This is a genomic window from Streptomyces sp. NPDC020958 (genome assembly GCF_055562175.1).
Window position 1 is genome coordinate 55,703 of sequence record NZ_JBVHFU010000004.1, and the last position, 55,514, is coordinate 111,216.

General features: G+C 71.9%; 53 protein-coding genes, 1 tRNA gene and 2 pseudogenes (2 of these 56 running past the window's edge). 25 read left to right on the forward strand and 31 right to left on the reverse strand.

Annotated features, from left to right (window positions below):
* The 4 genes from ACZ3KP_RS14100 to ACZ3KP_RS14115 form a co-directional block, all read right to left on the reverse strand.
* Positions 1-715, reverse strand: partial view of a COG1470 family protein gene (locus ACZ3KP_RS14100; protein ID WP_467499373.1) — the 5' portion only. The gene continues 206 nt to the left of window position 1, outside the view; the window shows 715 of its 921 coding nt (coding positions 1-715); its start codon is at positions 713-715; its stop codon lies beyond the left edge, outside the window.
* Between the two features lie 29 nt (positions 716-744).
* Positions 745-1,464 (reverse strand): LPXTG cell wall anchor domain-containing protein, encoded by a 720-nt coding sequence (locus tag ACZ3KP_RS14105; RefSeq protein ID WP_467499375.1) that lies wholly within the window; start codon positions 1,462-1,464, stop codon positions 745-747.
* Between the two features lie 116 nt (positions 1,465-1,580).
* Complete coding sequence (locus ACZ3KP_RS14110; protein ID WP_467499377.1) at positions 1,581-2,099, reverse strand: ATP-binding protein; 519 nt, start codon at positions 2,097-2,099, stop codon at positions 1,581-1,583.
* A gap of 181 nt (positions 2,100-2,280) precedes the next feature.
* Entirely contained in the window at positions 2,281-2,679 is a 399-nt protein-coding gene (locus ACZ3KP_RS14115) for an STAS domain-containing protein (RefSeq protein ID WP_467499379.1), read from the reverse strand.
* A 304-nt stretch (positions 2,680-2,983) separates the two neighbouring features.
* Here ACZ3KP_RS14115 and ACZ3KP_RS14120 point away from each other — a divergent pair, with 304 nt between their 5' ends.
* Entirely contained in the window at positions 2,984-3,871 is an 888-nt protein-coding gene (locus ACZ3KP_RS14120; RefSeq protein WP_467499381.1) for an RNA polymerase sigma factor SigF, read from the forward strand.
* 215 nt (positions 3,872-4,086) lie between these two features.
* Positions 4,087-5,586 (forward strand): ricin-type beta-trefoil lectin domain protein, encoded by a 1,500-nt coding sequence (locus ACZ3KP_RS14125; protein ID WP_467499383.1) that lies wholly within the window; start codon positions 4,087-4,089, stop codon positions 5,584-5,586.
* A 38-nt stretch (positions 5,587-5,624) separates the two neighbouring features.
* On the opposite strand, the gene ACZ3KP_RS14130 is transcribed toward ACZ3KP_RS14125, so the two are convergent.
* The gene (locus ACZ3KP_RS14130) at positions 5,625-6,449 is read right to left on the reverse strand and encodes an ABC transporter permease (protein ID WP_467499385.1); all 825 of its coding nucleotides are present in this window, start codon (positions 6,447-6,449) and stop codon (positions 5,625-5,627) included.
* On the reverse strand, positions 6,446-7,366 hold the full coding sequence (locus tag ACZ3KP_RS14135; protein ID WP_467499387.1) for an ATP-binding cassette domain-containing protein: 921 nt from the start codon (positions 7,364-7,366) through the stop codon (positions 6,446-6,448). The genes ACZ3KP_RS14130 and ACZ3KP_RS14135 overlap by 4 nt, the downstream gene beginning before the upstream one ends.
* Before the next feature lie 131 nt (positions 7,367-7,497).
* Between ACZ3KP_RS14135 and ACZ3KP_RS14140 the strand changes: the two genes are divergently transcribed.
* Together ACZ3KP_RS14140 and ACZ3KP_RS14145 are read left to right on the forward strand one after the other, a co-directional pair.
* Positions 7,498-8,694 carry a sensor histidine kinase gene (locus ACZ3KP_RS14140; protein ID WP_467499389.1) on the forward strand — a complete coding sequence of 399 codons (1,197 nt, stop codon included), beginning with the start codon at positions 7,498-7,500 and terminating at the stop codon, positions 8,692-8,694.
* The gene (locus ACZ3KP_RS14145) at positions 8,691-9,356 is read left to right on the forward strand and encodes a response regulator (RefSeq protein WP_467499391.1); all 666 of its coding nucleotides are present in this window, start codon (positions 8,691-8,693) and stop codon (positions 9,354-9,356) included. Before ACZ3KP_RS14140 ends, ACZ3KP_RS14145 begins: the two co-directional genes overlap by 4 nt.
* A 41-nt stretch (positions 9,357-9,397) precedes the next feature.
* Here the strand turns inward: ACZ3KP_RS14145 and hutI are convergent, their stop codons facing one another.
* From hutI to hutU, 4 genes are all read right to left on the reverse strand, one after another.
* Complete coding sequence (hutI, locus tag ACZ3KP_RS14150; protein ID WP_467499393.1) at positions 9,398-10,576, reverse strand: imidazolonepropionase; 1,179 nt, start codon at positions 10,574-10,576, stop codon at positions 9,398-9,400.
* Positions 10,577-10,596: 20 nt separating this feature from the next.
* Positions 10,597-11,952, reverse strand: coding sequence for a formimidoylglutamate deiminase (locus tag ACZ3KP_RS14155; protein ID WP_467499394.1), 1,356 nt, complete (start codon positions 11,950-11,952; stop codon positions 10,597-10,599).
* The gene (locus ACZ3KP_RS14160; RefSeq protein WP_467500253.1) at positions 11,949-13,151 is read right to left on the reverse strand and encodes an allantoate amidohydrolase; all 1,203 of its coding nucleotides are present in this window, start codon (positions 13,149-13,151) and stop codon (positions 11,949-11,951) included. The genes ACZ3KP_RS14155 and ACZ3KP_RS14160 overlap by 4 nt, the downstream gene beginning before the upstream one ends.
* 107 nt (positions 13,152-13,258) lie before the next feature.
* Positions 13,259-14,923, reverse strand: coding sequence for a urocanate hydratase (gene hutU, locus ACZ3KP_RS14165; protein ID WP_467499396.1), 1,665 nt, complete (start codon positions 14,921-14,923; stop codon positions 13,259-13,261).
* 152 nt (positions 14,924-15,075) lie between these two features.
* On the opposite strand from hutU, the gene ACZ3KP_RS14170 reads away from it, so the two are divergent.
* The 5 genes from ACZ3KP_RS14170 (at position 15,076) to ACZ3KP_RS14190 (ending at position 18,733) form a co-directional block, all read left to right on the forward strand.
* Positions 15,076-16,458: a type III PLP-dependent enzyme domain-containing protein gene (locus ACZ3KP_RS14170; RefSeq protein WP_467500255.1), complete on the forward strand. Its 1,383-nt coding sequence runs from the start codon at positions 15,076-15,078 to the stop codon at positions 16,456-16,458.
* 171 nt (positions 16,459-16,629) lie between these two features.
* Positions 16,630-17,019, forward strand: coding sequence for a hypothetical protein (locus ACZ3KP_RS14175; protein ID WP_358977185.1), 390 nt, complete (start codon positions 16,630-16,632; stop codon positions 17,017-17,019).
* On the forward strand, positions 17,016-17,810 hold the full coding sequence (locus ACZ3KP_RS14180; protein WP_467499398.1) for a transcriptional regulator: 795 nt from the start codon (positions 17,016-17,018) through the stop codon (positions 17,808-17,810). The genes ACZ3KP_RS14175 and ACZ3KP_RS14180 overlap by 4 nt, the downstream gene beginning before the upstream one ends.
* Before the next feature lie 31 nt (positions 17,811-17,841).
* Complete coding sequence (locus ACZ3KP_RS14185; protein WP_467499400.1) at positions 17,842-18,342, forward strand: roadblock/LC7 domain-containing protein; 501 nt, start codon at positions 17,842-17,844, stop codon at positions 18,340-18,342.
* A gap of 16 nt (positions 18,343-18,358) precedes the next feature.
* The gene (locus tag ACZ3KP_RS14190) at positions 18,359-18,733 is read left to right on the forward strand and encodes a roadblock/LC7 domain-containing protein (RefSeq protein WP_366891990.1); all 375 of its coding nucleotides are present in this window, start codon (positions 18,359-18,361) and stop codon (positions 18,731-18,733) included.
* Between the two features lie 6 nt (positions 18,734-18,739).
* Here the strand turns inward: ACZ3KP_RS14190 and ACZ3KP_RS14195 are convergent, their stop codons facing one another.
* The 3 genes from ACZ3KP_RS14195 to ACZ3KP_RS14205 form a co-directional block, all read right to left on the reverse strand.
* On the reverse strand, positions 18,740-19,342 hold the full coding sequence (locus ACZ3KP_RS14195) for a hypothetical protein (protein WP_467499402.1): 603 nt from the start codon (positions 19,340-19,342) through the stop codon (positions 18,740-18,742).
* Between the two features lie 136 nt (positions 19,343-19,478).
* The gene (locus ACZ3KP_RS14200) at positions 19,479-20,321 is read right to left on the reverse strand and encodes a MurR/RpiR family transcriptional regulator (RefSeq protein WP_132893841.1); all 843 of its coding nucleotides are present in this window, start codon (positions 20,319-20,321) and stop codon (positions 19,479-19,481) included.
* Positions 20,318-21,826 (reverse strand): aromatic amino acid ammonia-lyase, encoded by a 1,509-nt coding sequence (locus ACZ3KP_RS14205; protein WP_467499404.1) that lies wholly within the window; start codon positions 21,824-21,826, stop codon positions 20,318-20,320. The genes ACZ3KP_RS14200 and ACZ3KP_RS14205 overlap by 4 nt, the downstream gene beginning before the upstream one ends.
* A 141-nt stretch (positions 21,827-21,967) precedes the next feature.
* Here ACZ3KP_RS14205 and ACZ3KP_RS14210 point away from each other — a divergent pair.
* From ACZ3KP_RS14210 to ACZ3KP_RS14225, 4 genes and pseudogenes are all read left to right on the forward strand, one after another.
* Positions 21,968-23,077: pseudogene (locus ACZ3KP_RS14210) on the forward strand (ABC transporter ATP-binding protein).
* Entirely contained in the window at positions 23,074-23,715 is a 642-nt protein-coding gene (locus ACZ3KP_RS14215; RefSeq protein ID WP_467499406.1) for an ABC transporter permease, read from the forward strand. Before ACZ3KP_RS14210 ends, ACZ3KP_RS14215 begins: the two are co-directional and overlap by 4 nt.
* Before the next feature lies 1 nt (position 23,716).
* Positions 23,717-24,414: pseudogene (locus ACZ3KP_RS14220) on the forward strand (ABC transporter permease).
* Between the two features lie 11 nt (positions 24,415-24,425).
* Positions 24,426-25,355, forward strand: coding sequence for an ABC transporter substrate-binding protein (locus tag ACZ3KP_RS14225; protein WP_467499408.1), 930 nt, complete (start codon positions 24,426-24,428; stop codon positions 25,353-25,355).
* Positions 25,356-25,571: 216 nt separating this feature from the next.
* Here the strand turns inward: ACZ3KP_RS14225 and ACZ3KP_RS14230 are convergent, their stop codons facing one another.
* Positions 25,572-26,216 carry a ScbR family autoregulator-binding transcription factor gene (locus ACZ3KP_RS14230; protein WP_467499410.1) on the reverse strand — a complete coding sequence of 215 codons (645 nt, stop codon included), beginning with the start codon at positions 26,214-26,216 and terminating at the stop codon, positions 25,572-25,574.
* 866 nt (positions 26,217-27,082) lie between these two features.
* On the opposite strand from ACZ3KP_RS14230, the gene ACZ3KP_RS14235 reads away from it, so the two are divergent.
* The 3 genes from ACZ3KP_RS14235 (at position 27,083) to ACZ3KP_RS14245 (ending at position 29,414) form a co-directional block, all read left to right on the forward strand.
* The gene (locus ACZ3KP_RS14235) at positions 27,083-28,183 is read left to right on the forward strand and encodes a Gfo/Idh/MocA family protein (protein WP_467499411.1); all 1,101 of its coding nucleotides are present in this window, start codon (positions 27,083-27,085) and stop codon (positions 28,181-28,183) included.
* Between the two features lie 148 nt (positions 28,184-28,331).
* Entirely contained in the window at positions 28,332-28,934 is a 603-nt protein-coding gene (locus ACZ3KP_RS14240; protein WP_467499413.1) for a carbonic anhydrase, read from the forward strand.
* Positions 28,935-29,006: 72 nt separating this feature from the next.
* Positions 29,007-29,414, forward strand: a complete 408-nt coding sequence (locus tag ACZ3KP_RS14245) for a hypothetical protein (RefSeq protein ID WP_467499415.1) — start codon at positions 29,007-29,009, stop codon at positions 29,412-29,414.
* Between the two features lie 30 nt (positions 29,415-29,444).
* On the opposite strand, the gene ACZ3KP_RS14250 is transcribed toward ACZ3KP_RS14245, so the two are convergent.
* Positions 29,445-30,206, reverse strand: coding sequence for an SDR family oxidoreductase (locus ACZ3KP_RS14250; protein ID WP_467499417.1), 762 nt, complete (start codon positions 30,204-30,206; stop codon positions 29,445-29,447).
* Positions 30,207-30,352: 146 nt separating this feature from the next.
* Here ACZ3KP_RS14250 and ACZ3KP_RS14255 point away from each other — a divergent pair, with 146 nt between their 5' ends.
* Positions 30,353-31,186, forward strand: coding sequence for a helix-turn-helix transcriptional regulator (locus ACZ3KP_RS14255; protein ID WP_467499419.1), 834 nt, complete (start codon positions 30,353-30,355; stop codon positions 31,184-31,186).
* Positions 31,187-31,519: 333 nt separating this feature from the next.
* Here the strand turns inward: ACZ3KP_RS14255 and ACZ3KP_RS14260 are convergent, their stop codons facing one another.
* Entirely contained in the window at positions 31,520-32,911 is a 1,392-nt protein-coding gene (locus ACZ3KP_RS14260) for a cystathionine beta-synthase (protein ID WP_132894429.1), read from the reverse strand.
* 148 nt (positions 32,912-33,059) lie between these two features.
* Here ACZ3KP_RS14260 and ACZ3KP_RS14265 point away from each other — a divergent pair, with 148 nt between their 5' ends.
* The 3 genes from ACZ3KP_RS14265 to ACZ3KP_RS14275 all read left to right on the forward strand — a co-directional run bounded on the left by ACZ3KP_RS14265 (position 33,060) and on the right by ACZ3KP_RS14275 (position 36,571).
* Positions 33,060-34,112: an SGNH/GDSL hydrolase family protein gene (locus ACZ3KP_RS14265; protein ID WP_467499421.1), complete on the forward strand. Its 1,053-nt coding sequence runs from the start codon at positions 33,060-33,062 to the stop codon at positions 34,110-34,112.
* Positions 34,113-34,298: 186 nt separating this feature from the next.
* On the forward strand, positions 34,299-35,519 hold the full coding sequence (locus tag ACZ3KP_RS14270; protein WP_467499422.1) for an acetyl-CoA C-acetyltransferase: 1,221 nt from the start codon (positions 34,299-34,301) through the stop codon (positions 35,517-35,519).
* A gap of 269 nt (positions 35,520-35,788) precedes the next feature.
* On the forward strand, positions 35,789-36,571 hold the full coding sequence (locus ACZ3KP_RS14275; protein WP_358977134.1) for a hypothetical protein: 783 nt from the start codon (positions 35,789-35,791) through the stop codon (positions 36,569-36,571).
* A gap of 150 nt (positions 36,572-36,721) precedes the next feature.
* Here ACZ3KP_RS14275 and ACZ3KP_RS14280 read toward each other — a convergent pair whose 3' ends face one another.
* Positions 36,722-37,033 (reverse strand): hypothetical protein, encoded by a 312-nt coding sequence (locus tag ACZ3KP_RS14280; RefSeq protein WP_467499424.1) that lies wholly within the window; start codon positions 37,031-37,033, stop codon positions 36,722-36,724.
* Positions 37,034-37,161: 128 nt separating this feature from the next.
* Between ACZ3KP_RS14280 and ACZ3KP_RS14285 the strand changes: the two genes are divergently transcribed.
* Positions 37,162-37,392: a DUF4287 domain-containing protein gene (locus ACZ3KP_RS14285; protein WP_355716349.1), complete on the forward strand. Its 231-nt coding sequence runs from the start codon at positions 37,162-37,164 to the stop codon at positions 37,390-37,392.
* A 63-nt stretch (positions 37,393-37,455) separates the two neighbouring features.
* Here the strand turns inward: ACZ3KP_RS14285 and ACZ3KP_RS14290 are convergent, their stop codons facing one another.
* The 6 genes from ACZ3KP_RS14290 to ACZ3KP_RS14315 all read right to left on the reverse strand — a co-directional run bounded on the left by ACZ3KP_RS14290 (position 37,456) and on the right by ACZ3KP_RS14315 (position 43,124).
* Positions 37,456-38,316, reverse strand: a complete 861-nt coding sequence (locus ACZ3KP_RS14290; RefSeq protein WP_132894438.1) for a Bax inhibitor-1/YccA family protein — start codon at positions 38,314-38,316, stop codon at positions 37,456-37,458.
* Between the two features lie 146 nt (positions 38,317-38,462).
* Positions 38,463-39,638: a 4-hydroxybenzoate 3-monooxygenase gene (locus tag ACZ3KP_RS14295; RefSeq protein ID WP_467499426.1), complete on the reverse strand. Its 1,176-nt coding sequence runs from the start codon at positions 39,636-39,638 to the stop codon at positions 38,463-38,465.
* 200 nt (positions 39,639-39,838) lie between these two features.
* Complete coding sequence (locus ACZ3KP_RS14300; protein WP_358977125.1) at positions 39,839-40,516, reverse strand: hypothetical protein; 678 nt, start codon at positions 40,514-40,516, stop codon at positions 39,839-39,841.
* A gap of 98 nt (positions 40,517-40,614) precedes the next feature.
* Complete coding sequence (locus tag ACZ3KP_RS14305) at positions 40,615-42,522, reverse strand: zinc metalloprotease (RefSeq protein WP_467499428.1); 1,908 nt, start codon at positions 42,520-42,522, stop codon at positions 40,615-40,617.
* A gap of 89 nt (positions 42,523-42,611) precedes the next feature.
* Positions 42,612-42,830, reverse strand: coding sequence for a hypothetical protein (locus ACZ3KP_RS14310; protein ID WP_132894446.1), 219 nt, complete (start codon positions 42,828-42,830; stop codon positions 42,612-42,614).
* A gap of 78 nt (positions 42,831-42,908) precedes the next feature.
* A complete protein-coding gene (locus tag ACZ3KP_RS14315) occupies positions 42,909-43,124 on the reverse strand; it encodes a hypothetical protein (protein WP_207921928.1) in 216 nt (71 codons plus the stop codon).
* A 231-nt stretch (positions 43,125-43,355) separates the two neighbouring features.
* On the opposite strand from ACZ3KP_RS14315, the gene ACZ3KP_RS14320 reads away from it, so the two are divergent.
* Both ACZ3KP_RS14320 and ACZ3KP_RS14325 read left to right on the forward strand, forming a co-directional pair.
* Positions 43,356-43,745 (forward strand): helix-turn-helix transcriptional regulator, encoded by a 390-nt coding sequence (locus tag ACZ3KP_RS14320; RefSeq protein WP_358977115.1) that lies wholly within the window; start codon positions 43,356-43,358, stop codon positions 43,743-43,745.
* Positions 43,746-43,897: 152 nt separating this feature from the next.
* Positions 43,898-44,149, forward strand: a complete 252-nt coding sequence (locus ACZ3KP_RS14325) for a hypothetical protein (protein ID WP_361343277.1) — start codon at positions 43,898-43,900, stop codon at positions 44,147-44,149.
* A 28-nt stretch (positions 44,150-44,177) separates the two neighbouring features.
* Here ACZ3KP_RS14325 and ACZ3KP_RS14330 read toward each other — a convergent pair.
* A tRNA-Leu gene (locus ACZ3KP_RS14330) sits at positions 44,178-44,260 on the reverse strand.
* 414 nt (positions 44,261-44,674) lie between these two features.
* Here ACZ3KP_RS14330 and ACZ3KP_RS14335 point away from each other — a divergent pair.
* The gene (locus ACZ3KP_RS14335) at positions 44,675-45,448 is read left to right on the forward strand and encodes an ABC transporter ATP-binding protein (protein WP_132891853.1); all 774 of its coding nucleotides are present in this window, start codon (positions 44,675-44,677) and stop codon (positions 45,446-45,448) included.
* Positions 45,448-47,976 carry an ABC transporter permease gene (locus ACZ3KP_RS14340; protein WP_467499433.1) on the forward strand — a complete coding sequence of 843 codons (2,529 nt, stop codon included), beginning with the start codon at positions 45,448-45,450 and terminating at the stop codon, positions 47,974-47,976. Before ACZ3KP_RS14335 ends, ACZ3KP_RS14340 begins: the two co-directional genes overlap by 1 nt.
* 63 nt (positions 47,977-48,039) lie before the next feature.
* Here the strand turns inward: ACZ3KP_RS14340 and ACZ3KP_RS14345 are convergent, their stop codons facing one another.
* The 7 genes from ACZ3KP_RS14345 to ACZ3KP_RS14375 all read right to left on the reverse strand — a co-directional run.
* A complete protein-coding gene (locus ACZ3KP_RS14345) occupies positions 48,040-49,338 on the reverse strand; it encodes a class I SAM-dependent methyltransferase (RefSeq protein ID WP_467499435.1) in 1,299 nt (432 codons plus the stop codon).
* A gap of 206 nt (positions 49,339-49,544) precedes the next feature.
* Complete coding sequence (locus ACZ3KP_RS14350; RefSeq protein ID WP_467499437.1) at positions 49,545-50,924, reverse strand: NAD(P)/FAD-dependent oxidoreductase; 1,380 nt, start codon at positions 50,922-50,924, stop codon at positions 49,545-49,547.
* A gap of 432 nt (positions 50,925-51,356) precedes the next feature.
* Positions 51,357-52,298 (reverse strand): Ppx/GppA phosphatase family protein, encoded by a 942-nt coding sequence (locus tag ACZ3KP_RS14355; protein ID WP_467499439.1) that lies wholly within the window; start codon positions 52,296-52,298, stop codon positions 51,357-51,359.
* Complete coding sequence (locus ACZ3KP_RS14360) at positions 52,295-52,849, reverse strand: DUF501 domain-containing protein (protein ID WP_358977098.1); 555 nt, start codon at positions 52,847-52,849, stop codon at positions 52,295-52,297. Before ACZ3KP_RS14360 ends, ACZ3KP_RS14355 begins: the two co-directional genes overlap by 4 nt.
* A gap of 29 nt (positions 52,850-52,878) precedes the next feature.
* Positions 52,879-53,355 (reverse strand): FtsB family cell division protein, encoded by a 477-nt coding sequence (locus ACZ3KP_RS14365; RefSeq protein ID WP_467499441.1) that lies wholly within the window; start codon positions 53,353-53,355, stop codon positions 52,879-52,881.
* A 107-nt stretch (positions 53,356-53,462) separates the two neighbouring features.
* Positions 53,463-54,749 (reverse strand): phosphopyruvate hydratase, encoded by a 1,287-nt coding sequence (gene eno, locus ACZ3KP_RS14370; RefSeq protein ID WP_360242626.1) that lies wholly within the window; start codon positions 54,747-54,749, stop codon positions 53,463-53,465.
* A gap of 296 nt (positions 54,750-55,045) precedes the next feature.
* On the reverse strand, positions 55,046-55,514 hold the 3' portion of the coding sequence (locus ACZ3KP_RS14375; protein ID WP_467499443.1) for a transglycosylase family protein. Its footprint extends 236 nt past the window's final position; the window shows 469 of its 705 coding nt (coding positions 237-705); the start codon falls outside the window, past its right edge; the stop codon is at positions 55,046-55,048.

Consider the following 55,514-nt stretch of genomic DNA (forward strand, 5'->3'; position numbering starts at 1 on the left):
CGTGGACGGCGTCCAGCGCGGGCCGGCCGGGCCACGGCTCGCTCAGTTCGGTGCGGGTGCCGGGGGCGAGGCGGACCGGGAGGGTGCGCGGGGCGCGGTCCATGAGGACCCGGCCGAAGATCCCGTCGGCGTGCACCGCGAGCTTCGGTACGAGGGCGGTCGTACCGCGGTTGACCAGCTCGTAGGTGATGCGGTCGCCGTGGACGGCCAGGTGTTCGACGGTCAGGGCGGTCAGGGCGGGGCCGCCGACGCGCAGCCGGATGCGGACGGTGGCGGTGCGGCCGTCGGCGTCTTTCGCGACGAGGGTGCCGGAGCGGTCGCCGGGGGCCGCGTCCGCCGGGACGGTCACCGTGAAGGGGACGTCGGCACGGGTGCGGGCGGGGACGCGGACGCTGCGCTCGGCGAGGGTGACCGGGACCCCGGTGCCGGTCAGCCGTACCGTCACCGGATGCCGACCGGAGTTGGTCACCGACACGGTGTCCTGGAGGACCGCCCCCGGGACGCCCTCGGCGTAGAAGGAGGGCCGCCCACCGCCTCCGGGCCCGACCGACCACCCCCCGACCGCCACCGCACGCGGAGCGACGAGGAGCAGCACCGTCCCAGCGAGCCCGAGAGTCCGGAGGGCGATCCGGGCAGGGCGCACGGGGCTCGCGGGGCGCCCGGAGCGGATGGGGTGGATGAGGGACGTGGGGCGTGCGGAGCGGGTCGGTGGCATGGGCGGCTCCAGCGGTCGGACCCGGTGGGTCAGCGGCGTGCGGTCTGGTTCCGCCGGGTCAGCCAGAGGGTGCCGGCCGCGCCCGCGAGCAGCACGGTCCCGCCGAGGGTGCCGAGCGCGACGAACGAGTCCTCGGGGCCGGTCTTCGGAAGGGTGCCGCCGGAGTCGGTGCCCGTGCCGCCGGACGAGGAGCCGGAGCTGCTCGAACCGCCACTCGAACCGCCGCTCGAACCGCCGCCCGACGCCGTCACGTCCAGGGTCAGGGCGGGTCCGGGGTTGTTGGTGGGGTTGCACTTCGTCGTCGTACCGAGCGCCTTGATGACGAGCGTGCCCGGGGTGAAGGTCACCTTGCCGGACTTCTTCGGGGTGTAGGTGCCGCTCAGGTCGCTGATCTTGATCGGGGTGTTGGCGGGGATCGCGGCCTGGTTGGCGGGGCCGGTGACGTTCAGGGTCCCGGTCTCGGCGCCGCCGAGCGTGATGGTGGCGCTCGGGCTCATCGCGCCCTTGCCGAGTTCCACGGGACTGGAGGAGACGCCCTTCTGCCAGGACATGGTGATCGAGTAGCCGCTGCCGCTGCGGACGCCCTTGATGTCGATCGGGGAGACCGCGCTCTTCTGGCCGATCGGCGTCTGGCACTGGTAGTCGACGTCGACGACGGTGGCGTGCGCGGCCGGGGCGGCGAGCAGTACGGCCGAGCCGGCCAGGGCGGCGGCGGACGCGAGCGCGGCGGTTCGTTTGGAGGACGGCACGGTCCACCTCGTTCCTGACGGCATATCAGATGGGCCGTCAAGGTACGCCGGGGCTCAAGAGGAGGGAAGAGAAAGGGAGTGGCGGAAGTGTGGGGATGCCGACGGAGCGGGGCTCCCTACGCCGGCGCCCCGAGTTCCGCCCAGACGGTCTTCCCGGCCGCCCCCGGCGTCCGTACGACCCCCCAGTCGAGACACAGCCGCTGCACGATGAACATCCCGTGCCCCCCGGGCCGCCCCGCGCGGTGCGGGGTACGCGGCGCGGGCTGACCGTTCCCGCGGTCCGACACCTCCACCCGGATCACCTTGTTGTCGCAGGACAGGAACAGCTCGTCGGGCCCCTCGGCATGCAGACAGGCGTTGGTGACCAGCTCGGACACCACGAGCAGCACGTCCTCCGCGGCGGCCCTGCGGTCGGCGGTGGCGGCCGGCAGCCACCCCCACGCGTGCAGCGCCTCGCGGGTGAAGTCGCGGGCGAGCGGCACCACCCCGCTCTCCCCTTCGAGGCGCACACTGCGGACCTGACGACCCCCCGACGAGGCGGGCGGCACACCGGACGCCGCCGTCTCGGACATCCCGGAAGCGCCGCTGGGCTCCGGGCCGCGGTCGCCCGGCGGGTAAGGCCGGGTGGTGCTCATCAGCGCTTCACCTCACCGTTTCACCGGTTCACGATTCAGAATTCGCGTTCTTGCAGTTCGTACGGTCCTGTCGGCCTGATCCACCCGGGCGTGCCCGGGCCGGGCGCCGACAGATCCAGAATCACTCCTGCCCGACCGATCGGCGGGAACACCCCCCGGTTCCGGACGGCAGGGTCGGGACTCAGCCCTCGTCGTCGGTCTTGCCGTCGGTCCCGTCGGCCAGAGCCGCCGCCACGGAGTCGTGGACGGTGAAGACCGCCTCGGCCCCGGTGATCTCGAACACCCGGGCGACGACGGGCTGCATCGAGGCGAGGTGCACCCCGCCGCCCGCCGCCTCGGCCCGCAGCCTGGTGCCGAGCAGCACGTTCAGCCCGGTCGAGTCGCAGAACTCAAGGCGTGAGCAGTCGACGACGAGGCGCGAGAAACCCTTGTCGAGGAGATCGTCGAGTGGCTCGCGCAACAGATCCGCGGTGTGGTGATCGAGCTCACCAGCCGGAGTCACCACGGCGCTGGAACCCTCTTCTCGCACCTCCACCAGAAGCCGGCCCGACTGTGCGCTGCCGACCGTCCCGTGGTCCATTGCCGTCTCTCTCCCGAGGTTGTGACCGCTTTGTCATCGCCTGACCGATGCCTGACGATGCTCGCCGATGTCCGCCGAACGCCTTGCCGACGCCCTCGAACATTACGCCTTCTCCACGGACTCCGACACCCGAACAACCCCCCCTAACTGGACAAATCACAATAGAACGGACTTGCGATCGGCTCGACGGAGCGGGTAGGGCTAGTACCGACACCTGAACCGACACGGCCGGCTTTGGAGGCGCCGCACACCGCAGTGCACGTACGGCTTCGGCAGCCATATGCCGAGAACGATGGAGGACACCATGTCACCCCGGCTCGACGCCTCGCATACCCGGACGGCGACGTCGACACCCCCACCGGAACAACTGGATGCCATCGAGGGACTGATCGCGGACCTGCCCGAGATCCCCCCTTACGACGAGGTCGACGCGGTCGACGCGCGCGCGTTGTCCAAGACCCTCTTCGAGCGGCTGGAGTCGCTGGAGGAAGGCACGTACGAGTACTCGTACGTGCGCAACACGCTCGTCGAACTGAACCTCGCGCTGGTCAAGTTCGCCGCCTCCCGGTTCCGCACCCGCAGCGAACCGATGGAGGACATCATCCAGGTCGGCACGATCGGCCTGATCAAGGCGATCGACCGCTTCGAACTGTCCCGCGGCGTCGAGTTCCCCACCTTCGCGATGCCGACGATCATCGGCGAGATCAAGCGCTTCTTCCGCGACACGTCGTGGTCGGTACGGGTCCCGCGCCGCCTCCAGGAACTGCGGCTCGACCTGGCCAAGGCGGGCGACGAACTGGCCCAGAAGCTGGACCGCTCCCCCACCGTCGCGGAACTCGCGGAACGCCTCGGCATCTCGAAGGAAGAGGTGGTCGAGGGCATGGCGGCCGCCAACGCGTACACCGCCTCCTCCCTGGACGCGCAGCCCGACGAGGACGACTCCGAGGGCGCGCTGGCGGACCGGATCGGGTACGAGGACCACGGCCTGGAGGGCATCGAGTACATCGAGTCCCTCAAGCCGCTGATCGCCGAGCTCCCCTCCCGGGACCGCAGGATCCTCTCGCTGCGCTTCGTGGCGGGCCTGACCCAGTCGGAGATCGGCGAGGAACTCGGCATCTCCCAGATGCACGTGTCCCGGCTGCTGTCCCGGACGCTGGTCCGGCTGCGCAAGGCGCTGACGCTGGAGGAGTAGGACCGACGCCCGCCCGCCCCGACGCCCGCCCGCCCGTCCGCCGGCCGACCACGGCCGCGGGCTGCGGGCTGCGGGCTGCGGGCGCTCTCCGCACGCGTGGCACGTACCGCACGTACCGCACGTGCGGCACTTTCGGCAAAGGCGCCCCACTGCCCCCGCGCACCCTCCAGACTGGCCGGTACGTCAGGAAGGGACGCGGCACCGAGGGGTGAGGCATGACACCAGGCGACCCTGCTCCACCGGACGCGCGCCTGACCGAACTCCTGCGCAGCCCCACCGCCACCGCCTATCCGGCCCTCCAGGAACTCCGCTCCCGCCATCACCCAGCAGTCCTCGCGTACGCCCTGTGCTGCACGACCGGCGACGCGGCGGCCCGCCGGCTCACCGCGGAGACCTTCACCGGCGCCGCCCGCGACATCGCCCGCGGCGCCGAGCCGGTCGTACCCCTGCGCCACCATCTGCTCCTGCTGACCGCACGGCTGGCCGCCGCCTGGGCGCACGACGAACGCGCCGCCGCCCTGGATCCCGCCCTGCTGCTGGTCCTGAACTCCACGGGCGCTTCCGGGCCGCCCACCCCGCCGCTGCTCACGGCGTTCCAGACGCTCCCGTCGCGCTCCCAGGGCCTGCTCTGGTACGGCGTGCTGGACCAGGAGCCCACCGCCCAAACCGCCGCCCACCTCGGCCTGACCCCCGAGGACGTCCGGTACGGCGTCCCGCCCGCCCTCCAGTCGTTGGCGCAGGCGTGCCTCCGCGTCCGGCTGGCCGCCTCCGACGACCCGCGCTGCGCCGACTTCCGCCGTCTCATCGAGGAGGCGGTCCGTCCGGAGAACCCCCGCCACAGCGCCGACCTGCACGCCCACATGACCCACTGCCCGCACTGCACGGCGGCGTTCGAGGACGTCGTCGCGCTCCGCGACACCCCGCGCGAGGCGCTGGCGGAGGGGCTGCTGCCGTGGGGCGGTACGGCGTACGCACGCCGGCACGTCGCCTCGGCGCCGCCCGCCGAGCCCGGGCCTCGGGGCGGGCGGCGGCGGCCGTCCCGCCGCCGGCTGCTGCTCACCTCGGCAGCCCTGGGCGTGGCCCTCGTGCCGCTGCTGCTCCTGCTCCTCGACCGTCCGGCCGCGCACCCCCGGGATCCGGTGGCCGCGACCCCGCCCGCCGCGACCCCGCGGGTGACGGTGACGGCGACCGTCTCCCCCGCGCCCGTCTCCCCCGCGCCCGCCCGTCCGTCCCCCAGCCCGGCCCCGACGCGATCCGCGTCCGCCACGCCCGCGTCCCGGTCCCCCTCGCCCGCCGCGAAGCCGCCAGGTGGCGCCTACGCCCAGGTCGTGAACGCCGCCACCGGCCGCTGCCTGGACGTGCGCGACGCCGACTTCGACAACGGCACCGACGTCGTCACCGCCTCCTGCTCCGGCGCCGCCTCCCAGCGCTGGCGGGTGGACACCGGCCGAGGTGTCGTGCAGTCCGCCGCGGATCCCGACTTCTGCCTGGACAGCCGCGGCTCGGTCAACAACGGCGTCAGCATCTGGCAGTGCTCCTCGGTGGACGGCGACCACGGCGCCAACCTCCGCTTCACCGTCGACCCGGACGGCACGATCCACCCGGCCATCGCCATCGGCACGGCCCTCACCCCGAACGGAGACGACCGCCTCACCCTCGCCCCGGCGGACGACAGCACGGCCCAGCGCTGGCACAGTCCTCAGTACGGCGACTGACACCGAGCACGCACCACAGGACGGAGGTGGCGGCGCGCTCACACGTCGCGGCGGCGCACGACGACAACGGCGAGGGTGACCGTGAGCAGTGGCCAGAGCGCGTACACGAGCCACGAGCCGGGGACGGTGGCGGTGTAGCCCAAGGACGCGGGCTCCGGTCCCCAGGGTCGGATCAAACGATTCCAGGCTGCCGACACCAGCGCGTGTCTGATGTCCGCCGACCAGCGGCTGGTCTCCGAGAACATCGGAGGCAGCATCACCAGCGTGAAGACGCCGACGACCACGGTGGCGGCGGCATGCCGGAGCAGAACGCCGAGGCCCAGACCGACCAGAGCGCAGACCGGAGCCAGCAACGCGGATGCCACCACCGCCCGGAACGCCCCGGGGTAGGTGATCGCGACGCCGGCGTGGTGCCTGTCCAGGAGGGCCTGGGAGAGCAGGAAGGAACCGGTGGCGGCGGCCGTGCCGACCGCGGTCCACAGTGCGGCGGTGACGGCCGCCTTGGCCAGCACGACCGAACCGCGGGCCGGTACGGCCACGGTGGTGGTGCGGATCAGGCCACTGCTGTACTCGCTCACCACAGTGAGGGCGCCCATGGTGGCGGCGACGAGGATCAACGTCCAGTAGCCGGCCGGCGGGTACGCGTCGTAGGGCCGGAAACCAGCCGGGCCGGAGGGCGCCGACCGGTCCGCCAGCGTGGCCACGGCGGTGGACCCGACGACGAACAGGAGGGTGAGTGCGATCGTCCACGGTGTGGACCGCAGTGACCCTGTCTTGATCCACTCGGCGGCGAGCAGGTCGCGGAAGCGGGCGGGGGGCGCTGTGCCGGGAGTAGTCGCGGGGACGGCGGTGGGCGTGGTCATCGGGGCTGGCCTGCCTGGTGTTCGGTGCTGTCGGCGGTGAGTTCCATGAAGGTCGCCTCCAGGGAGGCGGTACGGGTGTTCAGCTCGTGCAGCTGGATCCCGTTCTCGAAGGCGAGCGCTCCGACGCGGTCGGCCGGGAGCCCGGTCACGACGAGCCTCCCGACGCCCGTCGCGCCCTCCGACGTGACCGAGGCGCCCACCGCCGCCAGCACAGCCGCGAGTTCGGCGGCCCGGGGGGTCTCCACGAGCACGCTGCCCGGGGCGCCGCGGGCGGCGAAGTCCCGTACCGACTCGGCGGCGATGAGGCGGCCCCGGCCGATGACCACCAGTTGGTCTGCGGTGTTCTCCAGCTCTGACATCAGGTGACTGGAGAGGAAGACCGTGCGTCCCTCGGCGGCCAGGCGCCGGAAGAGCCGGCGGACCCAGAGGACGCCCTCCGGGTCCATGCCGTTGACCGGCTCGTCGAACACGAGCACGGGTGGGTCGCCGAGCAGGGCGGTGGCGATGCCGAGGCGCTGCTTCATGCCGAGGGAGAACCCGCTGATGCGGCGGTTCGCCACCGCGGCCAGCCCCACCTCGTGAAGCACCTCGCTCACCCGGCGCTGCGGGATGCCGTTGCTGCGGGCGAGAGCGGACAGGTGGGCCGCAGCGCTGCGTCCGCCGTGGACCTGTCCGGCGTCGAGGAGGGCACCGATGTGCCGCAGGCCACGTGGGTGGCTGTGGAACGGGACTCCGCTGACGGTGGCGGCGCCGGTGGTGGGCGCGTCCAGGCCGAGGATCATCCGCAGGGTGGTGGACTTGCCGGCTCCGTTGGGGCCGAGGAACCCGGTGACCTGGCCCGGCCGCACAGTGAAGGACAGATGGTCGACGACCGTCCTGTTTGCGTAGCGCTTGGTGAGTTCGCTGACTTCGATCACGGCGTCCACGCTGCCGTGCGGAGGCCGTCCGGGCATGGGGCCGTGGGCGGCAATCGTGCGATCCGGTCGGCCCGTGGGCGTACGTCCCCGGGCTGATGCCGCGCTGCCGGTGGCCCGGTTAGTCTCCCGGCGTGAACCCCAAGACGACCGTTTCGTTGCCCACGAGGGCCGTTGCCTGGTCCGGGGCCGCCTCCTACCTCCTCATGGTGGGTCTGCTGGTGGGAGCCGCGCCGCGGGCGTCGGGCACGGTCCATGGCGTCGGGGCGCTGCTGGCGGTGAGCCTGCTCGCGGGCTTGGTGCGACGGACGCCGTCGGCGGCTCTGGCCATGGCGCTGTTCGGATCCACCGCCGTGGTGGTGGGCCCGCCGGGTTCCGTACAGGAGAGCCGGGCGGCGTCGTACCAGGGCCAGTTCCTGTCGTATCTGGCGGTGGATCTCGTCCTCGGTGTCATCGTCGCCACGTCCGCACGGCGTGCTGCGGCTGTCGCCGTCGTCGTGTCCTGCACGGTGCAACTGCTTGCGATCGGCGGCTTTTCACACGGGGACGGCCTGGCCGTCAACGGCCTGATCGCCCTGCTGATGCTGGCCGCGTCATGCATGGCCGGTCTGTTGAGCCACGAGCGCCGGCAGCACGCGGTGGCGCTGCGGGCGCAGGCGGCCGCCGAGGCGGTGACCGCCGAACGGCTCAGGATCGCGCGGGAGTTGCACGACATGGTCGCGCACAGCATCGGCATCATCGCGATCCAGGCCGGTGTGGGCAGCCGGGTCATCCGGACGCAGCCGGCCGAGGCGCGCGAGGCCCTGCGCGTCATCGAGGCCACCAGCAGAGAGACCCTGTCGGGTCTTCGCCGCACACTGGTGTCACTGCGTCAGGCCGACCGGGACGCGACCGGCTCGGAGCAGTCACCACGCTCACCGTCGCCAGGGTTGGCGGACCTCGATCGGCTGGCTGCGGCGACCGCGGGTGCGGGCGTGCGCGTGGACGTGCGCCGCACCGGGGAGCAGCGGCCTGTGCCGGCCGACATCGACCTGTCCGCCTACCGCATCGTGCAGGAGGCGCTGACCAACGTGGTCCGGCACGCGCGCACCGGGCGTTGCCGGGTGGCCATCGGCTACGGGGACGAGGAGCTGACCGTGGAGGTCGTCGACGACGGGCGTGGCGCGTGCGGGGACGGCTCGGGCCACGGCTTCGGTCTGGTCGGGATGCGGGAGCGGGCCGGCCTGCTGGGCGGCCGTCTCAGCGCCGGGCCGCGTCCCGAGGGCGGTTTCCGGGTGGTGGCCCGGCTGCCGCTGCCCGCGCCCGCCGGTGTGCCGGTGGAGGCCCCGTGAGCGTCCGTGTGGTGCTCGCCGACGACCAGCCGCTGGTCCGGTCCGGTCTGCGCGTGATCCTGTCCGAGCAACCCGATCTGGAGGTCGTCGGTGAAGCCGGCACCGGAGCCGAGGCCGTGCGACTGGTCAGGGACATCGACCCCGATGTCGTGGTCATGGACATCCGGATGCCCGATATGGACGGGATCGAGGCCACCCGCCTGATCACGGCCGGTCCGGCGACCACCCGCGTCCTCGTCCTGACCACCTTCGACGAGGACGACCATGTCCACGGCGCGCTCCGGGCCGGCGCGAGCGGCTTCGTGGTCAAGGACATGGCGCTGGACGACATCGTCGCGGCGATCCGGGTCGTCGCCTCCGGTGACGCGCTGCTCGCGCCGGGGGTGACGCGCCGTCTGATCGCGGACCTCGTCGGGCAGCGGCCCGCGGCTGTCCCGGAGCGCTCCGTACGGCGGGTCGAGGGCATCACCGAGCGGGAACGGGAAGTGCTGACCCTGGTCGGACGCGGCCGGTCGAACAGCGAGATAGCCGAGGACCTCTTCATCACGGTGGCCACCGCCAAGTCGCACGTCTCACGACTGCTCGCCAAACTGGGCGCCCGGGACCGGGTCCAGCTGGTCATCACCGCCTACGAGGCGGGGCTCGTCACCCTGCCTCACTGACGGCGCCCCCGACGACCGCGACCGGGCAGGGGCCGCCCGGCTCAGCCGACGACCCGCACGCCCCGCCGCCACACCGCCCCGACCAGCGGGACGCCCGGGCGGTAGGCGAGGTGGACGTGGCTGGGGGCGTCGAGGAGGAGGAGGTCGGCGCGGGCGCCGGGGGCGAGGCGGCCGACGTCGTCGCGGCGCAGGGCCGCCGCGCCGCCCGCCGTGGCCGACCAGACCGCCTCGTCGGGGGTCATGCGCATGTCGCGGACGGCCAGGGCGATGCAGAAGGGGACGGAGGAGGTGTAGGACGAGCCGGGGTTGCAGTCGGTGGAGAGGGCGACGGTCACGCCCGCGTCGAGGAGTCGGCGGGCGTCGGGCCACTCGGCCCGGGTGGAGAACTCGGCTCCGGGGAGCAGGGTGGCGACGGTCCGGCCCTGGGCGAGGGCGTCGACGTCCGCGTCCGTCAGGTGGGTGCAGTGGTCGGCGCTCGCCGCGTCCAGTTCCACGGCCAGCTGGACGCCGGGGCCGTAGGAGAGCTGGTTGGCGTGGACGCGCGGGGTCAGGCCCTTCGCCCGGCCGGCCGTGAGGATCGCGCGGGCCTGGTCGCCGTCGAAGGCACCCCTCTCGCAGAAGACGTCGATCCAGCGGGCGTACGGGGCGCAGGCGTCCAGCATCTCGCCGGTGACGAGGGAGACGTAGGCGGCCGGGTCGTCCGCGTGGTCCGGGGGGACGATGTGCGCGCCGAGGTAGGTGACCTCGTCGGTGTGGGCGGCCGCGATGCGCAGGGCCCTCGCCTCGTCCTCGACCGTCAGGCCGTAGCCCGACTTGGTCTCGAAGGTCGTGGTGCCCTGGCGGAGCGCCTCGGCGAGGTGACGGGTGAGGTTGTGCTCCAGCGCCTCGTCCGTCGCCGCCCGGGTCGCCGCGACCGTGGTGCGGATGCCGCCCGCGGTGTACGGGCGGCCGGACATCCGGGCGTTGAACTCCTGGGTGCGGTCGCCCGCGAAGACCAGGTGGGAGTGGGAGTCCACGAAGCCCGGCAGCACCGCCCGGCCGTCCGCGTCGACCCGGTTGTCAGTGGCGGGTGCTTTGCTGGATTCACCGGTCCACACGACACGGTCGCCTTCGATGACGACGGCCGCGTCCTGGACCAGACCGAGAGGGGAGTTGTCACCGAGGGAGGGGTCGTTGGTGACCAGCGTGGCGATGTTGGTGATGGCGGTGCTGCTGCTCATGGTGTCCTCGTGGAGGGTCGTCAGGCGCGGAGGGCGTCGATCGCGTCCGCGAGTGCTGTCGGCACGTCCGGTACGAGCGTGTGCGCGCCGTCGCGTACGACGTGGCGGCCCGCGACGACCGTGTGCCGTACGTCCGCCGCGGTCGCGGCGAATACGGCGGTCTCGGCGCCCAGTCGGGGCAGCGGCCCTGCCGTTCTGACCGAGTCGAGGGCGATCGTCGTCAGGTCGGCGAGCATGCCGGTCCCGATGGCGCCGGCGTCGTCCCAGCCGAGGGCGGCGTGGCCGTCGGCGGAGGCGGCGCGCAGCAGTGCGGCGGCCGTCCAGTGGCCCCGGGTGCGGGTGCGCAGCCGCTCGTTCAGCTCCATCGCGCGCGCCTCTTCGAGCAGGTCGATGACGGCGTGGCTGTCGGAGCCGAGGGAGAGCGGTGAGCCCGCGCGCTGGAGGGCGACGGCGGGTCCGATGCCGTCGGCCAGGTCCCGTTCGGTCGTCGGGCACATGCAGGTGCCGGTCCCGCTGCCGCCGAGCAGGGCGATGTCCTCGTCGGTGAGGTGGGTGTTGTGGACGCCGGTGGTGCGCGGGCCGAGGACGCCGTGGTCGGCGAGCAGCCGGGTGGGGGTGACCCCGTGGGCGGCCAGGCAGGCGTCGTTCTCCGCGGTCTGCTCGGACAGGTGCACGTGCAGCGGGGCCCGCCGTTCCTCGGCCCAGCCGGCCACGGTCGCCAACTGCTCGGCGGGCACCGCCCGTACGGAGTGGATCGCCGCTCCGATCCGTGCGTGATCCCGTTCCTTGAGAACTGAACAGCGTTCGGCCCAGGCCTGTGCGCTGCCGTCGGAGAAGCGCAGCTGGTGGGTGTTGGGCGGCTCGCCGCCGCGCCGGTTCGAGATGCCCGAGGACAGGTAGGCGGTGTCGAGGAGGGTGATCCTGATCCCGGCGTCGGCGGCGGCCGCGATCAGTGCCTCGCCCATGGCGTTGGGGTCGGTGTAGCGGGTGCCGCCGGGGGCGTGGTGGACGTAGTGGAACTCGCCGACGCAGGCGACGCCCGCCAGCGCCATCTCGGCGTACACCGCGCGGGCGAGCGCGTGGTAGGTGTCCGGGGTCAGCCTGTCGGCGAAGGAGTACATGAGTTCGCGCCAGGTCCAGAAGGTCCCGGAGCCGACCTGGACGGTGCCGCGCAGGGCCCGGTGGAAGGCGTGCGAGTGGGCGTTGGCCAGGCCGGGGAGGGTGAGGCCGCGCAGCACCTCGGCGCCGGGCGGCGGGGCGGGCACCTGGGTCCGCACCGCGGTGATCCGTCCGTCGGTCACCTCCACGGTGACGCCGGGCTCGACGTTCGTGTCCAGCCAGGCGTACTCCAACCAGTACGTCGTCCGTGTCGTCACGCGCGGACCAGCCCTTCCAGTACGTCGGCGAGCGCGTTCACCCCGGCCACGCAGTCGTCCTCGGCCGCGAACTCGGCCGGGGAGTGCGAGACGCCGGTGGGGTTGCGTACGAACAGCATGGCGGTCGGGATGCTCGCGGAGAGGATCCCGGCGTCGTGTCCCGCGCCGGTGCCCAGGACGGGCACGGTGAGACCGGTGTCCTTGCCGAGGATGCGGCCGAGTTCGTCGCGCAGGGCGTGGTCGAACTCGACGACGGGGGTGAAGGACTCCCGGACGACGTCGAGGTCGATGCCGTGGGCCCGCGCGTGCTCCCGGGCCGCCTGCTCGATGCCGCCGACGACGGTGTCGAGGGTGGCCTGGTCGGCGGCGCGGGAGTCGAGCCAGCCGCGCACCAGTGAGGGGATGGCGTTGACGCCGTTGGGCTCGACGGCGATCTTGCCGAAGGTGGCGACCGCACCGGCGAGTTCGGCCTCGCGACGGGCGGCGAGCACGGTCTCGGCGTACGACAGCATGGGGTCGCGCCGGTCGGCCAGCCGGGTGGTGCCCGCGTGGTTGGCCTCGCCCCGGAAGTCGAACCGCCAGCGTCCGTGCGGCCAGATGGCGCTGGCGATGCCGACCCGGTCGCCGGACAGGTCCAGCGCCCGGCCCTGCTCCACGTGCAGTTCGACGAAGGCACCGATGCGGGCGAGCCGCTCGGGGTCGGCGCCGATGGCGTCGGGGTCGTGACCGGCGGCCTCCATGGCGCGGGGCAGCGTGACCCCGTCGGCGTCGGTCAGGCGGTGCGCCTGCTCGACGGTGAGCTGTCCGGCGGTGAGCCGTGAGCCGACGCAGGCGAGCCCGAACCGGGCGCCCTCCTCGTCGCCGAAGTTGACGATGGCGAGGGGCCTGGTGAACTCCACGCCACGCGCGCGCAGTTCGTCGAGCGCGGCGAAGGAGGACACGACACCGAGGGGTCCGTCGAAGGCGCCGCCGTCCGGCACGGAGTCCAGGTGCGACCCGGTGACGACGGCGTCCCCGGCGGTGGGGTCCCCGAGCCAGGCCCACTGGTTCCCGTTCCGGTCGACCTCGTGGACGAGCCCGCGCGCCTCGGCCTGCTCCTGGAACCAGGCCCGGCACTCGGCGTCGGCCCCGGTCCAGGCGAACCGCCGGTAGCCACGGGATGCGGCGTGCCGGCCGACGGGGAGCAGCTCACGCCACATCTCGTGGAAGGAGGGGCCGCTTCGCACAGCCTGCGCCCCTGCGTCCCACGCCGCCGGACCCGCATCCGGCGACGAGAGCCCGGCCCCCGCCGGAGAGTCGCCGTTCGTCACGCCGACTCACCTTCGCGCATCGGCACCCGCACGCCCCGCTCGTCGGCGACCGACTCCGCGATGTCGTACCCGGCGTCCACGTGCCGGATCACGCCCATGCCGGGGTCGTTGGTCAGGACCCGGCGGATCTTCTCACCGGCGAGCTTCGTGCCGTCGGCGACCGTGACCTGGCCGGCGTGGATGGACCGGCCCATGCCGACCCCGCCGCCGTGGTGGAGGGAGACCCAGGACGCGCCCGAGGCCACGTTCACCATCGCGTTCAGCAGCGGCCAGTCGGCGATCGCGTCGGAGCCGTCCAGCATGGCCTCGGTCTCCCGGTAGGGGGAGGCCACGGAGCCGCAGTCGAGGTGGTCGCGGCCGATCGCCAGCGGTGCCGCCAGCTCCCCGCTCGCCACCATGTCGTTGAAGCGCTCGCCGGCCTTGTCCCGCTCGCCGTAGCCGAGCCAGCAGATGCGCGCGGGCAGGCCCTGGAAGTGGACCCGCTCACCGGCCAGCTTGATCCAGCGGGCGAGGGACTCGTTCTCCGGGAAGAGGTCGAGGATCGCCTTGTCCGTCTTGGCGATGTCGGCGGGGTCGCCGGACAGGGCGGCCCAGCGGAAGGGGCCCTTGCCCTCGCAGAAGAGCGGGCGGATGTAGGCGGGGACGAAGCCGGGGAAGGCGAACGCCCGCTCGTAGCCCGCGAGCTGCGCCTCGCCGCGGATGGAGTTGCCGTAGTCGAAGACCTCGGCGCCGGCGTCCAGGAAGCCGACCATGGCCTCGACGTGCTTCGCCATCGACTCGCGGGCGCGGGTGGTGAAGCCGGCCGGGTCCTTGGCCGCGGCGTCGGCCATGTCCTCGAAGGCCACGCCGACCGGCAGGTAGGACAGCGGGTCGTGCGCGGAGGTCTGGTCGGTGACGATGTCGATGGGGGCGCCCTCGGCGAGCATCCGCGGCAGCAGCTCGGCGGCGTTGCCCAGCAGGCCGATGGAGAGCGGGCGGCGGGCGTCCCGGGCCTCGGTGGCCAGCTGGAGGGCGTGCTCCAGGCTGTCGGCCTTCACGTCGAGGTAGCGGTGCTCGATGCGGCGTTCGATGGCACGCGGGTCGCAGTCGATGCAGATCGCGACGCCGTCGTTCATGGTGACCGCGAGGGGCTGGGCGCCGCCCATGCCGCCGAGGCCGGCGGTGAGGGTGATCGTGCCGGCGAGGGTGCCGTTGAACTTCTTCGCGGCGACGGCGGCGAAGGTCTCGTAGGTGCCCTGGAGGATGCCCTGGGTGCCGATGTAGATCCAGGAGCCGGCGGTCATCTGGCCGTACATGGTCAGGCCGAGGGCCTCCAGGCGGCGGAACTCCTCCCAGTTGGCCCAGTCGCCGACGAGGTTGGAGTTGGCGATGAGCACGCGCGGGGCCCACTCGTGGGTCTGCATGACGCCGACCGGGCGGCCGGACTGGACCAGCATGGTCTCGTCCTGCTTGAGGGTGCGCAGGGTCCGCACCATGGCGTCGAAGGAGCGCCAGTCCCGGGCGGCCTTGCCGGTGCCGCCGTAGACGACGAGCTTGTCGGGGTGCTCGGCGACCTCGGGGTCGAGGTTGTTCTGGAGCATCCGCAGGGCGGCTTCCTGCTGCCATCCCAGGGCGCTCAGTTCCGTACCGCGCGGCGCTCGTACGGGGCGGGGTCCTGACATGGTCTGCCTCCCAGCGGATCAGGGCTCTTAGCACTGTCGTTATTCACATCCTGACTTCCTGAATAGAACTAGTCAATACATCGGTCCGCCGACACCGGCCGCACTCGGGATGTTTGGCTGGACTTATGGGTCTTAAGGGTGTGGACGACGACATGCCGGCGGACGTCGTGGACGGACGCGAGGACGACGGCGGGCGGGTGGCACGGCGGGACGACGCCGTGCGGGCCGCGGTGGAGCAGGGACTGCTGGGGCCACAGGCGCCGATCGTGGGGCTGCTGGACGTGACGGGCATCCGCGCGTCGGCGGCGGCGCTGCGCCGGGCGTTCGCGGCGGTGGCGGCGCCGGGGACGGAGATCCTGCACGCCTTCGCGGTGAAGGCGAACCCGCTGGTGCCGGTGGTGCGGCTGCTGGCCGAGGAGGGCCTCGGCGCGGAGGTGGCCAGCGCGGGCGAACTGGCGCTGGCGCGGGCGGCCGGGGTGCCGGTGGCGCGGACGGTGTTCGACGCGCCCGCGAAGACCGGGGCGGAACTGCGCGAGGCGCTGGCGCTGGGCGTCGCCGTGAACGCGGACAACCCGCAGGAGCTGGCCAGGATCGACGCGCTGCGGGACGACGGCGGCACCCGCTCGCCGCTCGGCATCAGGGTCAACCCGCAGATCGGGGCGGGGACCATCGAGGCCACGTCGACGGCCACCGCGACCTCGAAGTTCGGGGTGGGACTGCGGGACGAGGGGGCCCGGGAGTGGGTGGTACGGGCGTTCGCGGAGCGGCCGTGGCTGACGCGACTGCACGCGCACACCGGGTCGCAGGGGATCCCGCTGTCGCTGCTGGCGCGCGGGGTGGCGGAGACGTACGCGCTGGCCGAGGAGGTCAACGCGCGTGTCGGGCGGCGACAGATCGACACCCTCGACATCGGGGGCGGGCTGTCGGTCACCTTCACGTCGGAGACGGCCGAGCCGACGTTCGGGCAGTACGCGCGGCTGCTCGCGGAGGTGGTGCCGGGACTCTTCGACGGGCGGTACGGGCTGGTGACCGAGTTCGGGCGGTCGCTGCTGGCCCGGCACGGGACGGTGCTGGCCCGGGTGGAGTACGTCAAGAGTTCCGGCGGCCGGCGGATCGCGGTGACGCACGCCGGGGTGCAGGTGGCGCCGCGGACGGTGTACGTGCCGGAGGCCTGGCCGCTCAGGATCGCCGCCTACGACGGCAAGGGGCGACCGAAGGAGGGGGCGCCGGTGGTGCAGGACGTGGCGGGGCCGGCCTGTTTCTCGGGCGACCTGCTCGCCGAGGGGCGCGCGCTGCCGCTGCTGGAGCAGGGCGACCTCGCGGCGGCGCTGGACACCGGGGCGTACTACTTCGGCAGCCACTACTCCTACAACTCCCTTGCCAGGCCGGGGGTTTACGGCTTCGTGCCGGACGGCGGCGGGGGCGTGGCGTTCGCCGTCGTACGCGAGCCGCAGTCCGTCACGGAGATCGTGGCCGAATCCGGAGGGGCGCACGCCGACGCGCTCACCACCCTGCGCGCAACAGGGAGCCGTTGAGACGGCTGGGACACAGGGATCAACTGGTGCGAAAAGCAGCTCAGTTGACCAACACTAGCCTGCCGGCCGCATGTTCCACTGGAAAATGCCAAACGACTCACCCCTCGCGCACACGATGCGTAGTGTCGGCGTCACTCAACCGGAGTCCCAGGCGGCGGGAGGGGAGCCACGGTGCCCGGAATCGACGAGTGCTTACTGGAAGCGATGCGACTGCCCGGTGCGCGGGGTGCGGCGTTGGTCGACTGGACCAGCGGACTGGCCCTGGGCACGGTCGGGGAGGCGCCCGGCGGTGACCACGAGACCACCGCGGCGGAGGCGGCCGAGCTGGCGAGGCTGGCCGCCGAGCACGGGGCGTTCAGCACGGACGACGACACCGAGATCAGCCCACCGGTGGAGGACCTGATCGTCAGCAACCGGGACAGCTACCACCTGCTGCGGTTCGTGGTGACGTCCTTCGACGCCACGGTCTTCCTGCATCTGTGGCTGACCCGTGAGGACGGCAATCTGGCCCTCGCCCGGATCCGGCTCGGCGAGATGGCCGAGCGGCTGGTGCTGGGATGACCGTGGTCAGGACACCCCCGCCGCTTCCGGTCCGGGACCGGGCGACCGCACCCGAACGGGCGCCCGGCGCGCTGTCCCCGATGCTGATACGGCTCGCCGAGGAGCGGGCCACCGGTGTCCTGGTCCGCGAGCACGGCAGCCTGCACCTGGCCGAGGGCCGCGTGGTGCACGCCGAGAGCCCCCTAGCCCCCGGCCTCGACGTGCTCCTCACGGCCCACGGCACGCTCGACGCGGCGGCCTGGCCCTGGACCGAGGACATGGCCGCCGCCACCCACCGGCTGTTCACCGCCGGCCTGCTGCCCCGGGGCGCCCTGGAGGTGTGCCGGCTCGGCGCGCTGTACGACGCCGGGTACTTCGCGCTCGCCCCCAGCAGCACCCCGGGCCGCTTCCGCTACGGCACCCCGGCCGTCGCGAGCCCTCTGCGGGCCGTGCCGGTCGCCGCCCTCGAACGCGAGACCCGGCGCCGCCGCGACCTGCTGCACCGCGTCTGGCCCGACCCCGCCACCGACGAAGCGCCGCTGATCCGGGCCGACCCGGTCGCGCCCCCGCCGGTCACGCCCCGCCAGCGGGCCGTCCTGCGCAGGGTGGACGGCGTCCGCACGGCCCCGGAGATCGCCCGGGAACTGGGCCGGCCGGCCTTCCACACGCTGGTGGACGTACGCCGGCTGGCGGCGGCCGGGCTCCTCGTCCCGGGGCGCACCAGGACCCCCGCGCCACCCCGGCTCCCCCCGGTCACCGACCCCGACATCGCGCTGCTGAAGAGGCTCAGGGATGCGCTGGAGGCCCTTTGAACGGCACCGCCCCGCCGAGAGGAGACAGCTGATGGCGGCAGAATCCGGCAGCTCCGACAGAGCAGCCGTCCTCGACGAACTGCACCGGCTGCGCACCCGGATGCCCCAGCTCACCGGCGCCCTCGCGGCCGGCGTGGACGGCCTGGTCGTCGCCCACGACTGTCCGGGCGTCGACCCGGAGGGCCTGTCCGCTCTGACCGCGGCCGAGCTCGGCGTCGCCGTGCGGGTCGCCGACGCCACCGGGAAGGGCGAGCTCAAGGAGCTGCTGGTGCGCGGCGAGGACGGCTATGTCGCCACCTACGCGGCCGGCCGCAGCGCCGTGCTCACCCTGCTCGCCGAGGACCGGGTGAACGTCGGCCGGCTGCACCTGGAGGGCCGCCGGGCCGCCGCCCGGATCGGAGAGCTGGTCGACGCCGCCGAGGCCGCCGCCAAGGCCCTGCGACCGGCCCGCGCCACCACCACACGGACCAGAACCACGCGCACGCCACGCACCAGCACCACCACCGACGCGCGCACCGCAACCGACAGTTGAAAGGAACCAGAACGTCATGGCCAACACCGAAACCGCGCTGAAAGAGTGCCTCACCTCCATCGAGGGAGCCACCGGCGTCGCGCTCGTCGACTACACCAGCGGGATGGCGCTGGGCACGATGGGCGGCAGCAAGACCTTCGACCTGAACGTGGCCGCCGCGGGCAACACCGACGTGATCCGCGCCAAGATGCGCACCATGGAGCACCTCGGCCTCAAGGGCGAGATCGAGGACATCCTGATCACGCTGTCCAACGCGTACCACCTGATCCGCCTGCTCAAGGGCCGCGGCGGCAACGGCCTCTTCCTCTACCTGGTGCTGGACGCCTCCCGCGCCAACCTGGCGATGGCCCGGCACCAGCTGAAGAAGATCGAGGAGGACCTGGAGGTCTGACCGGCCTCAGACCAGCGCCGCGGTGCGGCGGCGGGCCCCGCCCGGGGACGCGTCGCCCGCCGCGATGCCGGTACCGCGGTACGCCTTGACGGCCTTGCCCGCCGGACGGCCGCCGCGCCCGTCGAGCCAGTCGACACGCACCCACACCAGCTGGTCCGCGGCCTTCTCCCGACGGCCCAGCCAAACCGCCTTCAGGCGCAGTCCGGTACCGGTCCCGGCGAGCAGCAGGCCGCCCGCCGCGGGCACCGCGAAGGAGCTGCCGAGGGCGACGGCGAAGGCGAGCAGCAGCCACCAGCGGTGGCCGCGGCGCCAGTTGCGCACGGTCACGGCCCGGTCCTGGAGCACGTCGTGCCTGCCGGCCCGGGCGGCGCCGCGCAGCAGCTCGGTGTACCGCCCGCGCCGGACGAGGGCCACGACCGCGGCGCCGACGACGAACAGCGCGGCCCCGGCCAGCACGCCGATCCGGCGCCCGGTGATCCCCGCGGGCAGTACGCCGACGCCCGCCGCGAACACCCCGGCCCACCACAGGGGCGCGGCCCCGGCCCGTACGACCACGGCCACCCGGGCCAGTCCCTGTCCGCCGCGCCCTTCCCGTCCCCCACGCGCCATGTCCGCAGCCTCCTCGCCGGTGTCGGTCCGTCCGTAGGGCGGGACGGTAACGACCGAACGTGAGACGAGTCTTAAAGTCCTGCTCGACTCTTGAAGGCCTGATCGACTCTTGAAGGCCTACTCGACTCTTGAAGGCCTACTCGACGAACAGGCCCCGGGCCGCCGCCCGCGCGTCGAACTCCTCCAGGCGGACCTGTGCGTCCGGCAGGTCGTCGCACATCGCCTCCAGGAGCACCCGGCCGAGCAGCATCGGCGCGCACGCCGTGTCGAAGGCGAGCCCGGTGCCGACGGCGGCCGGCAGCAGCAGGTCGGAGACCTTGGCCACGGGCGCGAAGGCGGAGTCGGCGACGGTGACGACGGTCAGCCCGGCCTCCTTGGCGTAGCCGAGGGTGTCCACGACCTCGCGGGGGTGGCGGGGCAGCGCGAAGCAGAGCAGGGCGGAGGCGCCGGCGAGGACGGCCGCGTCGATGCGGTCGTGGATCATCGTGCCGCCCTCGTTGAGCAGCCGGACGTCCGGGTGGACCTTGGCGGCGAAGTAGGCGAAGCCGTACGCCTGGGAGGCGGCGGCGCGCAGGCCGAGCACCGGCAGCGGCCGGGAGGCGGCCAGCAGCCGCCCCGCCTGCTGCACGGGGCGGGGGTCGGCGAGCACCTCGGCGAGGTGCCGGAGGTTCTCGATCTCGGCCTCGACGGCCTGCTGGTACTCGTTGTACGCGCCGTTGCCCGGCGTCTGCTCGGCGGGCACCACCTCGCGCAGGTGCTTGCGCAGCGCCGGGTAGCCGTCGAAGCCGAGGGCGACCGCGAACCGGGTCACGGAGGGCTGGCTGACGCCGGCCAGTTCGGCCAGCTCCACGCTGGACAGGAAGGGCACGTCGGCGGCGCGCCGCACCATGCTGTGCGCGATGCGCCGCTGGGTCGGCGTGAGCCGGTGCCCCTCGAAGAGCGCCTGCAACCGTGTCGCAGGGCTGTCGGTCACGCTCATGACGTGCTCCCCCTCCAGATGTCCGTGAACCGGTCGAGCAGGTCGGCCGCCACCGTGACGTCGTCGGTGAGCGGCCGGTCGGCCGGGTCCGCCTCCAGCGCCGCCTCTGCGAGCTCCAGCGCCAGGCCCGCCCCGAGCCCGGGTTCGGGCCTGAGGTCGCGCTGGCGCAGCGCCCGCACGGCGGCGACGAGTTCGCAGCCGACCACCAGACGGTACGCACGGCAGGCGCGCAGCGTTTGACGGGCGGCGAGCGAGGCGAAACTGGCCTGCTCCTCGACGCCTCGGGAGAGTACAGCGTGCCCGAGGGAGGCGGGCGCGGAGAAGGCGCGCAGGTCGCCGAGGGCGGCGGCCGCGGCGTACTCCAGGATCATCACGCCGGAGGACGCGGCCTCGTGGTCGGCGAGGAAGGGGCGCAGGCGGGTGTAGGCGGGCTCGTTGAGGGTGGACAGGCGGGACGTGGACAGGCGCGCGACCTGGGTGACGGCGAGCCGGAAGTGGTCCAGGGCGAGGGCGAGTTGGGCCTGGTAGAAGCCGCCGTGGTGGTAGGCGGCGAGGTCCTCGACGGAGATGAGGGGGTTCTCGGCGGCGGCGTTGATCTCGATCCCCAGCACCTGTTCGAGGGCGTCGGCGGCGTCGTGGGCGGGGCCGTGGATCTGGGGCAGGCAGCGGAAGCCGTACGGGTCCTGGATCCGGCCGAGTGGCGGGACGGGCCGGTCGGCGGCGCCGATCAGCTCCCGCATCCGGCGGGCGACCTCGGTGCTGCCCCGGTGCGGGCGGGCCGCGTGCACGGGGGCCGCGTACGCCTCGTGGGAGCCGTCGACGGCGAGCAGGGACAGGGCCGCCACCACCTGGGTGGCCTCGATCAGGCCGCGCAGTTCGTGCAGGGCGAGCGCGGACTGACCGAGGGTGAGGGCGTTGCTGCTGATCAGGGCGAGGGCGTCGTTGTTGTCGAGGGGCTGCGGCCCGGGCGGCGCCTCGCCCCGCCAGGGGTGCTCCCCGGCCAGGGCGAGGCCCATCTGCGCCAGCGCCGCGATGTCCCCGGTGCCGACCGAACCGAACTCGTTGACGACCGGGTACGCGCCGGACTCCAGCGCCTCGCACAGGGCGGTGACGACGCTCGGCCTGAGGCCGGCGCCGCCCGCCAGCAGCTGGTTGGCGCGCACGGCGAGCATCGCGCGCACCTGCCGGGCGGGCAGTTCGTCGCCGATGGCGCCGGCGTGGCTGCGCAGCAGCCGCAGGCCGTGTCCGGCGGCGGCCTCGGTGGGCACGTCCTCGCTGCGGTTGGCGCCGACGCCGGTGGAACGGCCGTAGACGCGGCCGGTCGCGGCGATCCGGCGGGCGGCGTCCCAGGACTCCTCCGCGCGGCGCATCGCGTCCGTGCCGGGGACCGGCCGGGCGGTGCCGTCGGCGAGGCGTACGACGTCGTCGACCCCCATGCCGATGCCGTCGAGGACCACCAAACCGGAATGAGCTATTCCGACCTCGTCCACGATGCGAGACGACATCACGCCCAAACTCCCCTCAACCCGGACATCGGACCTTGCTCTTCGGTCATCTGTTACGTCGGATTAACGCCAGATCATTGACAAGCTATTCACACACCAAGAACTCTGCATGACGTTATACAGTCGGGCAAGGGACATCTCATGATCCAGTTCGACGCGGTCCACAAGCGCTTCCCCAACGGCACGACAGCAGTCCATGATCTCTCCTTGGAGATGCCCGAGGGCGGGGTCACCGTCCTGGTCGGCTCCTCCGGCTGCGGCAAGACCACCACCCTGCGGATGATCAACCGAATGGTCGAGCCGACCTCCGGCACGATCAGGGTGAACGGCGAGGACGTCACCCGCCAGGACGCCGCCGAACTGCGCCGCTCCATCGGGTACGTCATCCAGCAGGCCGGGCTCTTCCCGCACCGCACGGTGCTCGACAACATCGCCACCGTCCCGCTGCTGCTCGGCTGGAACCGGAAGAAGGCCCGCGCCCGCGCCGCCGAACTCCTGGAGACCGTCGGCCTCGCCGCCGACGCGGGCAAGCGCTACCCGCACCAGCTCTCCGGCGGCCAGCAGCTGGGGGTCCCCCCACGCCCTTGAGGCAGTGGGGGAGCGTCGGGGTGGCCCGCGCGCTCGCCGCCGACCCGCCCGTGCTGCTGATGGACGAGCCTCCCCCACTGCCCTGAACGGGCGTGGGAGGTGCCCCCAGGCGCCGTCGACCCGGTGGTGCGCAGCCAGCTCCAGGACGAACTGCTGCGACTCCAGAAGGAGTTGAACAAGACCATCGTCTTCGTCACGCACGACATCGACGAGGCGGTCCGGCTCGGCGACCGGATCGCCGTCTTCCGCACCGGCGGCCACCTCGTCCAGTGCGCCCCGCCCGCCGAACTCCTGGCCCGCCCCGCCGACGACTTCGTGGCCGACTTCCTCGGCGCCGAGCGCGGACTGAAGCTGCTCTCGCTGAAGACCCTGGCCGGTGTCCCGCAGGGCCCGGCTCCCGAGGGCGGCGCCTGGACGCTCGTACTCGACGCCGCGCGCAGGCCCCTGCGCTGGGCCTCGACCGCCACGGACGCCGAACTCCCGGTACGGCCGCTGCGCGACGGGGACTCGCTTCTCTCGGCCCTCGACGAGTCGATCGCCTCCCCGGCCGGGCTCGTCGCCCGGGTCGACGCGTCCGGTGCCCTCACCGGCGTCTCCTCGCGCGACGACATCCACGTCCACGCGGGCCGGGCCCACACCGAGGCGCGGACGGTGGCCGCATGACCGTCGACTGGTCGTGGATAGGCGACCACACCGACGATCTGACCAGCCTCACCCTCTCCCACCTCCAGGCCGCCATGACCGCCGTCTTCTTCGGCCTGGTGATCTCGCTCCCGCTCGCGGTGCTCGCCCACCGGGTCCGCCCGCTGCGCGGCTTCCTGCTGGGCCTGTCCAACGTCCTCTTCACGATCCCCTCGATCGCGATCTTCGTCCTGCTGCTGCCGGTCAGCGGCCTGACGCGGACCACCACCGTCATCGGGCTGACCGTCTACACCCTGGTCGTGCTGCTGCGGAACACGGTCGAGGGCCTGGACTCGGTCCCGGCGAAGACCAAGGAGGCGGCGAAGGCGATGGGCACCCGCCCGCTGCGCACCCTGCTCACCGTCGAGTTCCCGCTCGCCCTGCCCGTGATCTTCGCGGGTGTCCGGATCGCCACCGTCATGTCGATCTCCCTCGTGTCCGTCGCCACCTACATCGGCGACGGCGGCCTCGGCCAGCTCTTCACCGACGGCTTCCAGCGCGACTTCCCGACCCCGGTGATCGCGGGCGTGGCGCTCACGATCCTGCTCTCCGTGGTCGCGGACGCGCTGCTGGTGGCCCTGCAGTACGTCCTCACCCCGTGGCGCAGGAGGCGAGCCTGAGATGTTCGAACTCTTCAAGAACCTCGGCACCTGGCTGATCAGCGGCGCCCAGTGGGCCGGCCAGGACGGCATCGCCCACCGCCTCGCCGAGCACCTCCAGTACTCGCTGCTCGCCACCCTGATCGCCGCCGCGATCGGCCTCCCCGTCGGACTGCTGATCGGGCACACCGGCAAGGGCGCGTTCGTCGCCATCAACCTGGCGTCCTTCGGGCGCGCGCTGCCGACCGTCGGCCTGGTCGTCCTGGTCTTCCTGGCGGGCGGCCTGTCCATGCTGCCGGTGTACGTGGCGCTGGTGGCCCTCGCGGTCCCGGCGATCGTCACCAACACCTACGCCGGGATGACGGCCGTCGACCCGGACGTCCGCGACGCCGCCCGCGGCCAGGGCATGCGCGGCCACCAGGTCCTCCTCCAGGTCGAGTTGCCGCTGGCCCTCCCCCTCATCATGACCGGCCTGCGGCTCGCGCTGATCCAGGTCGTCGCCACCGCCACCATCGCCGCGTACGTCTCCTTCGGCGGTCTCGGCCGCTACGTCTTCGACGGACTCGCCCAGCGCGACCTCGTCCAGGTGCTCGACGCGCGGTCCTGGTCGCGCTCGTCGCCGTCGTCCTCGACCTGCTCCTCAGCACCCTCCAGCGCTTCCTCTTCCTCCCCCACTCTCGACTTCGCTCGAGCGGGGGGACCCCCACCCGCACCGCCTAGGGAACCCGAAGATGAACCGTCGCACCCTCCTCGGTGGCCTGCTCGCCGCCGGCTCCGTCCCCGCCCTCGCCGCCTGCTCCAGCGGCATCACCTCGCTGAACGAGAGCAGCGGCTCGGCCGCCGGCGGCGGCTCCAGCAAGGGCGGGATCACCATCGGCACCGCCAACTTCACCGAGAACCAGGTGCTCGGCTACCTCTACGCGGCCGCGCTCCAGAAGGCGGGCGTGAAGGTGAAGGTCCGCCCGAACCTCGGCACCCGGGAGATCGTGATCCCCGCGCTCAGGGCCGGGGACATCGACCTGCTGCCCGAGTACCAGGGCGCCCTGCTCAACTACCTGGCCCCGAAGGACGACTCGTCCGAGCCCGGCACCATGCAGAACGCGCTCACGCTGGCGCTGCCGGCCGGGCTCCAGGTGCTGCCCTACGGTCAGGCCGCCGACTCCGACTGCTTCGTGGTCACCCGGGCGACCGCGCGGAAGTACGGCCTGACCTCCCTCGCCGACCTCGCCCGGCAGAACGGGAAGCTGGTCGTCGGGGCCGCACCCGAGGTGAAGAAGCGCCGGGTGGGCGCGGTCGGGCTGCGAGAGGTGTACGGCGTCGAGTTCAAGGAGTTCAAGTCGCTCGACTCGGACGGCCCGCTGGTCAAGGGCGCGCTGAAGAAGGGCGACGTGGACGTGGCGAACCTGTTCACCACCGACACCGACATCGCGGCCAACGGCTGGGTGGTGCTGACCGACCCCAAGAACCTGATCCCCAGCCAGCACATCGTGCCGCTGATCGCCGACCGCAAGGCCGACGACACCGTCCGCAAGGCCCTCGCCCGGCTCGGCAGCATCCTCACCACCGACCAGCTCACCCAGCTCAACAGCCAGGTCGACAACGACAAGAAGGACCCGGAGGACGTGGCGAACGCCTACGCCAGGCAGCACGGCCTGGCCTGACGACAGGGCCGGGCCGGACGGCGGGGTTCGGGGCGGCTCAGACAGCCCCCGCCTTCTCGTCCGCCGTCGTGCGCGCCGTGGTCCTCAGGGGTGCGTCCGGGGCGCTGTCGGCACCGGGTCGTACGGCGCCGCCGCGGACCCGTCGACGAGGTGGGCCGCGCCTCGGCACCTGCCTCGGCATCCAGGAAGCGGGCGGGTCACGAGGGGGCGGGCGTTCTACTCGACGGTCGCCGGGGGTTGTCCGGCGACACGGGCGCTGCCCTCGGGGTGGAAGCGGCCCAGCCTGCGCGGCGGCACGATGCTGGGCAGCAGCAACTGCCACATCAGGGTCGTCCGCTCGGGGAGGTCCTTGCGCCCGCACAGCACCTGGGAGCTGAGCTGGAGCCCGGTCCAGGAGCCGACGATCAGTGCGGCCAGCCGCTCGCAGTCGATGTCGGCCTTGACGTCACCGCGCTGCTGGGCCTCGGCCAGACACTGGCGGAAGATCTCGATCCACTTCGTGTACGGCTCACTGACGATCCCGGTCTTGGAACTCTGGTCGGTCACCAGCCGGATGCCCGCGCGCACCTGGACGTTCTCCACCAGCTGCCGTGCCATGCGGTGCAGTATGTCGATGACGGACTGCACACCGAGACCGCCGACGTCCGCGACCGAGTCCAGGACGGAGAACTGCTCGTCGATGAGGACCTGGGCCAGCTCCTCCTTCGACGTGAAGTGGAAGTAGAGAGCCCCCTTCGTCACCCCGGACTCCTTGACGATGTCGCCGAGGGTCGTGCCGTGGTACCCCTCCGCGTCGAAGGCGCGCGCGGCGCCTTCCAGGATGGCGGCACGGGTGACCTCCGCGCGTTCCTGCCTGGCCATGGTCCAACCCCTTCACTACGCGTTCGGAGCTGTCGCCGCGTCGTCCTCCCCTCGGGTAGATCGCGGCCCACTCCTGGTCACAAGTTTGCCTGCCCTCCATACAAAAAACCAACTAACTGGTACTGTTTTTCGCGACGCTTCTCCCGCCCCCCAGTGCGTCCATCTCGACGTTTGTGGAGGTCAGACAGACTCCGCGTCGTTCGCCGTTCCGGAGCTCTCCCTTCAGCCAGTCCCCCGCGCGGCAGCGTCGGACGTGCAATACGACGGCACCCTTTCCTGCCGCGCATTCGCCGAGTATTCGTTTCAATTCCGCTTCCCGATCGGCACGTTCGACCGGATTCACTGGCCGGAGTCAGCAACCCCTCAGGGGTCCCGGTTTCTCCGCGCACACCGGTCGGCAACTGACGGATCATCGGATCCGGAGGGGCCCTCTCGAGGGCGGAACGGAACGTTCCGCGCCAGAAACCGTCGAGATCCCCTCAAGCAAGGGCTCGCAAAATCTACGCCAGCAGGGCATCTGAACTGCATATATTCCTCTCTTGACGCTCACCTCGCGGGCCGCCGTCGACCTTGACAAACAGGTCAGGTGGTTTTTTACTGCAGGGGTGCGTCGCGGAAGCGGTCTCAGCCACCGCGGTCGACGGGGGTGTGGTCCATCGTGCGATGACATCCGCTCGGCCCTTGGGAAGCCGTGTCCGTCAATCGGCGTGCCATTGCGGGATTTCTCCGCGGCGCGCCCCGTGAAGACCGAGCCACGTCCCCGATGTGACGACGAGTCACGCTCCGACGCGTGTCCGCGCGCGACGGTCGCGCGGACCGGTCTGATCCACAGAGCGGAATCCACTCACTACGAAAGAGGTTGCACCGTGGCGGACAGGATCCGAGTGGGAGTCGTCGGCGCGCACGCCGAACGGGGCTGGGCGCGGGGCATCCATCTGCCGGCGCTGTCGGCGCTGGACGACTTCGAGATCGTCGCCGTAGCCGGCACCAGCGGCGGTTCCGCGCGGGCGGCGGCCGCGGTGTGGGGCGCCGGGCGGGCCTACGACGACGCCCACGCCCTGCTGGCCGACCCGGACGTCGAGCTGGTCACCGTCGCCGTGCAACTGCCGCGCCGCGACGGCCTGGTGGAGGCCGCGATCGAGGCGGGCAAGCACGTCTACTGCGAATGGCCGCTGGCCCGGGACGCGGCGACCGCCGAGCACTTCGAGGCGAAGGCACGGGCCGCCGGGGTGCGGCACGCGGTGGGGCTGCAGAGCAGGAACCACCCGGCGGTACGGCTGCTGCGGGACCTGCTGGCGCAGGGGCTGATCGGCGAGGTGCTGTCGGCGTCGCTGCTGTACTCGCTGAGCACCCCGGAGGTGTGGTCGACGCGGTACGCGGCCCTGTTCGACCGGACGCAGGGCGTCAACCACGTGGCGGTGGTCGGGGGCCACTCGCTGGACATGTTCCAGTACGTCGTCGGTGAGTTCGCCGAGGTCTCCGCGACGCTCACCACCCGGATCGACCGGGTGACGATGGAGGAGACGGGCGAGCGCATCGAGGTCACCTCGCCGGACCAGATCGTGGCCGGCGGCCTGCTGCGCTCGGGCGCGGCGGCGTCGGCGCACTTCATGACGGGCGGTCCGCGCGGTGACGGCTTCCGTATCGAGGTGCACGGCCGGGCCGGCCGGCTGGTCCTGATCTCCTCGGACGACTCGCTGGTCGGCCCGCGGTTCACGCTGACCCACGCCACGGCGAACGGCACGCCCGCGGTGGAGGTACCGGTGCCGGACGCCTACCGGCCGCTGCTGCCCGGGCCGCCCTCGCCGGTGAGCAACGTGGCCCAGGTGTACAGCGACCTCGCCGCCGCGATCCGTACGGGAGACGCGTCCGGCCCGGACTTCACCACTGCGGTACGCACCCACCGCCTGCTGGACGCGATCAAGTCGACAGCGGAACACGGCCACCGCGAAACCCTCGCCCCCTGACCCACCGGTCATGGCACTCTGGCGCCCCTCCGTGCCGGGTATCGCGCGGTCGATGATACGGCCAAGGATCGTTAAATAGGAACAGAGAGTAACGTTTCCGCCGCGTACAGTGATGAAGCTCGACAGGCACCCCACCTGAGGAAGCGTCATGGCCTCGAACCCCCGGGCCCTACCGGCGGCCACCGCCGTCGGCGCACCGGCCGCCGCCCGCTGCTCGACCAGCGCCGCCCTCGACGAACTGCTGGAGGGCAACCGGCGCTACGCCACCGGACGCGCGCGCCGCGGGCGTATCTCCGCCCAGCGGCCCTTCGCCGTCGTCCTGGACTGCATCGACTCCGGGATCCTGCCCGAGCTGGTCTTCGACCAGGACCTCGGCGACCTGCTGTGCATAAGGACGGCCGGGCAGGTGCTGGACGAGGCGGTGCTCGGCTCCATCCAGTACGCGGTGGCCGAACTGCGCGTCCCGCTGGTCGTGGTCCTCGGCCACGAGGGCTGCGGGGCGGTCGCCGCCACCCTCGGCCGGCTCCGCACCGGTGCGCCCGTCCCCGGTCACCTGCAGCTCCTCGTCGAGGAGATCGCCCCGGCCGCCCGCCGCACCAGGGCGCTGCCCGGGGACTGGGCCGCCCACACCGTGCGGGCCCACGCGGTGTGGGTGCGGGACGCGATCCGGGCGGACTCCGCGTTCGCGGGGGCGTCGGTGGTCGCGGCGCGGTTCGACCCGGCCTGCGGCCTCGTGTCGCTGCTGCCCTGAGGGGCGGCCCCCGGTGCGATGCGGGGGCTTTCCCCAGTGCGCCCGGCGTCCCGGCTGCCTACCGTGGGCCCCATGACGGACGCGCGTGACACCGATCTGAAGAAGGACCTCGCCGCCACCCTGCACGCCCGCGGGGACCTGGGGCCGGAGTACGAGTCGGAGCTGGTCGACTCCTTCCTGGAGAAGATCGACAGCCGGATCGACGGCGCGGTGGAGCGCCGGCTGCGCAGGGGCCTGGCCGAGCAGCAGATGCAGGCGGCCCGCGGGGCCCGGCGGCCCCGGGGCACCGACTCCTGGGGCGAGCGGTTCGGCTTCGGGATCGTCTCGCTGGTGATGGCGATCCCGCTGTCCGCGATCGGCGGCGCGTTCGCGGGCATGACCGGCCTGATCGCCGCCTGGGTCGGCATCGTCGGCGTCAACATGGCCCAGGCGGTCCGCCTCAACCCCGGCCTGTTCCGCGGCCCCGGCCGCGAGGACTGAGCCGGCCTCCCCCGGTCGTACCGCGCCCGGTCAGGCCTGACGGGTCGGCAGGACGACGACCTGGCTCAGGTTGACGTGCCGGGGCCGGCTGGTCACGTAGCCCACCAGGTCGGCGAGGTCCGCGGCGGCCAACGAGACCATCTGCGCCAGCATGCCGTCGACCTGCGCACGCCCCTCGGCCGACCCGATGTGGTCGGCCAGTTCGGTCTCCGTGAGGCCCGGCTCGACGTTGGTGACCCGCACGTCACGCGGCCCGAACTCGGCGCGCAGCGCCTGCGAGAGCTGGGTGACGGCGGCCTTGGTGGCGCTGTACACGGCGTAGGTGGGGAAGACGAGGTGCGCGCCGATGGACGAGATGTTGACGAGGTCGGCGGTACGGCCCCGCGCGGCGGCCGCCACCAGGTCCCCGGTGAAGGCCCGCAGCACCCGCAGCACGCCGGTCACATTGGTGTCGATCATGCGCTGCCACTCGTCGAGGCGGCCGTCGTCGACCGGGTGCGGCAGCATCACACCGGCGTTGTTGACGACGAGGTCCACGGTGCCGAAGGTCTCGTGCACGGCGTCCGCCGCCCCCTGCACGGAGGCGTCGTCGGTGACGTCGGCGGTCACGGCGAGGGCCTCGCCGCCGGCCGCCCGGATCTTCGCCACCACCGCCTCCAGCCGGTCGGCGCGGCGGGCGAGCAGCGCCACCCGGGCGCCCTCCTCGGCGAGCCGCAGGGCCACGGCCTCCCCGATCCCGCTGGCGGCTCCGGTGACGACGGCGGTACGGCCGGACAGGCTGTCGTACGACATGAGGTGCTCCCTGGTCGGTGCCGCCGGGTCGGTCCCGGTGGCGTGTCTCCACCCTCGACCGGTCCGGCGGCCCTACCCAGGGCGACGCTTTTCCTGGGTCCACCAGTACCAGGTTGGGCGGCGGCCGCTCCCCTACGATCGACCCCATGGACGGGGACCTCGGAGACTTCCTGCGCTCGCGCCGCGCCCGCATCCGGCCCGAGGAGGTGGGGCTGCCCTCGTACGGGCGGCGCCGCGTACCGGGGCTGCGCCGCGAGGAGGTGGCGCAGCTGGCGGGGGTGAGCGTCGACTACTACATCCGGCTGGAGCAGGGGCGGGGGATCAGCGTCTCCGACGCCGTGCTGGACGCGGTCGCGCGGGTGCTGCGGCTGGACGAGACCGAGCACGCGTATCTGCGTACGGTGGCTCGCCCGCAGCCGGGCAGGGGTGCCCGGCGCCCCTCGGCGCCGCGGGTGCGGCCCGGGGTGCAGTTGCTGCTGGACGCCATGGAGCGGTCCCCGGCGTTCGTGCTGGGCCGCCGGATGGAGGTGCTGGCCTGGAACGCGCTCGCCGACGCGCTGCTCGGTTTCGGCGCGCTGGACCCGGCCGCCCGCAGCATGCCCCGGATGGTCTTCCTGGACCCGGCCGCGGCCGACCTCTACCCCGAGTGGGCGGCGATCGCCGCGCAGACCGTCGCCAACCTGCGCATCAGCGCGGGCCTGCACCCCGACGACCCCGCCCTGACCGCCCTGGTCGGCGAACTCTCCGTCAAGAGCGCGGACTTCCGCAGGCTGTGGGCGGACCACGAGGTCAAGGCGTGCGCGTACGGCGTGAAACGCGTCCGGCACCCGGTGGCGGGCCTGCTCACGCTGCCCTACGAGACCCTGACGGTGCCCGAGGACCCGGACCAGACGCTCGTCGCGTACACACCCGAGCCGGGCTCGGAGACGGCGGAGCGGCTGGCGCTGCTCGGCAGTTGGCGGGCGACGACGGCGGGCTGAGGCCGCCGGGAGGTTTGTGCGCGGGGACCGCCGCACCCCCTTGACGGGGGGCGGGACGACGGCGGTCCCCGCGAGGGACGCTGACCGGGTCAGGGCCGGGTCTCACGTCCGGCGTCCATGGAGGTCCGGGAGCCGCTCCGGAGGTCCTTGGACGTTCGGCGCCGGCTGGGGCGGGGAGCCGCTCCCGCCCTGCCGACACCCACTAATGTGCCGGACCCGTGTTAAGCGTGTGCTGCGTGTACGTGACACGCTCGTACCACTTCCGCGAAGTCCACCACCTCGCCGGGGAAACGGGAAGTCCCGCCGGTTCACGGGCCGTTCACCGTGGATTCGCTACTGCTTCCCGCCCTTGGCGAGGAACGCCAGCAGGTCCTGCCGGCTGACCACGCCGGTGGGCTTGCCCTCGACCAGGACGATCGCCGCGTCCGCCGAGCCCAGCACCGTCATCAGGTCCCCGACCGGCTCACCGGAGCCGACCTGCGGCAGCGGGGCGCACATGTGCTTCTCCAGCGGGTCCTCCAGGGAGGCACGCTTGCTGAACAGCGCGTCCAGCAGCTCCCGTTCGACGACCGAACCGACGACCTCGGCGGCCATCACGTCCGGGTGCCCGGCGCCCGGCTTGACGACGGGCATCTGCGAGACGCCGTACTCGCGGAGCACCTCGATGGCCTGGCCGACGGTCTCCTCGGGGTGCATGTGGACGAGGGAGGGGATGGCGCCGGCCGCCTTGTCGCTGAGCACGTCGCCGACGCGGGCGCTGGGGCCCTCGTCCTCCAGGAAGCCGTAGTCGGCCATCCACTCGTCGTTGAAGATCTTGCTGAGGTAACCGCGGCCGCTGTCCGGGAGCAGGACGACGACCACGTCGTCCGGGCCGAGCCGCTCGGCCACCCGCAGCGCGGCCACGACCGCCATCCCGCAGGAGCCGCCGACCAGCAGGCCCTCCTCCTTCGCGAGGCGCCGGGTCATCTGGAAGGAGTCCTTGTCGGACACCGCGACGATCTCGTCGGCGACGGTCCGGTCGTAGGCGGTGGGCCAGAAGTCCTCACCGACGCCCTCGACGAGGTACGGCCGTCCGGAGCCGCCGGAGTACACGGAGCCCTCCGGGTCCGCGCCGACCACCCGGACGCGTCCTTCGCTGGCGTCCTTCAGGTAGCGCCCGGTGCCGGAGATGGTGCCGCCGGTGCCGACGCCCGCGACGAAATGGGTGATCTTCCCTTCGGTCTGCTCCCACAGCTCGGGGCCGGTCGAGTGATAGTGCGAGAGGGGGTTGTTGGGGTTGGAGTACTGGTCCGGCTTCCAGGCGCCCGGCGTCTCGCGGACCAGCCGGTCGGAGACGTTGTAGTACGAGTCCGGGTGCTCGGGGTCGACGGCGGTCGGGCAGACCACGACCTCGGCGCCGTACGCGCGGAGCACGTTGATCTTGTCGGTGCTCACCTTGTCGGGGCACACGAAGATGCACTTGTAGCCCTTCTGCTGGGCCACGATCGCAAGCCCCACGCCGGTGTTACCGCTGGTCGGCTCAACGATGGTGCCGCCCGGCCGCAGCTCCCCGCTCTTCTCGGCGGCCTCGATCATCCGCAGCGCGATGCGGTCCTTCACGGACCCGCCCGGGTTGAAGTACTCGACCTTGGCGAGCACGGTGGCCGAGATGCCCTGGGTGACGCTGTTGAGCCTCACGAGCGGGGTGTTGCCGACGAGGCTGATCATCGAGTCGTGGTATTGCACCGTTGTCTCCGGTCGCTTGCATACAGGTGGTCCTGGTGGTGCGGCCAGCCTACGGGGCATGCCGGAGGTTCACTCCCTGTTGAGATTGGCGGACGGGCGGTACGGGGCAAGGAGTGGATGGACGGCAACGAGGAGGTGGCGGCGACGCATGACGAACATGTCGAGGGCGCGGGTGGCCCGGCGGATCGCGGCCGGTGCGGCGTACGGCGGAGGCGGGATCGGGCTGGTCGGCGCGGCCGCGGTGGGGCTGGTGCTGGCCGAGGTGCGGATGGCCCAGGCGGCGGTGCACAACGGCCACAGCGGCGGACGGGTGCCGACCGCCGACGGCCGGTACGGCGTCGGATACGACGCGGCCGGTGAGCCGCCGCTGCGGCTGACCATGCTGGGCGACTCCACGGCTGCGGGCCAGGGGGTGCACCGGGCCGCCCAGACGCCGGGCGCCCTGCTGGCGTCGGGCCTGGCGGCCGTCGCGGAACGCCCGGTCGACCTCACCAACGTGGCGCTGCCCGGCGCCCAGTCCGACGACCTCGACCGCCAGGTGGCACTGGTCCTGGCCGCCGGCTCGCCGGTCCCCGACGTCTGCGTGATCATGATCGGCGCGAACGACGTCACGCGCCGCATGCCGCCCACCCGCTCGGTCCGGCACCTGTCGGCGGCGGTCCGCCGGCTGCGCACGGCCGGCGCCGAGGTGGTGGTCGGCACCTGTCCCGACCTGGGCACGATCGAGCCGGTACGGCAGCCGTTGCGCTGGCTGGCCCGGCGGGCCTCCCGGCAGCTGGCGGCGGCCCAGACGATCGGCACGGTGGAGCAGGGCGGCCGCACGGTGTCGCTCGGTGACCTGCTGGGCCCCGAGTTCGCGGCGAACCCGCGCGAGCTGTTCGGTCCCGACAACTACCACCCCTCCGCGGAGGGCTACGCCACGGCGGCGATGGCCGTACTGCCCACCGTCTGCGCGGCCCTCGGCCTGTGGCCGGCGGAGGAGGAGCGCCCCGACGTCACCCGCCGCGAGGGCTTCCTCCCGGTGGCCCGCGCCGCGGCGGAGGCGGCAGCCGAGGCCGGCACCGAGGTCACGGCGGCCATGCCGACGGGCCCGCGTGGCCCCTGGGCCCTGCTGAAACGCCGCCGGCGCCAGCAGGTGGAGCCGCTTCCGTCCGACCAGGCTTCCGGGGAGGCGAGGTCGAGGGCGGGTACAGCCGAGTAGGGGGCGGTGCCGGTGCGGGCGGGGAGCCGAGTCGTGATCAGTCCGCCCGCGCACGACGACGCACCCCCAGATGGAAAGCAAGCGCTTAGAAAGTGCGGTCAGTGTCACACTCCGACACCGGTGACCGATGAGATACGTACAGGTAACTTCCGAAGCGGCCCTGCCGACCCCCTCATTGGAGCCGTGATGCCCGAAGCCGTCATCGTCTCGACCGCCCGTTCCCCGATCGGCCGTGCCGTCAAGGGCTCCCTGAAGGACCTGCGCCCCGACGACCTCACCGCGACGATCATCCAGGCCGCCCTGGCCAAGGTCCCCGAGCTGGACCCGAGGGACATCGACGACCTGATGCTCGGCTGCGGCCTCCCCGGCGGCGAGCAGGGCTACAACCTCGGCCGGATCGTCGCCGTGCAGATGGGCATGGACCACCTGCCCGGCACCACGATCACCCGCTACTGTTCCTCGTCGCTGCAGACCAGCCGCATGGCCCTGCACGCGATCAAGGCCGGCGAGGGCGACGTCTTCATCTCGGCCGGCGTCGAGATGGTCTCCCATTACGCCAAGGGCAGCTCGGACGGCCTCCCGGACACCATGAACCCGCTCTTCGCCGAGGCCCAGGAGCGCACCGCCGCCACCGCCGCCTCGACCGGCTCCACCTGGCACGACCCGCGTGAGGACGGCCTGCTCCCCGACCCGTACATCGCGATGGGCCAGACCGCCGAGAACCTGGCCCGGATCAAGGGCGTCACCCGCCAGGACATGGACGAGTTCGGCGTCCGCTCCCAGAACCTCGCCGAGGAAGCCATCAAGAACGGCTTCTGGGAGCGCGAGATCACTCCGGTCACCCTCCCCGACGGCACGGTGGTCAGCAAGGACGACGGCCCGCGCGCCGGCGTCACCCTGGGGGGCGTCGCGGGCCTCAAGCCGGTCTTCCGCCCCGACGGACTGGTCACCGCGGGCAACTGCTGCCCGCTCAACGACGGCGCCGCCGCGGTCGTCATCATGAGCGACACCAAGGCCCGTGAGCTGGGCCTCACCCCGCTCGCCCGCATCGTGTCGACCGGTGTCACCGGCCTCTCCCCCGAGATCATGGGCCTCGGCCCGGTGGAGGCGAGCAAGCAGGCCCTGCGCCGCGCGGGCCTCACCATCGACGACATCGACCTGGTCGAGATCAACGAGGCGTTCGCCGCCCAGGTGATCCCCTCCTACCGCGACCTGGACATCCCGCTGGAGAAGCTGAACGTGAACGGCGGCGCCATCGCCGTCGGCCACCCCTTCGGCATGACCGGCGCCCGCATCACCGGCACGCTGATCAACTCCCTCCAGTTCCACGACAAGCAGTTCGGCCTGGAGACCATGTGCGTCGGCGGCGGCCAGGGCATGGCGATGGTCATCGAGCGCCTGAGCTGACCTCTGAGTGACCGTCACGGAACCGACCGTGACGTTACGGCCCGGTGTTCGAGAAACCCCCGAACGCCGGGCCGATTTGTGATCCAATCTCCCTCAGGATGTGACCTATCTCCCTCGCGGAGGTATCACAGCAGGTCAGAGCGGAGCACCGAGAGACCCCCGGACCAATTCCCTGTCCGTTTCGTGACGTTACGCACTGACAGCTTGGTAGTCCGCCCTTCAAGCTGATGTAGGAAGTCGGGGGTCGACTTTGAACCAGGAGTACGTCAGTGAGCGCCATGCCGATCGCCTTGCTGCTCACCACGGCCGCCACGGGCGCCGTGGGCGTCGCTGTCCTGCGCACCGTACTGAAGCTGCGCCGCCAGCTCGCCGAGCTGCACACCCAGCTTGCCCAGAACCAGGCCGCCGCCATGCGCGCCCTGCTGCCCGCCGCCCGTAGCCACACCGACGCCGAGGCGATACGGGCCGCGGTGGCGGAGGCGCTGGCCGAGGAGCGGGAGCGGGAGCTGGCCGAGGCACGTGCCTTCTGGGCCGCGCAGGAGGCCCGCGACACGTCCGACGCGCCGTCGCTGCTGGGCCTGGCGGACGGCGAGCTGTTCCTGCCCCGGCAGGCCGACTTCGTCGGGCTGGAGCCGGTCGCCGAGCCGGCGGCGGAGCCCGACGAGTTCACCGGGGACTCCCCCGAGCTGGCCGCGGCACGGCGCCGGCACCCGTCCCACCCGGACTTCGTACCGGTGCAGTCGCCGATGGTGAACGACCACGAGCGCACGGTCGCGACGCTGGAGCAGCTCGCCGAGTCCCAGATCGAGCTCTCCGACGTGCGGCCGGGTCCGCTGGGGACGCTGGACGTCTATGTCTTCGCCGACGGCACGACCCTGTGCATGACGCCGGGGCACCGGGAGACGGCGGAGCGGTTGGCTGCCGCCCTGGGCGCCGGGGAGACGCCGTACCTGCTGGGCGGGTCGGGGATCTCGGGCGCGTACACGCTGACGTTCGCGTGCGGCGAAGAGAACGTGTACATCCTGGCGGACCGCGTCATAGCGTCGCTCTGAGGGTCCGGGGTGCGTCGTCGAGTGCGGCGCCATCGTGGCCGGTCGCACAGTTCCCCGTGCCCCTTCAGGGGCGTCGACGTGAGCGCCCCTGAAGGGGCACGGGGAACTGTGCGAGCAGCCCCCACGCACCCGCACCCTGGAACGCTCGGCTCACACCCCCGCCCTCTTCTGCGCGGCCTCCACCATCCGCACCGCGTCCCCGACCTCGGCGTCGCTCTCCAGCACCACCGCCAAGTCGTTCCCGGCCACCGTGATTTGGTCGGCCACCGCGAACATCCCCGCGTCCGGCATCTCCCGGACCGTGCCGCCCGGCTCCTCCAAGGACTGCGCCCAGTCGGCCAACTGCCGGGCCAGCGCCAGCGCCTCCGCGGCCGCCCCTCTCTGCAAGCGACTCTGGGGCGCCGCCCTCAACTTGTCGGCGAAATGCTCCACGGCACGGGTCAGAGGCGTCGTATCAACCACGCCGCGAGCGTAACGCGTCCCGTCGGCTCTTCGGCCAGGACGCGTCGCGACTGTTGCCAACGCGCCAACACTCAGGCACGGTGACGTGAAGGACCGGCTACAACCCCCTTTGCGCACCGGAGGCGCCGATGTCCCAAGTCTTCTCCGAGGAGACCCATCGCAACATGCTCGCCCGCATCCCCCACTGCACCGGTCGTGAAGTGTCCGACTGGCTGCGCACCGTCGACGAAGGCCCGTCCCTCTTCCGCTTCGAGGAAAAGGTCAGCTGGCTCCGCCACGAACACAACCTCGCCTACGGCCACGCGAAGGCGCTGATCCACGAGTACGACCTGAGGAGGGCGGCGCGCAAACTCCTGTAGGCGCCCACAACAGACGGCGAAGGGCCCCGGGGCGGTGCCCCGGGGCCCTTCTCGGCTCACTGGCTAGTCGTTACTGCTGAAGATCGCCACCAGGCGCAGCATCTCGACGTAGATCCACACCAGCGTCATGGTGAGGCCGAACGCGGCCAGCCAGGCCTCGTTCTTCGGGGCGCCGTACGCGATGCCGTCCTCGATCTGCTTGAAGTCGAGGGTCAGGAAGAAAGCGCCGAGCAGGATCGCGATGATGCCGACGATCGCGCCGAGCGGGCCGAAGCTGCGCAGCCCGCCGTCCCCGGCGACGCCGAACGCCACCAGCAGCAGGTTGACCGCCATGACCAGCACGAAGGCGATGGCGATGGCCATGCCGATCCGGGCGTAGCGGGCGGTGACCCGGATCCAGCCGGCCCGGTAGACCAGCAGGGTGGCGGCCGAGACCGCCATGGTGCCGAGCACCGCCTGGAACGGGGCGCCGCTCCACTGGCTGTTGTACATCTCGCTGATGACGCCGAGGAAGACACCCTCGAACGCGGCGTAGCCGAGGATCAGCGCGGGCACCGGGGTGCGCTTGAAGCTCTGGATCAGGGCCAGGACCATCGCGACGATCGCGGAACCGAAGGCCAGGCCGAAGCTGGTGCTGGAGACCGGCAGCAGGGCCCAGGCGAGGACCGCGCCGACGGCGACCGTGCCCAGCGTCATGGCCGAGCGCAGGACCACGTCGTCCATGGTCATGCGGCCGGTGGTGGCCGGGGCCTGCGGCGGGGCGCCCTGCTGGACGTCCGCTTGGGCGTAGGGGTTGTTCGCGTACGGGTTCTGCGCGTACGGGTTGCCCTGTGCGTACCCGGCCTGCGGCGCGGCGTTGAAGCCCGCGTAGCCGTTGTCGCGGCTGAAGCCCCGTCGCGAGAAGACCGGGTTGCTGCTCCTCATTTCACTCCTCCATAGCCACCGTGCGTGGCCTTGGCGTCAAGAGTAATGGATTGGCAAAAGTCTGCCATGCTACCTGGGGAGGATCTTTCCCCCGCCGTGCTGCGCAACACGCCGTGCGGACCCCTCATTCCCGGCCACGGAGGGCTTCATTCCAGGGGAAACCCGGTGTACGCCTCAGCGAGGTCGGTCTCGGCCGCCCGGGAGGAGGCGATCCGGCCGAGCCGGGCCAGCTGGAGGCGGGCGTCGAACGGCGAGTCGTCGGGGCCGGGGTGGAGCAGCGTCGTCATGTCGTAGGAGAACCGCTCGGCCTGCCAGACCCGGCGCAGGCAGGTCGCCGAGTAGGCGTCGAGCAGCTCCGGTGAACCCGTCTCCTTCTCGTGCACGAGGGCCCGTGCGAAGGTCACGACGTCGCCGACCGCCAGGTTCAGCCCCTTGGCGCCGGTCGGCGGCACGATGTGGGCGGCGTCCCCGGCGAGGAAGAGCCGTCCGTGCCGCATGGGCTCGTGGACGTGGGACCGCATGGGGGTGACCGACTTCTGGGTGATCGGGCCGCGCTCGAGACGCCAGTCGTCGTCGGTCTCGAAGCGCCGCTCCAGCTCGTCCCAGATCGCCTCGTCGCTCCAGCTCTGCGCGTCGGTGTCCGCCGGCACCTGGAGGTAGAGGCGGGAGACGGCCGGGGAGCGCATGGAGAGCAGGGCGAAGCCGCGCTCGTGGCGGGCGTAGACCAACTCGTCGTGGGAGGGCGCGACGTCGGCGAGGATGCCCAGCCAGGCGTAGGGGTACGTCCGCTCGAAGACCCTGGAGAGGGACTCGGGGAACGCGGTGCGGGCCACTCCCCAGAAGCCGTCGCAGCCGACGACGTACGCGCACTCCAGGACGTCCTCCCGGCCCTCGTGCCGGAACCGCACCCGGGGCCGCTCGCCCTCGGCGTCCTCCACCGCCAGCGCCTCCGCCTCGAAGAGCAGCGGGCCGCCCTCCGCCAGCTGGAGGGCGATGAGGTCCTTGCAGACCTCGGTCTGGGCGTAGACGGTCACGGACCGCCCGCCGGTCAGGCCGGGGAAGTCCACGCGGTGACGCTGCCCGGCGAACCGCAGCTCGATGCCGTCGTGGCGCAGCCCCTCGCGGTCCATGCGCTCCCCGGCGCCGGCCGCGCGCAGCACGTCCACCGTGCCCTGCTCCAGGATCCCGGCGCGCTGGCGGTGCTCGACGTAGGCGCGGTCGCGGCTCTCCAGGACGACCGAGTCGATGCCCGCGTTGTGCAGCAGCCGGGCGAGGAGGAGCCCGGCGGGTCCGGCTCCGATGATGCCGACGGTGGTGCGCATCGGTCGTTCCCTTCCGTCCGTTCACCCCGTCTGTTCGCGTGGTGAAATTTCCTTCACTGAGATCCTCGAAGTCTCCTTCCGGCCGTACCCCGTGTCAATGGACACGGCCGGCCGCCGGGTCCACGAGAGGCGGTCGTGGACCCGGCGGCCGGTGTGCGGTGCGCGATGTGTGGTTGCCGTGCGGCGGCGGGGCGCGGGGGTCAGCGGCCCTGGGGCCAGCCGTCCAGGTGGCGGTGGAGCGTGACGTCGGTCTTCGGGTCGCCCTTGGGGGCGTTCGCGACCGCGTCGTGCAGCACGGCGGTGACCTCACCGGCGAGCCCGTCGACCTGGGTGCGCAGGTCGGCGGCGGGCAGGGTGGACCGGGTCAGCGCGTCGAGCCGGCGGTGGATGTCGGCGAGCTTGTCCTGGGTGGCCTGGTCGAAGCGCAGTGCGGTCGGCGTGGAGACCACGAACTGGTAGGCGCCCGCGAGGGTCTGGCAGCCCGTGCACTCCTTGTTGGCGGCGTCGCTGAGGTTCACGGCGTTGAGGTGCGTGTGCTCCCCGGCGATCGTGACGATCTGGAAGGACAGCGCGACCGAACGGCAGTGGTCGTCCGCGGAGCAGCCGGCCGAGACGGCGTTGGCCTGGTTGCGGGCGGCCGCGGCGTTCACGGTGCCGAACTGACGGACCGTGAACGAGTCCCGGGCCTGGGTGTGGTGGCCTCGGTCGGCGTGGCTGAACACGTGGTCGGAGGCGAACGCGGCGTGCGTCGCCGCGGTGGCGGCCTGGGCGGGCACGGCGGTGGCCGCACCCGCGAGCCCGGCGGCGAACAGGCCGATCCGGAGGGCCCGCCGGGTGAGCGGACTGGTGGTCGCGGGTGGTTTTCGGTGACTGCTCATGGAGTGCTCCTGTGCTCCTGTACTGCTGCGGTAAGCGATGAGTGGGACGACGGCCCGGTGCCGGCGGATGCCGTACGGCGGCACCGGTGCCGCCGTCGTCAGGACGTCGCCGGGGCCGGGCTCGGCGGGTCGCTGGCCGGTGGCGGGGAGACGCTGGGCGGCGGCGACACCGGGACGCTCTCCGACGGGGTGGGCGTCGGCGTCACCGCGACGCTCTCCGACGGGACGGGCGTCGGCCCGGTGGCCGTACCCCCGCTGGAGGGTGTCGGCGACGTGCTGGTCCCGGCGCCGGGACGGACCGGCACCGAGGCGGACGGCGACGCCGAGGCCAAGGCGCCGCGCGACGTCTGCTCGTCCGAGGGCGCGCCGCTCGGCCCGGCCGAGGCCGCCGGGGTCCCGGACACCGTGTCCGAGGGCCGGCCCGAACCGCCGGACGGCTGGTCGGGGGCCGAGGCCCGCGGGGTGGGCGGCGCCGTGGTCGGCACCCCGGGCTGCAGGATCGGCGCGATCGGCGGCTGCTTGGGCAGCGGCTTCGGCGTCACCCCGGACACCCAGGCGTAGCTGAGCCCGGTGAGTGTGGCCAGGGCGAGCGCGCAGACCACGAGCCGGAGTCCGGGGCGGCCGTCCGTCGACCGCTTCGCGGCCCGGAAGATCCGCCCGCCGATCTTCACGGACAGGTAGACGACACCGGCCATCGGGCAGAGCAGCATCACGCAGCCGATCGTCCCGACCAGCCCCTCGACGATCTTCCCGTCCACGAACGCCGAGCCGGTGCCGAGCAGTTGCTCGGTCAGCGAGCGGGTCATCGTGGTGAGGATCCTGGGCAGGTTCCACAGCGCGTAGCCGAGTTCGCCGATGATCAGCGGGACCATCGTCAGCACCCAGGTGGCGACGATGGCGCGCGCCGACTTCTTCAGCCCGGCGACCTCCTCGCGGGCCTTGTCCCCCTTCGCTCCCGGGACCAGGGCCAGCAGGATCGGTCTGATCTTGCCGTACAGGTCCGGGACACCGGCCAGGTCGCCGAGGATGTAGTAGCCGTCCAGCCGTACGGCCGGCATCAGCTGTTCCATGATCTCGAAGTGCCCTAGGTACACCGCGGCCAGGAAGAACTGGGCCCCGGTGGCGAAGTAGGCGCCGGCCATGGCCAGCATGAAGACGACGTTGAAGTACACGCCGCCCAGGTCGGTGCGGAGCCGGCCGGCCCGTCCGATCCGGTAGACGTCGGTGACGTCCGTGTACATGGAGGGCCAGATGAGGAAGAGCCCGCACCCGATGCAACCGGGGCGGGCTCCGCCGTATCTGCACGCGGAGGCGTGACCGAACTCGTGGAAGACGAGGGAGGCCACGGTGAGCACGAAGACGACGAGGATCAGCACCGGCTGGTCGAGCACCTGCAGGACGGGCTCGATCGCCCCGAAGAACCCGAACAGCCAGACGTCCATGGCGACGGCCGAGCCCAGCACCAGCGCGACCACGGCCGGCCGGTGCAGCCACGCCAGCGACCGCGCGATCTTCATCGTGCGCCGCTCGTCGAAGATGACCCGGTGGCCCTTGAGGGCGAGCAGCAGGTCGGAGCGCGGGGCGTCGACCTCGTCGTCCTCCTGGCCCTCCGGGACCGTCACACCCAGCGGCTGGAGCTTCTTCTCGACGAGGAAGCGGATGTTCTCCCCGCTGACCTCGCGGCCGAAGCGGGCGCTGACCCGGTGCGCGATGGCCTCGGCATCGCGGACGCCGTCGACCGACGACGCCACCAGGTACAGCAGCCTGGACAGCTGCACGACCTGCCCGTCCCCCCGACGGGCGATGTACTTGGGCTCGGTGAATCCCGACCCCTGGTACTCGCCGTGCAGCCGCAGTCCCGCGCTCAGCCGCGGGACCGGCGACGGTGCCTCCACCACCGGCAGGTTGCCCGTCGCCACCTGCTCGTAGGTCACCGGCCAGCCGCCGGGTCCGGGCACCGGGCCCGTGTCGTACAGCGCGGCGGTCCCGTCTCCGAGCACCGTCATATGTGGTCTCCCCCCGGATCCCCCATGAAGTTCCCCCCCGATACCCAGGAGCGCCACCGCCGGGGCGACGGCGGTGGCGCTCGCGGGGACTACTGGGTGACGCTGATCGTCTGGGCGGCGGCCGACTCGGCGGACGACCAGGCCGAGTGGTCGTTCAGCGCGGCGGACTCGTTGTGGGCGCTGATGTTCGCGACGTGCTTGGTGACGTTGACCGTCTTGCCGAAGCTGAACTTCAGGCGGCCCAGGGCCTCACGGCCGGGGAGCAGCTCGGCGGACTCGTTCTCCAGCTCGTTCATGTCCATGCTCATGACGGATGTCCTTTCGGTGCGTGTGCGGTGAGATCGGTGTGGGTCCGGATGGTCCCGGCGCCGGGCGCCGGGACGGTGTTACTGGGTGACGCTGATGGTCTGGGCGGCGCCGGAGTCGGCCACCGACCACGAGGAGTGGTCGTTCAGGGCGGCGGACTCGTTGTGGGCGCTGATGTTCGCGACGTGCTTGGTGACGTTGACCGTCTTGCCGAAGCCGAACTTCAGCCGGCCCAGGGCCTCACGACCCGGCAGCAGCTCCGCGGACTCGGCCTCGAGCTCATGGGCGTCCATCATGATCATTTCCCCCTCAGGGATAGAACATTTCCGATCGGACCGAGTCAGGTTCCCCCCGGACTCTGTCCAATCTGGTCGGACGTGCTGTCCAACGAGATTGGACACTACGGGCTCGGAGACCCCTCGCGCAACCCCTTCGGAAAATCACCCTCTCGGCCGATCGGCTACCCGACCGTAGAATCGGCCCCGACATGGCGGACTCCGCCCGCGGCGAGCAGGAAGTGACGGTCAGTGGCCAACGCACTGCAGCAGTTGATCCGTGAGCACCTCGACCGCAAGGGCTGGTCCTACGGTGACGTGGCGCGCCGCGGCTCCGTCCCCCGCTCCACCGTCCACCACCTGGCCACCGCGGAACGGGTGGTCCGCATGCCCCAGACGACGACCCTGGAAGGCCTGGCCAAGGGGCTGGAACTGCCGCTGGAGACGGTGCGCCGGGCCGCCGCCGAGGCCTGCGGGATCCACGTGTACGACACCTCGCCGGACGCGGACCCGAACGCGCCCGCCGCCGACCCCGAGGTCGCCCTGCTGATCGCGAGCGTCCAGAAGCTGTCGTCCGACGACCGCCGGCACGTCGCGGCCCTCGTCGAGTCGCTGCTGGACCGCTCCCCGCGGGAGAAGTGACCGCCGCCGTCACACTCCCGGGTGTATTTCCGTCAACCCGGGTAAAGAATCCGACTCCGCACGAAACCGCCAGGCTCCCGGACTAGTCTCTCGTCCTGCCCGGCAGGCGAGAGCCGCACGTCCACGGGCTCTCAGGGGGAAATGTGTTGTTCGTGCACGGCGGACCCGCCACGGCCGTGGTCCGGGGCCCCGACGGCGAGTCCGTCGTCCTGCTGTCCGGGGAACTGCCCGAGGTGCTCACCGACGCGTCGGTGAGCGACCTCCTGGACCTGGCGGCGGCCATTCTGGACACCGGCGAACTCGCCCTCTTCGAGGAGTGCCTGCGCGCCCTGCGCCGCAACGGGATGCGCGCGGGCCGCCGCATCGAGGTCGACGGGGCGGTCCTGACGGTCTACGAGGGGTGAGCCGACGCCACCCGGAGGGGGCGGGAAGTGCCCGGAACCGGACTTGAACCGGTACGCCCGCGAGGGGCAGCGAGGTTTAAGCTCGCCGTGTCTGCATTCCACCATCCGGGCAGGCCATGGGCTCCGCGTACGAGGCTCCGACCCTATCGGGAGGCGTCCCCCGAACAGCGGACGAGCGACCCGATGTTGTCTTATTTTATTGACGTCTGAGGGTGCATCAGCCGCCGGAACGAGCCATCCGCACTTGCCAATAGCGTTACGCGAGGTGGGTGCGCACGTACGCGGAATGACGGAATTTCACCGTCCGAACAAGGGGGCTCCACCTGTTCTCGACGCGCCGGAGTGAGCGATCCCGGATCGCGCTCTCGGGGTCGGCCGTCATCCCCAGGTATGAGATCGCGCCCTGCGGTCCGACCTCGGTCGCCCCCCGGAACGGGAACTGCGGCTGACTTCACGCGCCGGTGGAGCGGAGACGATGGTGCGGTCCCCATGACCGAACGCCGTCGTCCCGAGGAGCACCCTTCCGTGTCCACCACACCCATCGCCGACCGGCGGACCACCTCCGTGGCCGCACGCGCCACGGACCTCTCGAAGATCTACGGCCAGGGCGAGACCCAGGTGGTCGCCCTGGACCGGGTCACCGTCGAGTTCCGGCAGGCCGAGTTCACCGCGATCATGGGGCCGTCCGGTTCCGGCAAGTCCACGCTGATGCACTGCGTGGCCGGCCTCGACACCTTCTCCTCGGGTTCGGTGCGGATCGGCGACACCGAACTGGGCTCCCTGAAGGACAAGCAGCTGACCAGGTTGCGCCGGGACAAGATCGGGTTCATCTTCCAGGCCTTCAACCTGCTGCCGACCCTGACCGCCCTGGAGAACATCACCCTCCCGATGGACATAGCGGGTCGCAAGCCCGACAAGGAGTGGCTGGACAGCGTGATCGGGATGGTCGGCCTCAAGGACCGGCTCGGCCACCGCCCCTCGCAGCTCTCCGGCGGTCAGCAGCAGCGCGTCGCCGTCGCCCGCGCCCTGGCCTCCCGGCCGGAGATCATCTTCGGTGACGAGCCGACCGGCAACCTCGACTCCCGCTCCGGCGCCGAGGTGCTCGGCTTCCTGCGCAACTCGGTGCGCGAGCTCGGCCAGACGGTGGTCATGGTGACCCACGACCCGGTGGCCGCCGCCTACGCGGACCGCGTGGTCTTCCTGGCGGACGGCCGGATCGTCGACGAGATGTACCGCCCGACCGCCGAGACCGTGCTCGACTTCATGAAGCAGTTCGACGCGAAGGGCCGTACCAGCTGATGTTCCGCACCGCCCTGCGCAACGTCCTCGCGCACAAGGCCCGGCTGCTGATGACCGTGCTCGCCGTCATGCTCGGCGTCGCGTTCGTCTCCGGCACCCTCGTCTTCACCAACACCATCTCGGACGCCTACCAGAACAGCTCCGCCAAGGGCTTCAAGGGCGTCGACGTCGCCGTCACCGCCAAGTACCAGGACTCCAAGGGCGACAAGGTCGGCAGGACGCCCGACCTCACCCAGGCGGTGCTCGACAAGGCCGGGAAGGTCCCCGGGGCCGCCTCCGCCACCGGGGTCGTCTCCGGCTTCACCGCCATCGCCGACAAGGACGGCAAGCTGATCGGCGGCGGCTGGCAGTCCGAGGGCGGCAACTACTGGGGCACCAAGGACGCCCGCTACCCGCTGGTCGGCGGCCACGCGCCGAGCGGCGCGAACGAGGTGCTGATCGACTCGAAGACCGCCGAACGGGCCGGTTACCAGGTCGGCGACACCGTGCGCATCTCGGTGAACGGCCCGGTCCTCACCCCGAGGATCGCCGGCATCTTCACCACCGACGACGGCAACGTCACGGCCGGCGGCAGCCTCGCCCTGTTCGACACGGCGACCGCCCAGCAGCTGTTCGGCAAGAAGGGCGCGTACGACGAGATCGACGTGACCGCGAAGCCCGGCACCGGCCAGGCCGCCCTCAAGTCCCAGCTGGACGCGGCCCTTCCGACGAAACTCGTGGAGACCACCACCGGCCACAAGCTCGCCGCCGACCAGGCGGAGCAGATCTCCAGCAGCATGAGCGGCCTGCGCCAGGGCCTGCTGGTCTTCGCCGGCATCGCGCTGTTCGTGGGCACGTTCATCATCGCCAACACCTTCACCATGCTGGTCGCCCAGCGCACCAAGGAACTGGCGCTGCTGCGGGCGGTGGGCGCCTCCCGCCGCCAGGTGACCCGTTCGGTGCTGATCGAGGCGTTCGTGGTGGGCGCGGTGGCCGGCGTGACCGGTCTGGTCGCCGGTATCGGCATCGGCGCCGGACTGCGCTCGCTGCTCGGCTCGTTCGGCGCGACCGTCCCGGACGGCCCCCTGGTGATCACGCCGGGCACGGTGGCCGCCGCGCTCGCCGTCGGCGTCGTCATCACCATGCTGGCCGCCTGGCTGCCCGGCCGCCGCGCCGCGAAGATCCCGCCGGTCGCCGCGATGAGCGCCCTGCACGCGGCCCCGACCACGAAGTCCCTGGTGCTGCGCAACACGATCGGCGCCCTGTTCTCGGCGGCGGGCGTCGCGGTGATCCTGGCGGCGACGACCATGAGCGGCAGCGACGGCCAGGCCCCGATGGGGCTCGGCGCGGTCCTCCTCATCATCGGTGTCTTCGTCCTCACCCCGCTGCTCTCCCGCCCGCTGATCGCGGCCGCGGCCCCGCTGCTGCGCGGGTTCGGCGTGTCCGGGAAGCTGGCCCGCCAGAACTCGGTGCGCAACCCGCGCCGCACCGCCGCCACCGCCTCCGCGCTGATGATCGGCCTGACCCTGATCACCGGTATGACGGTGATGGCGGGCAGCCTGCAGAAGTCCATCGACAGGATGGCGAGCTCCGCGATCCGCGCGGACTACGTCGTCTCGATGGCCAACGGCAACCCGCTCTCCCCCGACGTCGCGAAGAAGGTCGCGGCCACGGACGGCGTCACCGCCTCCAGCCCGCTGCGCAACGCACCCTCCCGGATCGACGGCGACACCGAATACCTGACCGGCGTCGACGGGGCGGCGATCGGCAGGCTGACCGACCTCACGGTCGACAGCGGCACCTTCCGGGTCGGCGGCTCGGACGTCGTCGTCGACGACGACACGGCGAAGACGCACGGCTGGAAGGCGGGTTCCGCCGTCACCGTCCACTTCGAGGACGGCAAGGCGCGGCGGATGACGGTCGCCGGGGTCTACCAGGGCAACCAGATGATCAACGGGATCATGCTCGACAACGCCACCCTCACCCCGCACGAGACCGACCCCGCCGACATGCAGGTCATGGTCAAGACGGCGGACGGAGCGTCGAGCGCGGCCAAGGACAAGCTGGAGAAGGCCCTCGGCTCCAACCCGGCGATCAAGGTCCAGGACAAGCAGGACCTGTCGAACTCCATCGCGCAGGCCTTCACGCTGATCCTGAACATGGTCTACGGCCTGCTCGCGATGGCGGTGATCGTCGCGGTCCTCGGTGTCGTCAACACCCTGGCCATGTCGGTGTTCGAACGCTCCCAGGAGATCGGCATGCTGCGCGCGATCGGCCTGGACCGCAAGGCGGTCAAGCGGATGGTCCGCCTGGAGTCCCTGGTCATCTCGCTCTTCGGCGGGGTGCTCGGCATCGGCCTGGGCGTGTTCTTCGGCTGGGCGGCCGGGCAGCTGGTCGGCGCGAAGATGCCCACGTACGAACTGGTCCTGCCGTGGACCAGGATGGCGGTCTTCCTCCTGCTGGCCGGCGTGGTCGGCGTGCTGGCCGCCCTGTGGCCGGCCCGGCGCGCGGCCCGCCTGAACATGCTGTCGGCGATCAAGTCCGAGTAGCGGCGGGTACGCCGAAGGGGCCCCACACGAGCGACGTGGGGCCCCTTTCGTGTCCTTGAGGGACTACCGGTGCCAGGTGCGGGTGCGCAGCGGCAGCCCCGAGGCACCCGACTCGGGCGTCCGCACCGCCAGCACCTGGTTGACGCCGATGCGGTTGCGTTCGAAGGCGAGGGCGGAGGCGGCCATGTACAGCCGCCAGACGCGGGCCCGCCCGGGACTGGTCAGCTGGACCCCGCGCCGCCACTCGGCCTCCAGGTTGGCCACCCAGCGGCGCAGGGTACGGGCGTAGTGCTCGCGGATCGACTCCACGTCCCGGACCTCGAACCCGGCCCGTTCCAGCTGGGTGACGGTGGTGCCGATCGGGGCGAGTTCGCCGTCCGGGAAGACGTAGGCGTCGATGAACTCGTCGACGCTGTAGGCCGACTCGTCGCGCTGCGGGCGCCGTGCGATCTGGTGGTTGAGCAGCCGCCCGCCGGGCTTCAGCAGCCCGTACAGGTGCTGCGCGTACTCCAGGTACCGCTCGGCGCCCACGTGCTCGGCCATCCCGATCGACGAGATCGCGTCGTACGGCCCGTCCCTGACGTCCCGGTAGTCCTGGACCCTGATCTCCACCCGGTCCGTCAGACCCTCGTCCGCGACCCGTTTACGGGCGTACGCGGCCTGCTCCTGGGAGAGGGTCACGCCGAGGACGCTCACGCCGTGCTCCCGGGCCGCGTGGATCGCCATGGAGCCCCAGCCGCAGCCGACGTCGAGCAGCCGCTGACCGGGGGTCAGGCCCAGCTTGAGGCAGACCAGTTCGAGCTTGTCGCGCTGCGCGGACTCCAGGGTGTCCGCGTCGCCGTCGGCCCCCCAGTAGGCGCACGAGTACACCATCGACGGGCCGAGGACGAGCTCGTAGAAGTCGTTCCCCACGTCGTAGTGGTGGCTGATGGCCTGCCGGTCGCTGCGGCGGGTGTGCAGGTGCCGGCGTCTGCGCACCTCCTCGCGGGGCGGGGCGGGCGGCAGGGGCGGTCCGGCGAGTCTCAGCAACTCCCGGACGGCTGCCCGCACCCCGGGATCGCGCAGCGCCTGGCCGAGGGTACGGCCGTCCTCCCCGCGCTCCCAGACGAGACCGGCCACCGACTCCAGTGCGGTGTAGAGGTCACCTTCGATGTCCAGGTCACCGGCGACCCAGGCACGGGCCAGGCCCAGTTCGCCCGGTCTGAACAACATGCGGCGCAGGGCACGGCGGTTGCGCAGGACGAGCGCCGGCGCGTCCGGCGGACCGGCCTGCGAGCCGTCCCAGGCCCGCAGCCGTACCGGGAGCGGGACTCCCAGCACCTGCTCGGCAATACTCCTCAGCCGCGACGCGGCGTCGGCCATGGTGCACACCTCCAAGACGTCGATCCCGGATGCCGGGTACCACGTAAACACCGCTGGGGCCCGGCCGCACTCCCCCGTCCGCGTTACAACTGGGCAAAACAGCTGTAGGGGCCATGCAGTTCACCGGGTTCCGGGAACGCCGAAGGACCTCCCGCACCACGGATGGCGGGAGGTCCTTCGGGTGGTTCAGCGACCGGTGACCGCGGTCAGGAGGCCTTGGCCTTCTCCTCGGTCTTGGGGGCGGCGACCGGCGCCGGCTTGGCGGCCTCGTAGAACTCCTCGCGGGGGTTCTCCATGGCGCCCAGGGAGACGACCTCGCGCTTGAGGAACATGCCGAGCGTCCAGTCGGCGAAGATGCGGATCTTGCGGTTCCAGGTCGGCATCGCCAGACCGTGGTAGCCACGGTGCATGTACCAGGCGAGACGGCCCTTGAGCTTGATCTTCGTCTTGCCCAGGACGATCATCGCGACGCCCTTGTGCAGACCGAGACCGGCGACCGCGCCCTTGTTGGAGTGGCTGTACTCCTTCTGCGGGAAGCCCCGCATGCCGGAGACCACGTTGTCGCCGAGGACCTTCGCCTGGCGCAGCGCGTGCTGCGCGTTCGGCGGGCACCAGGCGTTCTCGACGCCGGCCTTGCGGGCGGCGACGTCCGGCACCTGGGCGTTGTCGCCCGCGGCCCAGATGTAGTCGGTGCCCTGCACCTGGAGGGTCGGCGCGGTGTCGACGTGACCACGGGGGCCGAGCGGCAGGCCGAAGCGGGCCAGCGCCGGGTTCGGCTTGACACCGGCGGTCCACACGATCGTGTTGGAGTCGACCTCGAGGCCGTTCTTCAGCACCACGTGACCGTCGACGCAGGAGTCCATCGAGGTGGAGAGGTAGATCTCCACACCGCGGCTCTCCAGGTGCTCCTTGCCGTACAGGCCGAGCTTCGGGCCGACCTCGGGGAGGATCTTGTCGGCGGCGTCCACCAGGATGAAGCGCATGTCCTCGCGGGACACGTTCTTGTAGTACTTCGCCGCGTCGCGGGCCATGTCCTCGACCTCGCCGATGGTCTCCGCGCCCGCGAAGCCACCGCCGATGAAGACGAAGGTGAGCGCCTTGCGGCGGATCTCCTCGTCGGTCGTGGAGTCGGCCTTGTCCAGCTGCTCGAGGACGTGGTTGCGCAGGCCGATGGACTCCTCGATGCCCTTCATGCCGATGCCCTGCTCGGCGAGGCCGGGGATCGGGAAGGTGCGGGAGACCGCGCCGAGCGCGATGACCAGGTAGTCGAAGGGCAGCTCGTACGCCTCGCCGACGAGCGGCGCGATCGTGGCGACCTTGCGGTCCTGGTCGATGGTGGTGACCCGGCCGGTGAGGACCTCCGCCTTCGGCAGGACGCGTCGCAGCGGGACGACGACGTGCCGAGGGGAGATGCTGCCGGCGGCGGCTTCGGGGAGGAAGGGCTGGTAGGTCATGTACGACCGGGGGTCGACGACCGTGACGGTCGCCTCGCCGTAGCGCATCTTCTTGAGGATGCGCCGAGCTGCGTACAGGCCTACGTACCCACCGCCTACTACGAGGATCCTGGGACGCTCCGTGGTGCTCATGGCATCGAGTATCCACCCGCCCGGAGAGGCCTGCTCGTGCGCCCCTTCACAAGCTTTCACGGGGGTCGTGCTACACTCCGCGGCCCACGTGACACAGGTCATGGTCATCGGCGGGAACCCACTTCCGATACGACCCGTTGTCAATGCCGCGTGAGCTGCCTCTCCAGGCTTCCGGGGGCGCCGTGAGGGCACCCGATGTCACCCGCACGAGCGCCTCCAGGCACCCTCCCCGGACGCTCTCCTGAGCACCCGCCAGGGCCTGTTGAGACCCCTTACGGCCCAACAGGCCCCTCCGGACCCCCCACCTGCGCCGAAATCCTTGTGAAGAACTTCACGAAGGTTTCCGGCGGAGTGTCGTGGCACGGCGTGTCACGGGCCGAAAATCCGCTCATCCGGGGACCTGACCTGCTCAGTCGAGACCTCCGGACACCGCTACGCGATGGACCAGGCGATGCCGTCCAGGATGTCGTGCTCGCTCACCACGACCTCCGTCGCACCCACCCGTTCCATGATCGACTGAAGGACGAGAGCGCCCGCGCCGATCACGTCCACCCGGCCCGGGTGCAGGGAGGGAACGGCCGCCCGCTCGGCGTGCGTCGACCGCAGCAGCCACTCGGTGATCTCCCGGACCCGCGCGTAGGGGATGCGGGAGTGGTGGATGGCGGCGGAGTCGTACTCCGGCAGGTCCTGGTGGATCGCCGCGAGGGTGGTGACGGAGCCCGCGAGACCGACCAGGGTGCGCGCCTCGCGCAGCGGCACGGTCTCCTCCGCGAGATCGAGGGCATGCTCGATGTCGGCCCACATGGCGGCGGTCTCGGCCTCGGTCGGCGGGTCGCTGACCCGCCCCTCGTGCACCAGGTGCCGCTCGGTCATCCGCACACAGCCCACGTCCACGGACCGCGCGGCCCGCACGTGCGCGTCACCGACCACGAACTCGGTCGAACCACCGCCGATGTCCACCACGAGGAACGGCGTGGCGAGGTCGCGCCGGCCCCCCAGCTCCCTGGTGGCACCGGTGAAGGAGAACTCGGCCTCCTGGTCGCCGGTGATGACCTCGGGCTCGACACCGAGGATGTCCAGCACGCCCCGCACGAACTCGTCCCGGTTCTCCGCGTCCCGGGACGCCGAGGTGGCCACGAACCGCAGCCGCTCGGCGCCGTGCTCCTTGATGACCGCCGCGTACTCCCGGCAGGCGGCGAACGTCCGCGCGAGCGCCTCCGGCGCGAGCCGCCCCGTCCGGTCGACGCCCTGCCCGAGCCGGACGATCGTCATACGGCGGTCCAGGTCGACGAGCTCCCCCGTCTCCGGGTCCACGTCGGCGACGAGCAGCCGGATGGAGTTGGTGCCACAGTCGATGGCGGCGACGCGGGTCACTTGTCGTCCTCCGGGGTGTGCGTCGGCGCCGGGTCACCGGCGAGCGTCACGCAGGCCCCCTTGGCCCACCACTCCGGCAGCATCGCGATCGCCTCGTCGCCGAGCGGGTTCACGCCCGGCCCGGCGGCCAGCGAGTGCGCCACCAGCACGTGCAGGCACTTCACCCGGTCCGGCATCCCCCCGGCGCTGGGGAACCCGGTCAGCTCCTCGATCTCGTCCCGGCGCCGGACGTAGTCCTCGTGCGCGGCCCGGTACGCCGCCGCCAGCTCCGGATCGCTCTCCAGCCGCGCCGTCATCTCCTTCATCACGCCGTTGGCCTCCAGCGTCCCGATCGCGGACGCGGCCTTCGGGCACGTCAGGTAGTACAGCGTCGGGAACGGCGTCCCGTCCGGCAACCGCGGCGCGGTCTCCACGACGTCCGGCTGCCCGCAGGGGCACCGGTGCGCGATCGCCCGCAGCCCGCGCGGCGGCCGCCCGAGCTGCTGCTTGAAGGCCTCGACGTCGGCGTCGGTGGGCTCGGTACGCTCAGTGGCGGGCGGAGGCGTGTGCATGACTGTGTTCTGCGTGGCTTTCTGTCGGTTCACTGGTCGGACGCGTCGGACTTGTCGACGCCGTCCCAGACGTTCGCGTACCAGGGCCGGTCGGCCGCCCCGAGGTACACGTGCGCCTGCCGGGCGGCACCGGGGTCGATCACGACGTACCCGGTCTCCCCCGGCATCACGTAGTGCAGCCGCTGCCGGATCTGCTGCTCGGCGTACGAGTCGTCCTGCCACCGCGCCTTCAGGTCGCGCAGCTGCTCGACCCGCTGCCTGGCCTGCCGCTGCTGACGCTGCTGGTCGGCGATCTCGGCGCGCTGGGAGACGTACTGCCGCATCGGATAGGCGAGCGCCACGATCATCGTGCACAGCACGATCGCGAGCAGCGCCGCGCGCCCGGTCAGCCGGGAGCGGCGGGCCTGACGCTTGGTCTGGGAGCGGTAGACCCGGGCCGCCGTCTGCTCGCCGAGCAGCTTGAGCCTGGTCGCGGTGGAGAACCGGTCCCGGTCCCTCACGGCCATGTCCCCGCCTCCCTGATACGTGCGTACGTCCCCGCACACGGTACGGGACCGCGTTCGGGGACGTACGTACGACTGGCTAAGCCTTACCCACGAGAGGGGGTACCGGCTCAGCCCTTGAAGCGGGGGAACGCGGAGCGGCCGGCGTACACCGCCGCGTCGTCGAGGATCTCCTCGATGCGCAGCAGCTGGTTGTACTTGGCGACACGCTCGGAGCGGGCCGGGGCGCCGGTCTTGATCTGGCCGCAGTTGGTGGCGACGGCCAGGTCGGCGATGGTGACGTCCTCGGTCTCGCCGGAGCGGTGGGACATCATGCACTTGAAGCCGTTGCGCTGGGCGAGCTCGACGGCGTCCAGGGTCTCGGTGAGCGAGCCGATCTGGTTCACCTTCACCAGCAGGGCGTTCGCGGTGCCCTCCTCGATACCGCGGGCCAGGCGCTCCGGGTTGGTGACGAACAGGTCGTCGCCGACCAGCTGGACCTTGTCGCCGAGCTTGTCGGTGATGACCTTCCAGCCTGCCCAGTCGTCCTCGAACAGCGGGTCCTCGATGGAGACCAGCGGGTACGCGGCGACGAGCTCCTCGTAGTACTCGGTCATCTCGGCGGCCGAGCGGGACTTGCCCTCGAACTCGTACTTTCCGTCCTTGTAGAACTCGGACGCGGCGACGTCGAGCGCGAGCGCGATCTGCTCACCGGGGACGTAACCGGCCTGCTTGATCGCCTCCAGGATGAGGTCGAGCGCGGCGCGGTTGGACTCGAGGTTCGGGGCGAAGCCGCCCTCGTCGCCGAGGCCGGTGGACAGACCCTTGGCCTTCAGGACCTTCTTCAGGGTGTGGTAGACCTCGGCACCCCAGCGCAGCGCCTCCGAGAAGGACTCCGCGCCGATCGGGGCGATCATGAACTCCTGGATGTCCACGTTGGAGTCCGCGTGCGAGCCGCCGTTGAGGATGTTCATCATCGGCACCGGCAGCAGGTGCGCGTTCGGGCCGCCCAGGTAGCGGAACAGCGGCAGGTCGGACGCCTCGGAGGCGGCGTGCGCGACGGCGAGGGAGACACCGAGGATGGCGTTGGCGCCGAGCGAGCCCTTGTTGTCGGTGGCGTCCAGGTCGAACATCGCCTGGTCGATCAGGCGCTGCTCGGTGGCGTCGTAGCCGACCAGCTCCGGGCCGATCTGCTCGATGACGGCGAGGACGGCCTTCTCGACGCCCTTGCCGAGGTAGCGGTTGGGGTCGCCGTCACGGAGCTCGATGGCCTCGAAGGCGCCGGTGGAGGCGCCGGACGGGACGGCGGCACGACCCGTGCTGCCGTCGTCGAGGCCGACCTCGACCTCGACCGTGGGGTTACCTCGGGAGTCCAGGATTTCCCGGGCTACGACGACGTCGATGGACGGCACGAGCATCTCCTTCTTGGGATGTGACGCTGGTTGTGCGGGGCGCACGCGGACCTGGTCGGCCCTTGCTCAGCCTTGCGACTAGAGCCTAACCGGCCCAGGGCCGTCAGCCGGCCGACCGACCGGCCCGTGGACACCCTGACGGTACTCATTGTTCACGCGCGGAACAAAGGGGGGTCCCGATGAAGAACGGGAGAAGAGCGGGTCAAGGAGCGTGACCGCAAAGAGAAACCCCGCTCCGGCGCGTTCGGGGGGAAACGCACCGGAGCGGGGCCCGTGGGGGACGGGGGTGACCCCCCAGGTTCTTACTTCAGGTGCAGCTGCTGGCCCGGGTAGATGACGTCGGCGTCGTCGACGATGTCCTTGTTCAGCTTGAACAGCGCCTGCCAACCACCCTTCACCTTGTGCTTCTCGGCGATCGAGCTGAGGGTGTCGCCCTTGACGACCTTGTACTCGCCGTCGCCCTTCTTGACCTTCTTGCCGGTCGGGGTGGTGACGGTCTTCTTGGCGGCCGGGCGGTCGGCGGAGCGGGAGGCGGCCTGGGTGCCGGTCGTACGGCTGCTCGTGCCGGCGCTGCCGCTGCTCGACGAGCCGGCGGAGCTGGAGCTGGACGAGCTGGAGGTGCCGCCGGTGTAGGCGGCGCCGGACAGGCCCTTGCCGCAGACCGGCCAGGCGCCCTTGCCCTGGGCGGCGAGGACCTTCTCGGCGACCTGGATCTGCTGCGCCTTGGTGGCCTGGTCGGCCTGCGGGGCGTAGGCGGTGCCGCCGTACGCG

Coding starts and splice junctions, on each gene's coding strand:
- ACZ3KP_RS14110 (WP_467499377.1), bottom strand. CDS start 2,099: ATGAGCACCACCCGGCCTTACCCGCCGGGCGACCGCGGCCCGGAGCCC.
- ACZ3KP_RS14115 (WP_467499379.1), bottom strand. CDS start 2,679: ATGGACCACGGGACGGTCGGCAGCGCACAGTCGGGCCGGCTTCTGGTG.
- ACZ3KP_RS14120 (WP_467499381.1), top strand. CDS start 2,984: ATGTCACCCCGGCTCGACGCCTCGCATACCCGGACGGCGACGTCGACA.
- ACZ3KP_RS14125 (WP_467499383.1), top strand. CDS start 4,087: ATGACACCAGGCGACCCTGCTCCACCGGACGCGCGCCTGACCGAACTC.
- ACZ3KP_RS14130 (WP_467499385.1), bottom strand. CDS start 6,449: ATGACCACGCCCACCGCCGTCCCCGCGACTACTCCCGGCACAGCGCCC.
- hutI (WP_467499393.1), bottom strand. CDS start 10,576: ATGAGCAGCAGCACCGCCATCACCAACATCGCCACGCTGGTCACCAAC.
- ACZ3KP_RS14160 (WP_467500253.1), bottom strand. CDS start 13,151: ATGTGGCGTGAGCTGCTCCCCGTCGGCCGGCACGCCGCATCCCGTGGC.
- hutU (WP_467499396.1), bottom strand. CDS start 14,923: ATGTCAGGACCCCGCCCCGTACGAGCGCCGCGCGGTACGGAACTGAGC.
- ACZ3KP_RS14170 (WP_467500255.1), top strand. CDS start 15,076: ATGCCGGCGGACGTCGTGGACGGACGCGAGGACGACGGCGGGCGGGTG.
- ACZ3KP_RS14180 (WP_467499398.1), top strand. CDS start 17,016: ATGACCGTGGTCAGGACACCCCCGCCGCTTCCGGTCCGGGACCGGGCG.
- ACZ3KP_RS14185 (WP_467499400.1), top strand. CDS start 17,842: ATGGCGGCAGAATCCGGCAGCTCCGACAGAGCAGCCGTCCTCGACGAA.
- ACZ3KP_RS14190 (WP_366891990.1), top strand. CDS start 18,359: ATGGCCAACACCGAAACCGCGCTGAAAGAGTGCCTCACCTCCATCGAG.
- ACZ3KP_RS14195 (WP_467499402.1), bottom strand. CDS start 19,342: ATGGCGCGTGGGGGACGGGAAGGGCGCGGCGGACAGGGACTGGCCCGG.
- ACZ3KP_RS14200 (WP_132893841.1), bottom strand. CDS start 20,321: ATGAGCGTGACCGACAGCCCTGCGACACGGTTGCAGGCGCTCTTCGAG.
- ACZ3KP_RS14205 (WP_467499404.1), bottom strand. CDS start 21,826: ATGTCGTCTCGCATCGTGGACGAGGTCGGAATAGCTCATTCCGGTTTG.
- ACZ3KP_RS14215 (WP_467499406.1), top strand. CDS start 23,074: ATGACCGTCGACTGGTCGTGGATAGGCGACCACACCGACGATCTGACC.
- ACZ3KP_RS14225 (WP_467499408.1), top strand. CDS start 24,426: ATGAACCGTCGCACCCTCCTCGGTGGCCTGCTCGCCGCCGGCTCCGTC.
- ACZ3KP_RS14230 (WP_467499410.1), bottom strand. CDS start 26,216: ATGGCCAGGCAGGAACGCGCGGAGGTCACCCGTGCCGCCATCCTGGAA.
- ACZ3KP_RS14240 (WP_467499413.1), top strand. CDS start 28,332: ATGGCCTCGAACCCCCGGGCCCTACCGGCGGCCACCGCCGTCGGCGCA.
- ACZ3KP_RS14245 (WP_467499415.1), top strand. CDS start 29,007: ATGACGGACGCGCGTGACACCGATCTGAAGAAGGACCTCGCCGCCACC.
- ACZ3KP_RS14250 (WP_467499417.1), bottom strand. CDS start 30,206: ATGTCGTACGACAGCCTGTCCGGCCGTACCGCCGTCGTCACCGGAGCC.
- ACZ3KP_RS14255 (WP_467499419.1), top strand. CDS start 30,353: ATGGACGGGGACCTCGGAGACTTCCTGCGCTCGCGCCGCGCCCGCATC.
- ACZ3KP_RS14265 (WP_467499421.1), top strand. CDS start 33,060: ATGACGAACATGTCGAGGGCGCGGGTGGCCCGGCGGATCGCGGCCGGT.
- ACZ3KP_RS14270 (WP_467499422.1), top strand. CDS start 34,299: ATGCCCGAAGCCGTCATCGTCTCGACCGCCCGTTCCCCGATCGGCCGT.
- ACZ3KP_RS14285 (WP_355716349.1), top strand. CDS start 37,162: ATGTCCCAAGTCTTCTCCGAGGAGACCCATCGCAACATGCTCGCCCGC.
- ACZ3KP_RS14290 (WP_132894438.1), bottom strand. CDS start 38,316: ATGAGGAGCAGCAACCCGGTCTTCTCGCGACGGGGCTTCAGCCGCGAC.
- ACZ3KP_RS14295 (WP_467499426.1), bottom strand. CDS start 39,638: ATGCGCACCACCGTCGGCATCATCGGAGCCGGACCCGCCGGGCTCCTC.
- ACZ3KP_RS14300 (WP_358977125.1), bottom strand. CDS start 40,516: ATGAGCAGTCACCGAAAACCACCCGCGACCACCAGTCCGCTCACCCGG.
- ACZ3KP_RS14305 (WP_467499428.1), bottom strand. CDS start 42,522: ATGACGGTGCTCGGAGACGGGACCGCCGCGCTGTACGACACGGGCCCG.
- ACZ3KP_RS14310 (WP_132894446.1), bottom strand. CDS start 42,830: ATGAGCATGGACATGAACGAGCTGGAGAACGAGTCCGCCGAGCTGCTC.
- ACZ3KP_RS14315 (WP_207921928.1), bottom strand. CDS start 43,124: ATGATGGACGCCCATGAGCTCGAGGCCGAGTCCGCGGAGCTGCTGCCG.
- ACZ3KP_RS14340 (WP_467499433.1), top strand. CDS start 45,448: ATGTTCCGCACCGCCCTGCGCAACGTCCTCGCGCACAAGGCCCGGCTG.
- ACZ3KP_RS14345 (WP_467499435.1), bottom strand. CDS start 49,338: ATGGCCGACGCCGCGTCGCGGCTGAGGAGTATTGCCGAGCAGGTGCTG.
- ACZ3KP_RS14350 (WP_467499437.1), bottom strand. CDS start 50,924: ATGAGCACCACGGAGCGTCCCAGGATCCTCGTAGTAGGCGGTGGGTAC.
- ACZ3KP_RS14360 (WP_358977098.1), bottom strand. CDS start 52,849: ATGCACACGCCTCCGCCCGCCACTGAGCGTACCGAGCCCACCGACGCC.
- ACZ3KP_RS14365 (WP_467499441.1), bottom strand. CDS start 53,355: ATGGCCGTGAGGGACCGGGACCGGTTCTCCACCGCGACCAGGCTCAAG.
- eno (WP_360242626.1), bottom strand. CDS start 54,749: ATGCTCGTGCCGTCCATCGACGTCGTCGTAGCCCGGGAAATCCTGGAC.